Raw genomic sequence first — 57,671 nt, 5'->3', positions numbered from 1 at the left:
CCCTAAAATGATTGATTTGTTTTATTCGAATCCAGATGTTCAGAATCCAGCCGATTTCGTCCGAGCTTCTATGTCTATTCCTTTATTTTTCACTCCTTTTAAAATTACAAACATTCCAAGTGGAATTGACGCTTGGAACAAGTGGAACGATGCAACTTGCCTAAGAACATCAGTACCATCTGAAGTTATGTTTATGGATGGCGGTATTATTTCAAATTTCCCAATTGACATTTTTCACGAAAATATGAATGTGCCCGCTTCTCCAACTTTTGGAATTAAATTGGGCTACGACAAAAACGAAATCAATAAAAATGAAAAATTTTCCAACCTAATAAGTTCAATGTTTGACACTGCACGCTATGGATATGATTATGAGTTCCTGCAAAAAAATCCAGATTTTAAAAACTTAATCGGATACATTGACACTGGAAGCCACAATTGGCTAAACTTCAATCTGACTGACGATGCAAAAATCGACCTTTTTATAAGAGGAGCTCAAAATGCGGCCGTTTTTCTAAACCGCTTTAATTGGGAAGAATACAAAAAAATCAGAAAAGCCAAAAGCAATTACTACAAGTCCGTTTAAAATTATTTCTAATAATACTAAACATAATTTTTTCTTCAAAAAGACGTTATACAATCCTGTAAATAACCATTACAGGATTTTTTAATTGTAATTTATTTTTTTGTTACATTTGAACGCCTTATTAATCTCATCCAAAAACAAAACCATTATGAAAAAAACTGCTATTTTATTAACAGCTATTTGTGCTACAGCACTTTTATACGTTTCTTGTTCAAACGATAATCACGAAGAAACCACTTCAACAAGCCTTACAAACATTGGAGCTTCAGTGGCTGTAGACACTTCAAACGAAATGGATCTTAACACAGGTCTTTTAATCAGCACAAGCACCTCAACAACAGGAAAAACTGCTGAGACGCCTACTGGAATTTGCGCATCGATTACCATTTCATCCCCAAATGAAACTGAATATCCAAAAGTTTTTCTAGCAGATTTCGGAACAGTGGGCTGTACAGATAATAACAATCTTACACGCAAAGGAAAACTAAAAGTTACGCTTTCTGGACCAATCACTACAACTGGAAGCAAAATGACAATTGAAAGAATTGACTATTCTATAAAAGGCATCAAACTTGAAGGAACTATTGAATACACCAATACTACAACTGTTGCAACTGTACCGCAATGGACTAGAAAAGTGACTAACGGCAAGTTGACAGATTTGCAAGGAGGCGTTTATACCAATTCAGGAATTTATACTACTAAACAAACAGCTGGTGTAGATACACCACTTGTCTTATCTGATAATGTATATGAAATTACAGAAGGAACTCATACGGTAACGGCTTCAAATGGAGAAACGCTTACTTTGACTGTAAAAGAACCATTGATTAAAAAATATTCTTGCCTATTTATCTCTAAAGGACAACTAAAAGTTCAAGGTGGCATTTTAAACGGCGTGGTAGATTACGGAAATAACGACTGTGACGCGCTTTACACTTATACACACGAAAACGGCTCTTCATTCAATCTTTCGATGTAAGACCTTTTCCTATACGACTTTAAAATCCCAATTTAGAAATAGATTGGGATTTATTTTTTTTATAAAAATAAAACGGCTGTCTCTTTACATTTAAACTATTTTCTTTATTTTGCACCAAAATCTCAAAAACCAATGAAAAAAACATTAATTGCTTTTGTTACTCTTGCAGTATTAGCATCTTGCAGCAAAAAAGAAACTGCTGCCGATAACCTACACATTACAGGAAACATTAAAGGCTTAAAAACCGGAACTTTATATATCCAAAGAATTGTTGACACTTCCCTTGTTGCCATCGACAGCATTAAAATTGACGGAAACTCAGCTTTTGAAAGAGATATTAAATTAGAATCTCCAGAAATGTTATACCTATATTTAGATCGTGGTGTAACAAACTCATTAGACAATAACATTTTATTCTTTGCTGAACCAGGAAATATCAATATTGACACCAACTTAGATAATTTCATCGCTGGCGCAAAAATTACTGGATCTAAAAACCAAGAATTATACGAAGAATATCAAAAAATAAATTCTCGTTTTAGAGATGAGAATTTGTCTATGGTTGAAGCAAAATTCAAAGCTTTAAAAAGAAAAGACCAAAAAGCTCTTGACAGTCTTGACGCAAAACAGCAATCAAATATCAAAAGAAAATATTTGTACGCAACAAACTTTGCTATCAACAATAAAGATCACGAAGTAGCACCTTACATTGCTTTGGCAGAAATTTACGATATCAATTTGAAGTTTCTGGACACGATTCAAAAATCGATGACTCCAAAAGTAGCACAATCTCTTTACGGAAAAAAGCTTACTAAATATGTAGCTGACATCAAAAAAGAAGAACAAAAAGCTCCTGCAGCTGCTAAAGCTGAAACAGCAACAACTGAAGCACAAAAATAATTTTCGTTCACAAGACATTAAAAGCTCTGAGAAATTCAGGGCTTTTTTTTATGCTCTAAATTGAAATTTCAAATAAAAAAATGCAAACTACCCACACTATTCAAAAAAGCCTCTTAAAAACAACAAAAGCTCCCAAATATTCAACTCTTGCATTTACCACCCATTGAAAAAACTTTATAAGTTTAAAACTTGAAAGGTGATATTTGGAATTTAAAAATTGGAATTTATTTTCTTTTTGGAACAAAAAAAACCACCACATTTCTGTGATGGTTTTTGAGCCGATAGAGGGACTCGAACCCACGACCTGCTGATTACAAATCAGCTGCTCTAGCCAGCTGAGCTACATCGGCCTATTTTGCGAGTGCAAAGATAGAAATGTTTTTTAATATTCCAAAAAAAATTTCACACCTGTCTCTATAATTAAAAAAACCACCACATTTCTGTGATGGTTTCCGTTTTTTGAGCCGATAGAGGGACTCGAACCCACGACCTGCTGATTACAAATCAGCTGCTCTAGCCAGCTGAGCTACATCGGCGTCATTACGGGTGCAAATATAAAGCGGTTTTTCAATTTCCCAAAATATTTTTGCACTTTTTTACGCTTTTTTTTGCTTATAATGCGTTGATTTTTTCAATCAATTGATTAGCAGCTTGTTCTAATTCAACATTAATTTGTTTGAAGTGTGCTTTTTTATTTTCAACGTTCTTAGCGTTCACTTTTGTAATCAAAGTATCAAATACAGCAATAGCTTCGTCAACCAAAGCATTCGTTTCTGGAGTTGGATTTCCTGTTGTTGACATCTCAAACAAGTAAACCGCCTCAATAATATCTCCTAATACAAAGTTGATGTCTTTCTTTAAATTCTTAACGTTTGCCATTTTTATTTTTATTTTAATTTGCGTCTGCAAAAGTACATATTATCTTTAAATTTAATGCTAAGAAATGTAAATTTCTAAAATTGAAGCTTTTCCGCTCAAATTAAATGCATTTATAGCAGCTGGAACCAAAACTGTATCGCCTTTTTTGTAAGCCTGTTTGAATCCTTCATATTCAATTTCAAAATCACCTTCAATACACATATATACCGTAAATGTTTCTCCATTTTTAGCAACTTCCAATTTATTTTCTAACGGAAGGAAATTAGTTGTAAAATAAGGACAGTCTACAACCGTATTTGAAGTATTAACCTTCGTCTCGTATTTTTTCTGAGTATCTACTTTATTATAGTTAATGGCATCTAGTGCTAAATCCACATGCAATTCCCTTTTGTTGCCTTGAGCATCTACACGATCAAAATCGTATAATCTATATGTAATATCAGATGTTTGCTGAATTTCGGCAACTACCAATCCTGCTCCAATTGCATGAACTGTTCCCGTTTCTAAAAAGAAAACATCTCCCGATTTTGCTTTCACATCGTCTAAGATTGAAACCAAAGTATTATCATGCAAATGTTTCAAATACTCTTCTTTGCTAGAATCTTCTTTAAAACCAACAATAATCCTAGCGTCGGCATCGGCTTGCATTACGTACCACATTTCTGTTTTACCAAATGAATTGTGACGCTCTTTTGCCAATTTATCGTTTGGATGCACTTGAATAGAAAGATCTTCTCTTGCATCTAAATATTTAAAAAGAAGCGGAAATTGTTTTCCAAATCTTTCGTAAACTTTAGTTCCTAAAATAGCGTCTGGTGTTTCATCAATTAAATCCATTAAAGATTTTCCTTTAAAAACTCCATTTGCAACCACACTTACATCTCCTTGTACAGTAGATAATTCCCAGCTTTCGCCCGTAATTTTAGAAACGATAGGTTTGTTTAAAATTGTTTTTAGCTTTTCTCCTCCCCAGATTCTTTCTTTCAAAATCGGTTCAAATTGCAAAGGGTATAAATTTTGACTCATGTTTTTAGGCTAATATATTTGTTTAATTAATTTTATTCTGATACTATTTGGTATTTTATGATACTAATTCCTGTACGGCTTCTAAGGCTTTAGGTATATGTTTGGCTGCGTTTGCGCTATCAAATATCGAAATTACCAAGCCATTTTTATCGATTATATAGGTAACACGCCCTGGCAAAAGTCCGAACAGATTATTGCGGACACCAAAAAGTTTTCTTAATCTTTTATCTTGATCTGAAAGCAAAATAAAAGGCAATTTATGTTTAGCCGCAAATTTATGGTGAGACTTCACACTATCGCTGCTAATACCAATTACCTCGGCCCCTAAATCTTTAAAATCTTCATATTGATCCCGAAAACTGCAAGCTTCGGTGGTACATCCTGGCGTATTATCTTTTGGGTAAAAATAAATCACCAGCGGCTTTCTTCCTAAAACGCTTTGGCTTTCAAAAAGGTCACCATTGTTGTCTTTAGCAGTAAAATTCGGAACTATATCTCCTATTTTTAATGACATTTTTTTATTCTCCTTTATAAGTTACAAAATTGCGTTCCGTTTCGTTCAGCACAACTTCAAGATCAAAGTCGGCATGAATTCGTTGTCTAATTTTATTCCATATCACAACAGCTATATTCTCTGCGGTCGGATTCAAATCTGCAAATTCTGGAACGTCCAGATTGAGATTTTTGTGATCAAACGGAATTTCTACTTCTTCTCGTATAATATCCGCTAATACTTTCACATCGAGGACAAAACCAGTTTCCGGGTCAATTTTTCCTGTAACACTTACTGTTAAACCATAATTATGACCATGAAAGTTAGGATTGTTGCATTTTCCAAAAACAGCATCGTTTTTTTCAAATGACCAATCCTTTCGATGCAGTCGATGTGCAGCATTAAAATGTGCTTTTCTTGATATGGTTACTCTCATTTATGTTTCTGGTTAGTTGGCTATAATTTATGGTCTTCGAGATAATGATCAAATTCATCAAAAATTATCTTAAACCATACGGTATAAATTTCGGGCTGTTTTTCAATATCTGCTTTCACATCTTCAATACTCATCCATTTCCAGTCTTCCACTTCATCTGGATTTATGTTTGGTTCTTCATTATAATAACCAATCATAACATGATCCAGTTCGTGTTCTGTCAAACCATTATCAAAAGGTGCTTTATAGATAAAATGAAACAATTCTTTCAGTTCAGCTTTAAACCCCATTTCTTCAAACAATCTTCGGCTTCCTGCTTCAATATTGGTTTCGCCTTCTCTCTGATGACTGCAGCAAGTGTTTGTCCACAGCAAAGGAGAATGGTATTTATGATGAGCACGCTGTTGCAGCATAATTTCGTTTTTACTATTCAAAATAAAAACCGAAAAGGCACGGTGCAAAAGCGCTTTTTCATGTGCTTCTAATTTTGGCATTAAGCCAATCTGTTCATCGTTCTGATTAACTAGTATTACGTTTTCTTCTATCATAAGGCTTCTTAAGCAAACAAAAATACGAAAAAAGAAATGGCTTAAAAATGCTAATTCAGCTTGGCAAAAATTAAGGTTTTAACTCAATCCCTATTTCATTGATTTACAACGCTGTAATTTATACTAAATTTTAAAAGCAGTTAAAATTAAGACATAAAAACTACATTGCGTTGTTTTACGTAACTAATAAAAAGTTAAAACACACTTAAAAAAATCTCAATAATAACACACCTTGTATTTTGAAGCTAATTCTCAACGTATCTTTGATGTACAGATTAATCACCCAAGAACTTATGAAATCTAAAAATCTAATTTTCAGCCTCTGCTTTTTACTCCCGCTCTTTGTTTTACAAGCCTGTGGACAAAACACAAAAAAACAATCTGCAAACACAGTTGTTATGGAAAATAAAATCAGCAAACCCGGAAATCCTTATTATTCTAATACCGACACGAAGAAATTAAACGTGAGCAATGCCGAATGGAAAAAGGTTTTACCAGAAGATGTCTATGCCGTAATGCGTGAAGCTGACACAGAAAGACCTTTTACTGGAAAATATTGGAACACCGATGAAAAAGGAACCTATTACTGCGCTTCTTGTGGCAACTTGCTTTTTAGATCTACAGCAAAATTCTCTAGCAGCTGCGGATGGCCAAGTTTCTATGAACAAGAAAACAAAAAAAGCATTGTTTTTAAAGAAGATAATTCTCTTGGAATGGAAAGAATTGAAACGCTATGCGGACGCTGTGGTGGACATTTAGGGCACATATTTGATGATGGTCCTGCGCCAACGGGAAAACGCTACTGCATGAACTCGATTGCTCTTGATTTTATTCCAGATAATAAATAATTTAAAAATGAAAAATATACTTTTAATATGTCTTTTTGCGCTTTCGCTAAATGGCATTTCCCAAAATAAAAAAGCCAATCTAGAAACAATTACACTAGGCGGAGGCTGTTACTGGTGCGTTGAAGCCGTTTACGAAAATCTAGATGGAGTAAAATCTGTTGTTTCTGGATTTTCTGGCGGAAAAACTGTAAATCCAACTTACGAAGAGGTTTGTACTGGAGAAACTGGTCATGCCGAAGTCGTGCAGATTACATACGATAAAAACATAACTGATATAAACGAAATCTTTAAAGTGTTTTTTACCGTTCACGATCCGACAACTTTAAATCGTCAGGGAGCGGATGTTGGCACGCAGTACCGTTCTGTTATTTTCTATAAAAATGACGAACAGAAAAAAGCCGCTCAAAGCATTATTGCTGAACTAAACAAAGCGAAGGTTTACAACAATCCGATTGTGACGAAATTGGAACCTTTTAAAGTTTTTTACAAAGCCGAAGATTATCATCAGAATTATTATGCTAACAATAAAAATCAGCCGTATTGCAAAATGGTAATTCAGCCTAAACTAGAAAAGTTTGAAAAGGTTTTTAAAGACAAACTCAAAAAGAAACAGTAAACGAAAACAAAAAAGGGGAAATGAATAATCATTTCCCCTTTTCTTATATTGTCATTTAAACTATTGTTTTGCTACTTTTTTAAATCGCATCATCGGTACGTCGCCTTGAATTAAATTTAATTTGCCGTCTTTATCAATAGAATAACTTGTAATTTGTCTAATTTGTTTTAGGAATACTTGCTCACCTCCACCCTCACAAAACATCATTGTAGTTGGTCCTTCTTCTCCAAAAGTCAAAGACTTTCCTTTTAAAGTATAAGACGCGCTATAACCGTTGCATCCATTATTGCCATATACTTTTGTTTCTTTTTCATCAAAAGTAAGCTGTGGTTTTTTATTTGGGTATAATCCTTCAAAAGCAATTCTTGGCCCTGAGATATATTCCAACTCCCAAGTTGTTCCAAACAAATCGCCTGTATTAGAAGCAGATCTTGATGCCGAACATGAAGCAATTAATAACGTTAAAACTGAAAGGACTGCAAATGTGTATTTTTTCATAAAAGTGGATTTTAAAGATTTATAATTTGATTTTTGAAGTGTAAAATAATTCTATAAAAATTCTTTTCTCAATATTCATGCCCAGTTACAGGTTTATCGAAGTTTTATTTTGAGGATAACCCGCAATTTTCTGTATCTAAGTTACTACAATTTATTTAAAGTTTTATCGCTCAAATGTTTAAAATAAAACAAGCGACATTATTTTTTTTGTAATTTGCATCGATCAAAAAACGAAAAATCATCAATAAAAAACCAAAAAATGAAACAATTTCTATTCTTGTTTGTATTCGCCTTGACTGCGCCATTTGCTCATTCGCAAGAAAACCTTCCAACAGATTACCTCACAAAAGAATTTCATCAAGGACGCCGTGAAGCTTTTAGAGCTTTAATGCCTGCTAATTCAGTTGCTGTTGTTTTTTCTTATCCTGAAAGAGTTTTTTCAAAAGATATTAATTACAACTATCACGGAAATCCTGATTTATATTATCTGGCGGGATATAAAGAACCAGACGCCATTTTATTGCTTTTTAAAGAACCACAGGGAACAGAAAAATATACTGAAGTGCTTTTTGTACGAGAAAGAAATGCTGCGCGCGAAATGTGGACAGGAAGACGTTTAGGAATTGAAGGTGCAAAATCTAAATTAGGTTTTACAACCGTTTACAACGGAAAAGATTTTAATGCATTTCCAATTGATTTTTCAAAATTTGACAAAATCATTTATGACAAGTTTCCAACAGATGTTACAGAAAGTAATCATCCAGACAATTTGTTTGCATTGCTGAAATCGTTTAAATCTAAAGCCGGAATTACAACAGAAAATGAAGCTTCGATAGATTTGTTTAACAATATCACAAATTCTCTTCGCGAAATCAAAACACCAGAAGAACTTGTCTTGATGCGCAAAACAGTAAAACTTTCCTGCGTTGCCCACAATGAAGTGATGAAAGCGGTTGGCCCTGATATGAGCGAAAATGAAGCTGACGGAATTCATGCATATATTCACAGGCACTATGGCGCCGAAGGCGAAGGCTATCCTCCAATTGTTGGTGCTGGTGCAAACGGATGTATTTTGCATTACGGAGAAAACAATGCTACAAAAATTGACAATCAATTATTATTAATGGATGTTGGTTCTGAATATCACGGTTATTCTGCAGATGTTACCAGAACAATTCCTGCTAACGGAAAATTTACCGAAGAGCAAAAAGCAATTTATCAGATAGTTTATGACGCTCAAGAGGAAGTTTTTAAACTTTGTAAAGAAGGAACTCCAATTCAGGATTTGAACAAAAAGGCAAAAGAAGTTATTGCCGCTGGATTAATTAAATTAGGAATTATTACAGATCCAAAAGACGCCCGAATATATTATCCGCACGGCTGCTCACACTTTCTTGGCCTAGATGTTCATGACAAAGGAAACTATATGGGAACTCTAAAAGAAAATATGATTCTAACTGTTGAGCCTGGAATTTACATTCCCGCAAACAGCAAATGCGATAAAAAATGGTGGAATATCGGCGTTCGTATCGAAGATGATATTTTAATGCTAAAAAATTCATACGAAAACCTTTCTGCAGAGTCACCAAGAAAATGGCAAGACATTGAGGCTTTAGCTAAACAGAAAAGCACTTTTAATGAAATGAAATTTCCTAAAATTTAATTTCTATTCTTTGCCACTCCCGATAGCTATCGGGAGTGGCAAAGAAAAAATAAACCAAAGCCTCCAATTATTTTGAGGCTTTTTCTTTTTGGATTTTTCACGAACTTTGCTTTCTTAAAATATTAAAAAAATGAAAGCACTTACCTTTTCTTCTTTTGGAGAATCAGATGTTTTAGAATATATAGAAATCCCTAATCCGCAACTAAAACAAGATGAGATTTTAGTCGAGATGAAAGCCATCGGATTAAACTTTGCTGATGTTTACCGCCGAAAAGGAAATTATCATTTAAAAGGAAATCCTCCTTTTATTGCCGGTTATGAAGGCGCAGGAATTGTGGTCGATGCTAACAATCATCCAGAATTTAAAGTAGGTGATCGTGTGGCTTTTGCCGACGTACCATTTGCCAATGCAGAATTGGTTGCCGTTAATGTAAATCACATTATTCCATTGTCTGAAAGCATTTCTTTTGAAATCGCCGCTTCTGTTTTACTTCAAGGCTTAACCGCTCATTATTTGGCTACAGACAGTCATAAAACTGCAAAGGGAGAAACTGTTTTAGTACATGCAGTTGCTGGCGGAGTTGGACAGATTTTAACTCAAATCAGTAAACTTTTGGGTGCGAGAGTTATTGGATTAACCTCATCTGCAGAAAAAGCCAAAATCGGTTTTGAGCAAGGTGCAGATCATGTTTTTCTTTATAATGAAGATTGGAAATCGCAAGTTTTTAAAGTGGTTCCAAACGGTGTCGATGCTGTTTACGACAGTATTGGGAGCACTTTAATGGAAAGTTTTGAAGTCACTAAAGAATGCGGGCAAGTTGTTTTCTTCGGAATGGCAGGCGGCAATCCAGCACCTGTAGATCCGAGAATGCTTATGGACAGCTCTAAAACTTTGACTGGAGGCGATTTGTGGAGTTATTTAAATTCTAAAGAAGAACGAATCAAAAGAGCGACTCAGTTATTCAATTGGATTACCGAAGGAAAAATCAAACTTTCAGAACCAACATCTTTCAAATTATCAGAAGGAAAACTAGCGCACGATTTCCTAGAAAGCAGAAAAAGCACAGGGAAAATTATTTTGATACCGTAAAAATGTTTTTGCCACAAATTCACGAATTTTATTTTAAAAACTTTACGTATAGATTTTGAAATAAAACTCGTGAATTCGTGGCTATCTATTACAACTGAGTAACTTCAATTTTTGTAATTTCAGATAACTCTAGAATTCTTTCTACTTCGTTTTTATTTGCCACAAAAAACAAATAATTGTCTCCATAGGTTTCGTAAGTCATTAGCTCTAGATTTAATTTTTCTAATTCCGACTGAATGTAAGGAAAAAGATCATGGCTATAGGTTTCTTCTGGATAATCGAACTTAAAATCTTCACCAATCAATTCAGAAATGAAATATTCAGCATCTTCAGGATCAAATTTCCAGTCACTGTTCCAAGCATTGATATTCTCAAAGAAATCAAAATGCCCCTCAACAATCGCGTGATATTCTTTACTGCCTTTTAGATAGTTTTTAAAAAGTATTTCTGACTGCTTTTTGAGTTCTTCTTCTTCAATATTTTCTCTAGAAACTAAATTGATAAATTCCTCAAAGGATTGTATGGTAGCTTCTTCTCTTTCTACTAAATTTTCAGACGAAGGAAGTTCAATTGTTTCTGGAATTTCAATATTTAAATATTGGCAGATCCCTTGTAAAACCACTTTAAAGTCCCTAATCCCAATTGTCTCACTTTCATTCTTTGGATTATTCACTTCAATAACTTCGCTCTCCAGCAACCCTCTTGTGTAATCGAAGAAATGTTTCCCTGAATACAACATCCTAAAGTCATTTACTTCCAAACTATTCGTACAGCAAAAAAAGATTACAAAGTTTTTTATAGAACGTTTAAAAAACTTTTTCTCCTCTACAGTTGGCTCCGAATAAAACTGAATATGAATAAAATCATATTGTAAGTCATCTTGCATGGCTTCTTCTGACAGGCCTCCAATATTCAGTTTTTTATAAAGTTCGTTCAGAACTTCATACGCATTATTAAACCCCGCTTTTTTAATTTCTGCTCTTCCTTCTTCGTGATCTAATGAGGATGGAACAGAATATAAATTTACAGTAACATTTTCATGAAGTCCTTTTACTTTGAATTCTAAACTATTAGATTCATGATACAAATGACTATAAATAGAATCAATCACATCAAAGGAAATAATCGATTTTGCATCATTATTTCTATTAAATAAATTGGAAAAAAAACCCGCCATTATATTATTATTTTTTACGCAAATATAGTAGTATTTTTCTGTAAAGAATTATTCGTTAGAATATTTAAAACTCTGATTCATTTTATCGAAAGGAATTACTTCATTAACAATCGATTCTAATTCGAAATCAGTCAGTAATCCTCTCGCAGATTCTACTATTTTTGGTGAAACATGTATTTCATAGTCAATGATGTCTCTTTTTAAAATGTTGGACAGGATGTCATTTTGCTGCTCAGTCAGATATTTTTTGTGCGATTTAAATACCGATTCTATATCTTCTCTAAATTCCTCGTCAGTAAGTCCATTATAAACATCTTGTTTTGACATATCGATCAATAAAACTTTGAAGATAAAATCCTGAAGGTTTTTAGCCAGGTAATTGACTTCGTTGGAGTCGTGCCAGACAAAAACAATCGGCACATCGCCATTGTTTTCTTCGTTTAAAAAGAAACAATAATGATCTCCACCTCCACTTTTGGCAAACGGAATAAATTTAAATTCTGGATTGATATTTCGATAATCCTCTGGATCTCTGAGCTCTTCTATTTCTTCGGCAACCGATTTCAAATTCAGCGATTCAAAATCATAAGAATGCAAAAGCAGAGGCGGATTATCTTTTAAGGTTGGATAAACTTCGGCATACCAATTTGGACCATATTCTCCGACGTCCAACATACCGTCAGCGTCTAATTGCTTGTATAAAAGCGGAAAATTGAATCCGTATTTTTTTTCTATTTCTTGTATTGTCATCTTTGGGGCAAATTCTATTACAATCAAACCACTAAGATAACAATCTTTTTACTACACCAAAAAACCTGAAGTCAATTATTTCAAGGACTCCGCAATCATCAAGGCACATTTTTCTCCGTCAATGGCTGCAGAGATAATTCCTCCGGCATAACCCGCACCTTCTCCACATGGATATAATCCTTTGATTTGCAAATGTTCTAATGTCATCGGATCTCTCGGAATTCTAACTGGCGATGAAGTTCTGCTTTCTGGCGCATGCAAAATAGCTTCATTAGTTAAATAACCACGCATTGATTTTCCGAACTCTTGAAATCCCTGACGCATAATCTGAGTCAAAAATCCTGGAAAAACCTGTCCCAATTCAACCGAAGTAGTTCCTGGCACATAAGAAGTTTTCGGAATATCTGCTGAAACTTTACTCTTAGTGAAATCAATCATTCTTTGAGCTGGAACTTTTTGGGTTTGCCCAGCCAAATGCCAAGCTTTTTGTTCGATACTTTTTTGAAATTCCATCCCCGCCAAAGCTCCAAATTTTGCAAAAGGCTTAAAATCTTCCAATTTTAATTCGACAACAATTCCTGAATTTGCAGTTGATTGATCACGTTTAGATGGCGACCAACCATTTGTAACCACTTCACCCGGACTTGTCGCACATGGCGCAATTACACCTCCCGGACACATACAGAATGAATACATTCCGCGGCCATTAACTTGTTTTACGATAGAATATGGTGCTGGAGGCAAATGTTCTCCACGGAAATCACAACTGTATTGAATGCTGTCAATTAATTCCTGTGAATGTTCTGCTCGAACTCCCAAAGCAAAAGGTTTTGCTTCAATTAAAATTTTCTTTTTATCTAATAATTCAAAAATATCACGAGCCGAATGTCCCGTTGCCAAGATTAATTTATTGGCGTGAATTTTATCTCCGTTTTGCGTTACAATTCCCTCAACTTCATTATTCTTTACCAAAATATCATCTACTCGGGTTTCAAACAAAACTTGCCCCCCGAATTCTCGGATTTTATTTCTGATATCTTCAATAATTTTAGGAAGCTTATTGGTTCCAATATGTGGATGTGCTTCTACCAAAATATCTTCAGAAGCTCCAAAAGCCACTAAAAGTTCTAGAATTCGAGTTACATCTCCACGCTTTTTTGAACGGGTATATAATTTTCCATCAGAATACGTTCCTGCTCCACCTTCTCCAAAACAATAATTAGAATCTTCGTTTACGATATGCTCGCGGTTTATCGCTTTCAAGTCACGACGACGGCCTCTAACATCTTTTCCGCGTTCTAAAACAATTGGCTTTAAACCTAATTCGATTAATTGCAATGCCGCAAAAAGTCCAGCCGGGCCTGCTCCGACAACAATAACTTCCTGCGCATTGGAAACATCCTTATATATAGGAAGTTCAATTTTAGTTTCCTGAAAGGGTTCGCCTTTTAAATAAATAAGAACTTTCAAATTAATTTTAATTGCTTTCTGACGTGCATCAATAGAGCGTTTTAAAATTGAAACGTGCTGAATTTCTTGAGCAGAAACTTTAATTTGCTTAGACAAATAGTCTTTTAGCAATGATTCGTTTGCAGCAATTTCGGGTGTAACTTGAAGTAAAAGTTCTTTAGGCATTTTGTCTTATTTATTCTATTAGCTTTTCTTTCTATGAAAAGAACATGCAAAAGTACTATTTTGAACTGACTTTATATAATTAACCTCAAAGTGCGCTAAGTTTTTTATGTACGGTTTGCTAAAAACACAAAGCTCGCAAAGCTTTGTGTTGATATAGCTTTTCGAACTTTGTGTTTATTCTCAAAGAAAAATTAATCTTATCGCACTTTGCGGTTAGTTAAGCAGCAAATTTACTCTTCCTAAAATCTTACTATTTATTTTTAGCCACAGATTAATTGGATTAAAAAGATTTCTTCAAGAATGGTTACGCGCATTGCGGTTTGTTTTCTACAGAAAAAAGCTCAGAATCTTAGCTTCTCAGAATCTTTAATAAAGACTTTGTACCTTTGTCGCTCTGTCACTTTGAAACTTAAAAAAATGTCAAGAAAAATAAAACTAATCTGGGATTTCCGCGGATCAGCTTCGGCTAAAACTGCTGAACACCACGAAATTCATCTAAAAGAATATATCGCAATAGAAAAATTGCCCTTAAATATTACGGGATATAAAGTCATAGACGAAATGTACGCCATTGCTTTTATGGTTGTAACAGACGAAAATATGATTCAAGTAAGAGATGCTTTGAAACCGCATCGTGGGGAACTCTACGAGTAGTTTTCAGTTTTCGGTCACAGTTTACAGTTTTGCACTGAGACTAATTTTAAGTCGCAGTTTACTGAGACCGTAAACTGCGACTGTAAACTTTTTAATTCGCTACTTCGCTAATAAACTTTATACGCATTAAACGCAATTCATCAATATCGTAATCGCCGTCAAATTCTTTTAGTGCGTCTTCGATTTTATCAGATTCAGATTCCATGAAATAATCATGAATTTCTTCCTGTTGATCGTCGTCCAAAATATCATCTAACCAATATTTGATGTTCAGTTTTGTTCCAGAATAAACAATCTGTTCCATTTCTTTGATCAAAGCATCCATCGTTAAACCTTTCGCGGAAGCAATATCACTTAATGGAAGTTTTCTATCAATATTCTGAATGATGTATAATTTGTTAGCAGAATTCACTCCTGTAGATTTAACAACTAAATCGTCTGGACGAATAATATCATTATCCTCAACATATCGGCTGATTAAAGCTACAAATTCGCTTCCGTATTTTTTAGCTTTTCCTTCACCAACACCATGAATATTATATAATTCCTGAATTGTTATCGGATATTTTAAAGCCATATCTTCGATTGAAGGATCTTGGAAAACTACGAATGGAGGAACTCCCAGTTTTTTAGCTACTTTTTTACGAAGTTCGCGAAGCATTCCAGTTAAAACTTCGTCTGCTGTTCCAGAAGATTTGCCTCCTGTAACAATTGTTTCATCATCGGCTTCAGTGTATTCATGATCTTCAGACATCATAAACGAAACTGGCTTTTTGATAAAATCTAAACCTTCCTTTGTAATTTTTATTACACCGTAAGTCTCAATGTCTTTTGACAAAAGTCCTGTTACCAAAACTTGTCTCAACAATGCCATCCAGTATTTTTCGTCGTGGTCTGAACCAGAACCAAAATAAGGCTGTGTATCTGTTTTATGCGCTTTAATAACCGCATTGATACGGCCAATTAAAGTAAATACAATTTCTTTTGATTTGTAAATATGTTTGGTATCGCGAACAATTTCAAGCAATTTAACTACTTGATCTTTGGCTTCAACTTTATGTTTCGGGTTGCGAACATTGTCGTCCATATCGGCTCCTTCGCCAGTTTCACTGTCAAATTCTTCACCGAAATAATGAAGAAGGAATTTTCTACGCGACATTGAAGTTTCGGCGTAAGCCACCACTTCTTGCAAAAGTGCAAAACCAATTTCTTGTTCGGCAACTGGTTTTCCAGACATAAATTTCTCTAGCTTTTCTACATCTTTATAAGAGTAATACGCTAGACAATGCCCTTCTCCACCGTCACGTCCTGCGCGACCGGTTTCTTGGTAATAACTTTCAAGAGATTTCGGAATATCATGGTGAATTACAAAACGAACGTCTGGTTTATCGATTCCCATTCCGAAAGCTATTGTTGCTACAACGACATCAACATCTTCCATCAAAAACATATCTTGATGTTTGGCCCGCGTTTTGGCATCTAAACCTGCATGATAAGGAACAGCACTGATTCCGTTTACTTGTAAAACTTCGGCAATCGATTCTACTTTTTTACGGCTTAAGCAGTAAATAATCCCAGATTTGCCTTTATGCTGTTTGATAAATCGAATAATATCCGACTCAATATTTTTTGTTTTGGTACGAACTTCATAATACAAGTTCGGTCTGTTGAACGATGCTTTAAAAGTATTGGCATCGGCCATGTCAAGGTTTTTCAGAATATCTTCCTGAACCTTTGGTGTTGCGGTTGCGGTAAGTCCAATAATTGGCACTTTACCCAGCTGCTTAATTATATTTCGCAGATTTCTATACTCTGGCCTAAAATCATGTCCCCATTCTGAGATACAGTGCGCCTCATCAATGGCCACAAAAGAAATAGGCACGCTTTGTAAAAAAGCAACATATTCTTCTTTTGTTAATGATTCAGGGGCGACATACAAAAGTTTGGTCAATCCAGATGTAATATCTTTTTTAACCTGAGCAATTTCTGTTTTAGTTAGAGAGGAGTTTAATACATGTGCAATTCCATTTTCAGACGAAAGGCTTCGAATTGCATCAACCTGATTTTTCATCAAAGCAATTAATGGAGAAACAACAATTGCTGTTCCTTCTTGAATTAAAGCCGGTAATTGGTAGCAAAGAGACTTTCCTCCACCGGTCGGCATAATTACGAATGTATTCTTTCCGTCTAAAATGCTCGTAATGACTTGCTCCTGCAAGCCTTTAAATTGGCTAAAGCCGAAATACTTCTTTAATTCTTTATGTATTTCAATTTCATTTGAATTCATTCTCTATATTAATGGTATTTTGTATAAATTTGCAACACATAAAGATACAACTTTCTTTTATACATACAAATTTTAAATATTCTGTTTTGATCACAAAAGAAAATATATTGGCGATCGCCAAGAAAACAATACTCTCTGAAAGTGAAGCAATTACAAAACTAATTGATTTTTTGGACGAAAATTTTTACGAAGCTGTCCAACGCATATACGAATCTAAAGGACGTCTAATCGTTACAGGAATTGGAAAAAGCGCCATTATTGCTCAAAAAATGGTAGCTACTTTTAACTCAACTGGAACCCCTTCTATGTTTTTGCATGCAGCAGAAGCTATTCACGGAGATTTAGGAATGATACAAAACGATGATGTTATTATTTGTATTTCAAAAAGCGGGAATAGTCCAGAAATTAAAGTCCTCGTACCCTTATTAAAAAGATTCGGAAATACTTTGATTGCCATTACAGGAAACACAACTTCATTCTTAGCAAAAGGCTCTGATTTGGTTTTAAATACAACTGTTGACACAGAAGCTTGTCCTATCAATTTAGCTCCAACAAACAGTACGACTGCACAACTTGTAATGGGCGACGCTTTAGCGGTTTGTTTAATGGAAATGCGTGATTTCAAACCAGAAGATTTTGCGGTTTATCATCCTGGAGGTGCTTTAGGAAAAAAATTACTGCTTCGCGTAAAAGATATGATCGAGCATTCATTAAAACCAGCTGTTACTCCGGACACTTCTATCAAAAAAGCGATTTTCGAAATCTCTGAAAAAAGATTAGGAGTTACTGCAGTAATTGAAGACAATAAAATTGTTGGAATTATTACCGATGGAGACATCCGAAGAATGCTAAACGACGTAGATACTATTGCAGATTTAACCGCAAAAGATATTATGTCAAAAAATCCAAAAGTAGTTTCGTCTGAAACTATGGCTGTGGATGCTTTAAATATTCTAGAAGACTTTTCAATTACTCAATTGATTGTTGCGGATAATGGAGAATACAAAGGAGTTTTACATTTACATGACATTTTAAAAGAAGGAATCGTATAATGGCAAAGAAAAATCTTGGCGAGATGTCATTTTTAGATCATCTTGAGGAATTAAGATGGTTATTGGTTAGAAGTACACTTGCAACAATTATAATGGCAATTGTTACTTATTTTATTAGTGATTATTTATTTGATCAAATTATTTTGGGTCCAATTAGACCAACATTCTTTACGTATGTTTGGTTTTGCGACTTATCTCACTCATTAGGATTTGCAGACAGCATCTGTATTACAGAACTGAATTTCATTATTCAGAATACCGAAATGGAAGGCCAAGTAAACATCTTTGTTTGGATGTGTCTTCTAGCAGGTTTTATTTTGAGTTTCCCTTACATATTGTGGGAAATCTGGAAGTTTATCAGCCCAGCACTTTATGAGAAAGAAAGAAAAAATGCAAAATTATTCATCTTTGTTTCTTCTTTACTTTTCTTTTTAGGAGTATTATTTGGGTATTTTGTTGTAATTCCGATGTCGATAAACTTCGTTGCAACATTCTCTGTAAGTGATGTCGTAAAAAACCAATTCACGCTGGAATCTTATATGGGAATGGTAAAAACAAGTATTTTGGGAAGCGCCATCTTTTTTGAACTCCCAATTGCCATTTATTTCTTAACAAAACTAGGATTAGTTACTCCTGAATTCTTAAGAAAATATTGGAAATACGCTGTAATATTGATTTTGATCATCGCTGCTATTGTAACACCACCTGATGTTGTGAGCCAGACTATTGTTGCAATTCCAATGTTAATTATTTACGAGGTTAGTATCCTAATTTCGAAGATTGTCTATAAAAATAAATTAAAAGAAAATGTCTGATATAGTTCAAGAATTTAACGACTATCGTTCTAGAATGAACGAAAAACTGCTTGCTGACAACAACAAAATTGTAAAGCGAATTTTTAATCTTGACACTAATGCATACGCAGAAGGTGCTCTTGACGTAAAAACGAAAGAACTTTTAGGTTTGGTAGCCTCTACAGTTTTAAGATGTGACGACTGTGTAAAATACCATTTAGAAACAAGCTATAAAGAAGGTGTTTCTAAAGAAGAAATGATGGAAGCAATGGGAATTGCCACTCTTGTTGGAGGAACAATTGTTATTCCTCATTTAAGAAGAGCTTACGAATTCTGGGAAGCACTTGAAGAGCAGGGCAAATAATTAGAGAATAAAGATAATTAGTCAATTAGATAATTTTCATACGATATGTTAATTCGTTTAATTGATTAATTTATTTTATCTTATTTTGCCAACAGAAATAATAATTATCTCATTATCAAATTGACACATTATCTAATTAAGATATTATCTAATTAAAAAAAATGAAGCTAAGAGCCGATAATTTAATCAAAACCTATAAAGGACGTAGTGTTGTAAAAGGAATTTCTGTTGAAGTAAATCAAGGAGAAATTGTGGGGCTTTTAGGGCCAAATGGAGCTGGAAAAACAACGTCATTCTATATGATTGTAGGATTGGTAAAACCAAATCAAGGAAATATTTTTCTTGATGATTTAAATATTACCGACTATCCAATGTACAAACGTGCTCAACAGGGAATTGGTTATTTGGCACAAGAAGCTTCTGTTTTTAGAAAATTAAGTATTGAAGACAATATCTTGAGCGTTTTACAATTAACGAAACTTTCTAAAGAAGCTCAAATTGCTAAAATGGAAAGCTTAATTGAAGAATTCAGCTTAGAACATATTCGCACCAACCGAGGCGATTTACTTTCTGGAGGCGAGCGTCGTCGTACCGAAATCGCGCGTGCATTAGCAACTGACCCTAAATTTATTTTATTGGATGAGCCTTTTGCAGGAGTTGACCCAGTTGCGGTCGAAGATATTCAACGAATTGTAGCGCAATTAAAAAATAAAAATATCGGAATCTTAATTACCGATCACAACGTTCAGGAAACTTTAGCCATTACGGATAAAACATATCTAATGTTTGAAGGAGGAATTCTAAAAGCTGGAGTTCCAGAAGAATTGGTAGAAGACGAAATGGTTCGTCGTGTTTATCTTGGACAAAACTTCGAGCTTCGTAAAAAGAAATTGGAATTTTAGAAAAAAGTATTCAGTCGCAGTCTCAGTTTACAGTCTCAATAGAAACTGAAAACTGTGACCGTCACTGCAAACTAATTTAAAATGAAATCAGAAAAACCAACTCAGGAAGATTACGATAATTGGCACAAAGATCCAAAGAATTGGTATTTCTTCAATAGCTTTTATTATAACCCTAAAGACAAAAGATTGCTTCCTCCTAAAAAGATTCAATGGATGGGTTATACTATAAATTTTGCCAATCCGTATTCTGTAATGCTTCTGTTGCCTTTTATAATAATTGTTATTTTGGTTTTATCAAATACTCTCTGAAAACTGAAGGCTTTTATTCCACTGTAATAAAATGCAATTGTTCTAAATCGCCGTTGTAAATATTAACATCAACGCGATGTTTGATTCCTGGCAGAGAAGCTTTTTCTGTAAACTGCCAAAACAGCCAATCATCTTCAATTTTCTCTCTGTAGAAATTATAATTGGCAATCCAGAACAAATAATCTCCGAATTCTTCTTTTAAAAAATCTGAATAATATCTTTCTCCAGAATAAATTATTGGGCGAACTTGGTAATGTTTCTCCACTTTATTCAACCAACGTTTCAAGCCTTTTTTTAAACTGTCCAAAGGCTGATTTTTAGGTAATTTTTCAATATCTAAAACAGGCGGAAGATCTCCTTTCTGCAATTTTACTGTTTTAATGAATAGATCTGCCTGTTCAATAGAATTTTCGTTTGGGCGATAATAATGATAGGCGCCACGCATGATTTTATTTTCTTTTGCACCTTCCCAATTTCTTTTAAATTGCCTATCTACACGATCATTTCCAGCAGTTGCGCGAATAAAAACAAACTGAACAGGATATTTTTCGTCCAAGATTTCGACTTCTTCCCAATCTACCTTTCCTTGAAATTCAGAAACATCAATTCCAATTACTTTTCCTTTATGATTTTCGAGAACTCGAATGTTTCGCACATCAGAAAGATGTTTATCAACCTCATCTTCTTCTAAAACTTTTTCTGTTCTAAAACCTAAATAATAAGCAAGCCCTTTGCGATAATGATAAATTATCCCAATGAATAAAAGTCCGAAAAAAATCAATAAAAGTCCTCGAAAAAGTCTGCTTAGAAAAGATCTTCCAGCTGGTTTTCTTGAATATGTTTTACGATAAGTCGTTTTTCTTGCCATTAAACAGAATTACTTTTTCAAAAAAAGATTATTAATGATCGACAGCAATACATAAAAAGCAATAATCAACGGAATTGCCATATATTGAAGCAACGCAATCATTAGTACAGAAATGATCAAAAATACAATTTGAAGTGCGTTTTCTTTAAAACTAAATTTTTTAATTTTTAAAGCAAACAACGGAATTTCAGCATTTAAAATATAAGCACTACACAGCGTTATCACCAATAAAACCCATTGATTGGTTAAAATTTCTAAAACCATTAACGAATCTGAAAATGAAATTACCAAAGGAAGGCTTAAAATAAACAAAGCGTTTGCAGGCGTAGGCAATCCGATAAAAGAATCCGTCTGACGTGTATCGATGTTAAAATTAGCCAAACGATAGCAAGATCCCAAAGTGATAATAAATCCTAAAAACGGAATTGCTGGATGCGATCCTAATTCATGTGCGCTGTTGGTAAACATGCTGTACATCACATATCCAGGCGTTACACCGCTTGTTACCATATCTGCCAAAGAATCCAACTGCAACCCAAGCGGACTTGACACTTTAAATAATCTGGCAAAAAAACCATCAAAGAAATCAAAAAAGATTCCTAAGCAAACCATATAAAAAGCCATTAAATAATCGTTCTGAGAAACATAAACAATTGCGACACAACCGCAGAAAAGATTTATTAATGTAATTAGATTTGGGATATGCTTTTTGATATTCATAGCTTAAAAATTTGATAATGGCAGAGAACAAATTTAGTATAATAACTGGATGCAAAACGAGTTTTTTCGAGAGTTTTTTATTTCGAAGCGCGACTTTGGGAATATTTAAGCAAAGGAACTTATTAGATGAGTAAAATATTATATTTTTGATAAAAATTTTTAAAACAGGCATCGATCTGCAAAAACATATCAGTTGAAGAAATATTTAGTGTTTTTATTCTTTTGGAGTTGTACTTTTCAGTATGCGCAAACCGTTCGAAAATATTCGAATGAATTTATGAATATTGGGGTCGATGCTGCTGCTCTTGGAATGGCAAGTGCCGTAACTGCCTCTTCAAATGACGTAAATGCAGTTTACTGGAATCCAGCAGGTTTGACGCATCTCGAAGATCATCAAATCGCTTTAATGCATGCCAGCTACTTTGCCAATATTGCGCAATACGATTACATTGGTTACGCAAGTCCAATTGACGACAGAAGTGCTTGGGGAATTTCGATGATTCGTTTTGGAGTCGACGACATCATGGACACTACACAGTTAATCGATAATCAAGGAAATATTGATTACAACAGAATCAGTCTCTTTTCTACAGCAGATTATGGTTTTACTTTTTCTTATGCAAGAAAACTGCCTGTTGACGGATTTCAATACGGTGTAAACGCAAAAGTAATTCGAAGAGTGATTGGAAAATTTGCCAATTCGTGGGGTTTTGGATTTGATATTGGACTTCAATTTGAAAGAAATGATTGGAAATTTGGTTTAATGCTTCGCGACATCACTACAACTTACAACGTTTGGAATATTGATGAAGAAGAATATGAAAAAATCGCCAATGCAATTCCGGGAGAAAATAATACTTTGCCAGAAAGCACAGAGATAACATTGCCAAAAGCACAATTGGGAGTTTCAAAAAGATTTGATTTTCATAACGAATGCAGTCTTGTGACCTCAGCTAATTTAAATATGCGTTTTGAACAAACAAATGACATTATTTCTTCAAAAGCTATAAGTATAGACCCAGCTCTAGGGTTTGAGTTTGGCTATACCGATTTAGTTTTTGTGCGCGCTGGAGCAGGAAACTTTCAGAATGTAACGCAGCTAGATAACACCGAAAAAGTAAATTTTCAGCCTAATATTGGTTTGGGATTTAGATATAAAGGCATACAAATTGATTACGCTTTGACTGATTTAGGAAACCAAAGTACCGCATTATATTCTAATATTTTTTCGTTAAAAGTAGATTTGGGTATCTTTAGATAATTAGAAACCATAAAACATTTAAAATTTTAAATCATGAAAACTGTCATGTTCAAAAAAGCACTTTTTATTTTATTATTCTTAGCAAGTTTTATTGGTTTCAGCCAAAGTTTACCTTTATCTAAAGACGCCAAAATAAGCATTTTGACTTGCGGACTTGGAAATGAGACTTATTCTTATTTTGGACATACCGCTGTTCGAGTATTTGATCCATCAAATAATATTGATATCGTTTATAATTATGGCGCATTTGATTTTAGAACCCCTAATTTCGTTGCCAAATTCGCGAAAGGTGATTTACAATATTTTATTATTACTCATCCTTTTTCTGATTTTATAAGTGAATATAGCAATGATAAACGAAGTGTTTATGAACAAGAACTTCTCATTGGTCTTCCTTTAAAACAAAAAATATTTGACAATCTGAATCATTCTTTATTTTCTGAAGAAAGATATTATACTTATAAATTTATTGATAAAAATTGCACCTCGATGGTTGTTGATGTTATAAATAAATCACTAAATCAAAATGCAATAACTAAAAAAGGAGACACAGACAAGACCTACCGTTCTATCCTATTTCCCTATTTTGATGGACATTTTTATGATCAATTAGGAACTAGCATTATTTTCGGAACTAAAGTTGATCAAATGGGAACCAGAATTTTTCTTCCATTTGAATTGAAAAACAGTTTAGATAAAACCACTTTCCAGAATAAACCTCTTGCAGCTAAAAGCAAAACGCTATTAGAATTTACGAAAGAAACACCGAAATCTTGGTGGAATAACATTTACACATATCTCTTTATTCTGCTTTTTGTAATCTTTGCTAAAAACAAAATAGTAGATAAAATCTATTTTTTGATTTTATCCTTAATGGGGATATTCTTTGTAATAATGGGATTTTATTCATTCCACCAAGAGCTGGCGATGAATTATAATGTATTGCTTTTTAGTCCACTTTTATTGGTTTTAGTTTTGTTTTCAATTTTCAAAAACAAACTATGGACGTATCGATTTTCGCTGATCAACTTTGTCCTTTTAGTGATTTACTTTTTATTTTTAATCAATAAGGCACATTTCTTTATCACTTTACCGTTGATCATTACAAGCGGAGTGGTTTTAGTGCGAACCGCAATCCGCAACAAAAAACCAATTCCGATTATAATCTAAAAATTTTTATTGCCCCCTGTAGAATAAAACCGTCGTAATGGTCTTGAAAGTAATACTTAGGTCGAGAAATATACTTCTGTGTTTGATGTAATACAAATCGTACTGAAGTTTAACCAAGCTTTCGTCAATTGATTCTCCATAAGAATAATTTACCTGCGCCCATCCAGTAAGTCCAGGTTTAATTACATGACGCGTTTCATAAAAAGGCATTACAGCGGCAATTTCTTCAACAAAAAAAGGACGTTCAGGCCTCGGGCCAATTACGCCCATATCTCCTTTTAAGACATTAATAAATTGAGGAAGTTCATCAATTCTAGACTTCCGCATAAATTTACCAAATGGAGTAACTCTTTTGTCATTATGAGTCGCAAAAACAGCTCCATTTGCTTCTGAATTCTCAGTCATGGTTCTAAACTTATAAATCTCGAAAACGACTCCGTTTTTCCCCACTCTTTCTTGAGTGTAAAAAAGACTCCCTTTATTGGCAAAAAGATTACAGAGAAAGATTATCGGAATAAAAAACAGACTGATTAAAAGCCCCAGAATAGAAAACATGAGTTCGATAAGACGAACCAAAGACAAGTACAGTTTATTACTATTACTTCTGCTAAAGGGGAAAAATCTATAAAAATCTCTTTCTATGTGATGAACAGGAATTCGCTGTGTTTTGCTTTCGTAAACTTGTGTGTATTCGCGTATGATATATCCTTTTTCTAATAAATGAAGCAGCTGCTGATATAGATCGGAAGTTATACCATCTGTTTTCTGAGAAGCAATTACAATTTCTGAGACATAATGTGTAGAAACGAAACGTTCTAAATCTTCTTTCTTTATTTCGCTTACATAATGAAAATCTAAATTTTCATCTGCAACAGAATCGGAATTAACGAAACCAATAATTTTGTAATGCGGATCAACGCTTTCCAATCCTAAGACTAATTTTTCAACTTCACTTTGATCACAAATCAAAACAACATTTTGCGAAAAACGATGAGAGGCTAGAAAATAGCAATAGAACAAACGCCAAAGCAATAATGTAATTAGTATTGTAAAATAAAATATTACAATTACTAATCTTTGTTTGGGCAGTACCGGAGAAAGAACAGGCGTAAACAAATAAGCTAAAACAGTGGCTGTTGCGGTAAAAACGACATTTTGCAGAATCTGCAGATGATTGCTTGCTACCTGTAGATTATAGATTTCAAATATTACACCAAAGACAAAAAGATAGCTGACTAGTAAAAGTATGCTAAGCGAGCTACTTAAATCAAAGGCGAAATAATGATAATCAAAGATTGCGCTTAATAAATATAAAGCAAATAGAATAAAAACAGCATCGAAAGAAAGGAGTAAGATCTTCCTCTCCGAGATTTCGAAATGCATTTTCTTTTTTGATAACATCTCTTGTAGGTTTTAATTTGGTTAGGGCAAAGCAAATGTATCGCAAAAAATATAACTAATCTATTAATTTTCTGTTTCTTCAGCAATTTTTATTTGCACTGAAAGTAGGCATAGTGCGTATACGAAAGCTGGTGCGGCTATTCTCATGGCTGCATGGTTAATAGTCAGTATCCAAAATATAAAAAATGATAGAAAATATAAATGTTGCTTGTTATTTATATAACTCACGATTGGCGTAAAAAAAAGAATTAAAAATGCAAGTACGCCAAATACTCCATGTTCTGCACCTAGCCTTGTAATTTCACTGTGTGAAGCTACTTCCTGTCCTAATTCTTCAACTCTCTCATATTTACTCATTCCTGCTCCTACACCAAAAATAGGATTATTCAAAAACAAATTTATTTCTGCATTCATAACTTCTTCTCTACCACCTAAATGATCTTTTTTATCTCTCCCACGAGCATCTTTATTGGCATATCGTTTCTCAATAAGTCCATTTGTTTGTAAGGAACTATAAGTCCATATTCCAATAGACATTAAACCCGTTAAAGCAAAAACGACAATAAATTTACTCTTTCCTCTTGCATTAGAGAGATAATAAACAACGGCAAAAAGACAAATAATCATGGCTATTGCGGTAAAAACCCCTCCTCTTGAAAAAGTTACAATACCCCTATAACTTATAAAGATAAGTAGGCCTCCATTAATAAAAATATCCTTTTTAGTTTTTGAAAATAAAATTAATTGTGAAAAAAAAACAAATATGCCTAATCCCAATATTGTAGAAACTTGATTAGGACCAAATCCTCCAGAAGTTTCAAAATTTGATTGAGTACCTGTGACCACCTCTTTTATGCTCGGCGTATATAAAAACAGATAAATAGTAGTTGTTATTATAGGAAAACCAATTGATTTTAACACATTCTGGAGATCATTAAATATAATCTTTCTATTGATCATATAAGTTGCGCATATAGCTAAACAAAAAGGGCCAGATAAATTAAAAACTAGAATTTTTCTAATATCGATATCAAAACTGGCTGTTTCTGTAGTAATTAAAACAGCAGGTAATAGTAGTATTAAAAAAAATGAGAATATGAATGCGCTTTTAGAAAAGTTTTTAAAAATTATGCCACAAAGCATAAAAAAGACGACCAAATACTTCACATACTCATTGTTAAAATTTCCGCCTGTCATACGTAAAAAAACCTCAGCTCCTACTAGATAAGCACTTACATATAATACTTCATTGTTCTTGTTTTTATTTTTAAAAACAAAAAAAGCCCCAATAACAGGAATCAGAAAAGCATAAATTTTGGACAAAAAAGGAAGTGCAAAAACAACAAATGCTATTACAATATGCAGAATGATTAATGATGTATAATTAAATTTTGTATTTTTCATTTAATAAATAACGGTTTATCACGCAAAAGTAGTCAAAGATTCCAACCATGCGATGTACCCATTCAAAATTGATTTTTCACTAAAATTCTGCTCAACGAGGGAAAAGAGCTTTTTCCCTATTATTTTTCTCGTTTCTTCTTGTTCTATCAAATATTCAACAGCTTTTACAAATTGTTCCAAATTATTTGATTCTATCAACAAACCTTCTTGCTGAGACTGTATAATTTTTTTTACCTCGCCAACATCTGTTGCAACAACTGGTAAGCTCGACAATCCATATTCCAAAACAGCTAAAGGAAGTCCCTCTGAGCGAGAAGTCAAAACAGCAATTTCAGATTGTTTGAGTAAATTTTGTGTATTATTCATCTCGCCATAGAAAAATACTGCTTCGGTAAGCTGAAGATCATTTACTTTTTTTACAAGATTTTTACTATAGTCGTCATAAAAATCTTTACCAATTAAATGAAATGACCATTCTGGAAATTTTTGATGAAGCATTTGCGCTCCATTTATCAATAGTTCATGATTTTTTTGCGGACGCAAATTGGCAACGCAAATTATTCTTTTACCCTCAATCCCTTTTAGTTTAAAATTACTTGACGAATCTATTGATTCAAGTATAAAATTAGGGAAGTAAGTAACATTTGGACAATGTAAATAATCTAAAGCCCATTTTTTCAGATAATCATTTACTGAAATAATTCCTAGAAATAAAAATGATGCTATTTTCAATATCAAATTTTTTCTCGAATCTAAATCTTGAGAAATACCGAAATGATCATGCCATATAATTTTAATCTTTGGAATAAAAATTTTAGCTAAAGCAGCAATAAAAAATGATGAACTATGTGCATGAATTATTTCTACTTTATTTCCTTTTAGATAGCTAATTATTCTAGAAAGAGCTTTTGGATCAATACTAGATTTTTTTTTCAAAAATAAATATGCCACTTTTTCATCTAAATAATCTAAAAGCAAACCTTCTTTACGAGTTGCTATTAGACCCGAAAATTCAACTTTCTCCGAAAGTGCATTGGCATAATTTATTGCCATTCTTTCTGCTCCTCCAGTTTCTAAGGAATCTATTATTTGTACGATTCTCATACTTGCAACATTGCTTTAATTTCTTTTTCGAAAACATCAGTTGTATATTTTTGTGACCAAATCACAGCTAATTTGCTTTTATTCGTAAACACTCCATCATTTTCAATTATTTTCATAATTTCATTCAAATCGTTCTCTAAATTCATTTCCAACATAATACCTCTATCTCCAAAATCCAACATAGATGGAACGCAAGAAACTTTAGTAGCAATAGGAACACATCCCCAAAACATTCCTTCTGCAATTGCTTTAGGCCAACCTTCACTTTTTGATGGCAATACAACGAAATGACTTTCTTTATACGCCTTTTTTAAAGTTTCTCTATTTTGATTCCCTTTTAAGAAAATATATTTCTCTAAATTGTTAATCTGAATATAGTTTTCAAGAGAACTTCTTTTTACACCATCTCCATATAAATCTAATGTGACATTGCAACCTTTTTTAATCAAGCCTTCAATCAATTTTATTGCATACAAAGGTCTTTTCCCATCCACTAAGCTTCCAACAAAAAGAAACTTAAAGCATAAATTAGTGTTGGTTTTAGCGATTATCTCTTTTTCAGAATCAGAGTAAGTAGCTGTAAAAAATGATTTAATATTTTTAGATTGATTTTTCCAATCACCATAAACTAAAACTTTCATATTTTTAGTCAAGAAAGTATTTTTTAACAAATATTTCTGTAATCTATATGTCCAAGGTTGTTTGCTATTTGGATCCCAATTACCCGCATATTTAGCAGTTTTTATTTTATTTGGAAATAGAATTTGAACAAAACAAGCGACTAATCCCATATTACCTGGGCATCTTAAATGAATATGATCGGCTTTTTTCATTGCCAGATATATTTTCCAGAAAATAATAGGCAATTTAAAAATTGATATTATTCTACTTTTTAATGATGTAAAACCAAAATCTGGAACATTTTTAAAGTTTACATTATCGCACTGATAAGATAGATCAATAGGCAAAATATTTCCATTTTTTAATGGAGCAACAATTGTTACTTTATTTACATATTTCAACCAAATATTCATTTCTCCAATATATGGACCATAACCAAAATATTGATTGTCTTTATGAATATGATTGACATGGGTTATTATTAAAAAATTCATTCTAGTTTCTTTCTAATAATCTTAAAATAACTTTTTGAGGCGCTAAATATTTTTCAAAATATTCTCGGCTTTCCAATTCTAAACTATTTTTAAAGGTTGGATCATCTATCAATTTCTTAATGTTTTTTTGCAAGTCGTCTTTATTTCCAATATACAAAACATGCTTTTCATTCTCTAAAACTGCCGGCAATTCATTATAATGGTGAGTTGTAATAATTGCTTTCCCAAGAGCTAAAAATTCTCCTAATTTCCAGCCGTGGCAAGAAAGAACAGCTGGCGTATTGAATACAAATGCAGAGTTTTTAATTTTTTCGATATAAATATTAAGTGGAATTTTTTTTGAATAAACTAATTTATCGAAACCTAAATTGTCTCCATTAGTTCTAGCTGCAAAGCCTCCTTCAAAAATAAGATTCGAATTGTTTTTACATGTTTCAATAAATAAAGCCCTATTCTCATTCGTTTCATTTTCTTTTTTCCAAATTGAGTTCATAAAAAAAATTTCATTCAAAGAAGATTTTACATGCTTGTATTTTTTCAATTCTAGCCTTTTATATTGTCTCCAATAATTTGCTACAAACTCTTTTTTATTTGTAATGTTCTTTCTGAACCTAATAAAATTGAGACTTAAAAAATACAATGTTTCACTTAAATTCCAGATTTTAACCCCAAAACTTGGACCAATAGGAACAATTTTTTTATTATGATTAGCTGAGAACTCCTTAGTTTTATAATTTATTTTTCCGTAAACATTGCACCATTCAAGCTCTGCAGTGCCAATTTCACTAGAATCTCTTGAGTCTATAATTATTTTTTTTGATAGATTTCCTTCTTCAATAATTACCGCAAATGTGCCTTGACTAAATGCTGGAAACTTTGACACATTAAATTCAAAATTCTTACAAACCTCACTTAGCCCTTGAATATAATATGCATCATAGAATATATTACAAAGTCCATAAATGTAAATTTTTGTTTTCATTTTATCTTTTAGGTTTATTTAAAATTAAACTAAAGCATCCGACAACTCGTCCTATTGCTTCTGTAAAAGTGGCTTTTTTTTCAGCTCCATTAATAACATTTGTAAATCGTATCAAAATCAATAAAAATGTGATCACATTCCATTTCAAACGATCTTTCAAAATTGGATTAGGATTTTTTGTTCGCCAAACATACCATCCATTTCTAACTACCATTTTGCCATAGTGAAACTGGTTTGGCCTACCAGCAGGATCGTGATAGTGGTTCAGCTTTGCTTCTGTATTAAGGTACAATTTTCCTTTTTTTGCCAATCTTAAACAAAAATCCGCATCTTCGTACAAACCGTAACCCTCAAAATAAGTTGAAAATGAAAACTCTTCAAATACTGATTTTTTGAAAGATGAAACGCCACCCATTAATTGTTCTGATTCATAAATCTTTCCGCTTGGAGGTAAAAAACCAACACTTCTTCCATGTGAAAAATTAGGTGAAAACCCTGGAGGAGTATTACTGTCTAAATTCAGTTTTTTTCTTAGTACAAAACGACTTCCATCCTTTCGTTTCCATCCATCAAAATAGAATTCATTAATCTTGAACTTATAATTTTCAGGAATTATGTCCCATTTTATTTCATTAACAATATAGCCTCCTACTCCTAATGCTTCAGGAAATAAAAGGTATGTGTTTAATAAATTTTGAAAATAATTAGATTCCAGAACAATGTCATCATCCAAAAAACATACAATATCGCTGGTAGGATCTAATTTGGAAATTCCAAAATTACGCTGTTTCGTTAACCCTCTTTCTTTATCAGAAACTAAAAAATATTTTAAATTTTTGAATTCCTTATTATCTAGAGCAACTTTAGTTCTGTCATTAAGTGAACCGTCAATAATTAAAATTTCATTTGGATAAAAAACTTGATTTTGAACCGAAATTAGTAATTTTAATAACGGCTCAGGACGCATATAAGTACAGATAATTAGAGAAAACTTCATTTACTTTCTAAATATTTATTACTAATTTGAACAAAATAATCGACTCTGTTTAATCTTTCCAATACTAATTTTCGATTATTAGTTTGTATTTCTTCAAGTTCAAATTCTGTTTTAGAAGAATGAAAGTTTAGTAAGTCTTGAATTATCGAATCTTCTAAAACAATAACACAATGTTTGTTCCAGTCAATTAAATCTTCTAATGGTAGCCTTACATCTGTATTAATTAAAACAGGAATTCTACCCATTATTAATGCTTCATAAAATCGAACAGAAAAATTTCCATTTCCGCGCAGGCAAAAAGTATATAAATTATCCTGGATGTTTTTAAAAAACTCTAATGTTGTTTTCTCTTTATTTTCATTTCTAGCTCTATATTTATCTCTAAAAATAAAATCACTTTGAATTCTTTTATCTTTTTGGAGTTTATAGAGAAGTTTATATCTTTTTCTTCCAGCTGGATAAAAAGGATGATAATCTTCTGGATATCGATATCCCAAATTAATAATAACTCTTTTTAAATAGAGAATAAACTCTTTAATGAACTTAAAAAGAGAGCCGTTTGCATTGCCTACAAAACCAATACTTGGCCTTTTTTTTTTGGGAAGCACAAAAAAATCGTCTTTTAAAATTTTATTATATGGATCATTCACAAAGGAAGGCATTATGGAAGTATTAGTTGGTAACTTCGAATTAAAACCTCCCATTCTAAAAGTCAAAACATTTTCATTCTTAAAAGTAAATCCAAAATCACCAGCTGTATAAATCCAAATTGGCACTTTATTTTGTGACATTTTCGCAATCCAATTATGAAAAAAATTGCTTTTATCTTTTTTCAAAAAAGAAACAATGTCTACAGGAAAAATGGCAACGTCAGCTTCTGAAAGAGAATCTACAAAAATAAAATTTGACCTTGTGCCATTATTTGGCAGGTATACCATATCAAATAATAATGGAAATATTATTCTTCTATTATCTTCTGTCAAGAAAAGATGTTCTGTATATATCTTCACCATACTCTAGCAGATATTTTAATTCGTTATGCTTTTAAACTTGCCCTCTCCTATTATAGCAGCATATTTTGAAAAACTACTGTAATACATTTGATCAATTGCTACTAAAAATACATGCTCACTTTCTGCTAAATAGTAAAAATCAAGAAATGTTTTAGAATGATAATCAAGATCAGAATTATTATTTTCTAAATGTTTTGGGACTCCTGCCAAAGTCTTATAATTAGTTGTGGCTCTAACATGATTTAAAAAAAAATCACTATCAGAAAATATGTACGCTACTTTGTCAGGGTATTGGTTGGCTTTATCATTAATCGCTTTTATAACCTTTTGAATTAAATTCAACTTTTCATTTTCATTCAAAATCATTTTTGTTGAATCTGAAAAATCTCCCATTAAAGTAGTAAATCTAGTATGGAATGCTATCCTTGGTTCAGAACTAAGAATATTTAATTTTTCTTGTAGATAATTTGAGGTTTTAAATAGGTGGTCATAATTATTTTTCCAAATAAATTTTATCTCCTGCTCATTTTTAGCTGGGTATAACTTGGCTAAATAATCGACATTGCAATAAACAAAAAAAGTTTTTGCTTTAGATTTCTCAAAAATTTGAAGAGGTTTTCTTTTAAAATCGTTAATTAAATAAACAATTTTAGAGGAAAAAACATTGTATTTAACTTCTTTTTCATTGATAATCCAATCACTTGCGTTTGGCTCTAAAAAATTTGTTAATTCAAATGGATGTGTGAAGAAAATTTTAAATTCAAAATCTAAAATTTTAGAAATCTCATACAAAGAAATTATCCCTTTTAACCGATCTACTAATCCGCCATGTGGTAAATTACCATCAAAACAGATTATAATCTTTGTTTTTTCTTGTTTGCTAGAAAAAACAAATTTTTTAGAATAATATTTTAGTAAAATCAATTGTTTGTAAAAACGCGCAATTTTCTTTCTGAGTAACTTCATATAATTTTTAACTTCTTTAAAATTTTCTAGTTTTAAAATAAACTATTGCATTCTTATAATTTTTTACTCCAATCGACACTTAAATTCCATCCTTTTTTAAATGAAACATAAAAATCAGCCCAATTAAAAAGAGATTCTTTTCTTATGGCTTTTATGAACAGCCTCAGTTTATAACCGTTAATTTGTTTTTGATTCAAATATTTCTGTTTTGTATACATAATTGTTGGAGATGGCTTTGGCTGATATTTTTCGCCTGTCCAAGGAAAATGAGGTTTGATTCTAAATCCACCGAAAGGAGCTTTCAAATGTAAAATAGCTGGATCAGGGAAATAGATTACATCAAAACCTTGTTGTCTTAGTTGCATTCCGAAATCAAAATCTTCACCGTAACCAAATTCTAAGGCCATTGAAAAAGAAACATTAGCTAAACAGCTTGATTTTACAAAACTATTTCCAGAACCAAAAATTCCTGTTTGGTGAATATCTTTAAATAGTAATTTTTCATTTTTTTGTAAATATGATGTTGTTGCAACAAAGGTCCCAAATTGTTCAATTTTATTAAAGATATTGCCAATTAAATTTTCATCAAACCTATTATCGTCATCATTTAAAAAGACCCATTCGCTCGAAACTTGGCTCAGAGCAACATTTCGTGCATTACAAGCTCCTGTTAGATGAGTAAAGATATGTTTAATAGCAAACGGCCATTTTTCAGAATTTAAATAATCTAATTCACTTTGACTTCCTTCTATAGGATTTTGCTCTACAATTATAACATTTTGTGGTAAATGAGTCTGTTTTGCTAAATCTTGCAATACATCATACAAACAATCTTTTCGTCCAATCGTTGGAATAATAACATCAATAGTTTTAGATTCCACAATTTTTAATTTTGATTGAACTGATATTTCAGATAAATCAAAATTGATTTTATTTCGTTTTTTAAATCGCAACGAAAACAATAAAGGGGCTATTGGAAAGCGTTTTTCAAAAATTAAGAAATTAAAAAACAGTATGAATATCCAGCGTGTACGATAATGTTGTTTTGCAAACTGAAACAAAGTGTAAATATTTGCTTTTTTTACTGGAATTGAGATTGTTTTATCAATAACAAGTCTTGGTTCTGAATAGCAAAACAGTCCTTTTATAGATGCTATTTTTGCAATACTATGTAAGAAATAATCAAAGTTATTTGCTAACTTAATTTTATTTTCAAATTGCAAAAGCGCTTTTGAGCTAATTCCCCCCACTGCACTGCTGGTTAACCAAGTTGGGTAACTAACCTTTTTATTAACATTTAAAAATGCAGACTCGTCAATATATCCAATACCATTTGAAAAGTATTCTTCAATATCCTTATTGAAAGATGCCATGATTCTATCATGATGAAAAATTGTATCTATAGCCTCCCAATTTATATTAGATTCTACAGTAATATGACTCCAGATTATTCTATCTGTTGGGAATTTTTTCGCAAATGTCATTAAAGTTGAGGCAATATTTAAAGAAGATTCAAATGAAATAGCTTCTCCATCTTTGCAAACTTTTACAACTTTATTATTTTTATGACAAACAACTACCATTAAATTTTCTTATTAATTATCTTTTTATAAAACTCTACATTTTCTTTCACCAATTGATTGATATCAAAATGAGATTCTACTTTAATTCTAGCTTTTTCTCCAATTTCCTGACAAAGTGAATTGTCTTTTAGTAATTGAATAATTCGATTTGAATAAAGATCATGATTTGAAGGATAAACCAAATAACCACTTTCTTCATCTACAATAAGCTCTTGTGCCCAGCCAATATTACTATTTACAACAGCTTTTTGCATGGCCATTGATTCTATTGTAACCATTCCTAAAGTTTCTGCAAAAGTTGGAAACACACACACATTTGCTTTCTTTATATAAGTTTGAACTTCATTGTACGGAATTTTACCCAAATAGTTTACATTCTTCAAGTCCTCTTCAGTGAACAAATCTTTCATTAGTTCCCATGTTGATTTTGAACCTGTTTTTATATCGAACGAATCTGTACCAATTAAAACTAATTTAACGTCTGGAATATCATTACGAACTTTGCTAAAAATTTCAGGCAGTTCTAAAACTCCTTTCTTTCTAATCAGAGTTCCAATATATAAAATCAGTTTTTTTTCAAATTCTTTAGGAAATTCATTTTTAAAATTTTCAAGATCCAAACCGTTATGAATAGCTATGATTTCTTTTCCTTTTATATTAAAAAGTTTTTTTGAAACCTCTCCTGTAAATTTTGTTGGTGAAATAAAAGCTTTTGCTTGATTTATAGCTAATTTTTCAAACCAAAAATTCTTACGCTTCTGCTTTCTATTTTCTAAATGACAAAAATAAGTATCACTTCCGTGAAAACGAATTACTAGAGGTGCATCTAAGTTCATAAAAGCCGTAATTCCTGTCCAGTCAGGAGCTTCAAGTAATTCAATCTTTTCTTTTTCAATAACTGAATTGATATAATTCTGAATATATTTTCGATGAAAAAACCAACCAAAAAGTTTATATTTTTTATTTTGAATTAAATGAATCTTAACGCCATTTTCTTCCAAAATCTCTTGTTTTTTCTGACCATAAACAAAAACAGTAACTTTAATATTCTCATTACTTAATGCTGTAGTAAGATTTTTTATACTAGTTCCTATTCCAGCTGCGTAAGCAACTTGGGGGTGAGGAAATTCAGGTGTTAAAAAAGCTATATGCATATTTAATTGTTTTTTGAAAAAACAGTTTTTTATTTTAATTATCACTTTCTGTCTTTAGAATAATTTTTTTTGGGCTAAATTCTGCAATGGGATTTCAATTAAACGATAAGTTAAAGTTGAAATAAGAATTGAAAAAGACAAGATTAGTATAAATCGTAAGGATAAATTAATTAAGCCGTTATTGCAGAAATCAATTAAATGAAACCTAGCTAACCATGCTATAACTATAAAATGTATTATGTAAATACTAAAACTTATTTTGCCAATATATCTTATGAATGATTTAGATAAAAAATTAAGTTTTCCTTTACTCAAAAGAAGAGCAAAAACTACGAAGATTATACCAAAAATTATATGATTTAAATATAGAAAATCGAATTTTGATCCAATTTGCAATGGAAGTAAAATGACAAAAAAAGCAAGATTTTTAGTCTTAACCAATTTTATATTATTAGGGTTTTCAATTAGAAAATATAAAATTATACCTAATGCAAAAATTGGTAATTGACTTGGAAAATAATAGAAAGTGAATTCTCTCCATAAATAGGAATTTGAAATAAAATTTCCATACTGGAGAAACTCCTGTAATACCAATTTGAATAATAATGTAAAATTTAAAAACATAACACCAGAATTGATGCTTTCTATTTTTTTAAACAAGAAAGCAAACAGTACATAAAAAAACATTTCGACTGTTATGGACCATCCTCCTGGAACAAGACTATTAATCCAATAAGGACTTAAACCATGACAATAAAAAAAGTTAGAAATCACATTGCCAATAGTAATATTGGGTTGACTTGCCTGCCAATAAGATAGATTGTACATTATCCTAATAATAGATTGTACATTATCCTAATATATAATATATAATGCCTAAATAATAAATTGGCGCAATTCTAAAAAATCGTCTGATGAAGAAGTTTTTAACTGGACTTTTTTCAATTTTATTTCTTTTTTTATACGATCGAAACAAAGTAAAAGCACTGGCAATAACGAAAATCTGCACTCCTCTTGCTCCAAAACTTAGAAATACAGATAAAAGATGAGGTAATTTAACCAATCCTTGCTGAGCAGTATGGGTAATTACTACCATTAAAATGGCTATACCTCTAATAACATCGATGTAATCTAACATTTCTAACTTAATTACATTCATAACTAAAAAAATCGTTTAAAATTTTTGCCGTAAAAACTTTCGCTCCCATATCATTCATATGACCACATGACGAAAAATATTTATCTTCTGCCACTATGTTCTCGTAATTGTAAATTTCAGGATACAGCTGATTTACTTTTTTGAAGTAATTGTTAACTATAGCCTTTTCACACATAGGTGTCATAATTGCAATGAGATTAATATTATTCACTTTACAGATTTTTTTAATTTCTTCATAATATCTATTCCTGTGTGGTTGAAAATCTAAAACTTCAGTATTTAAATTTCCATTATTTTCAGGCAACGGACCATATCCTCCATTATCAATTTCATTGCTTTTTTTATTTAAAACAGAAAAAAGCATTTCTCTAAAACCAATTTTTGAGTCAAATCTCAGATATCTATAAAACGGGATATAATAAAAACTATTAAAATCATCCAATTCTTTAAAATGCTCCCTAATTACATAAGATTCATTAAAATAAGGCAAAAATTTTAAAAATGTTCCGTCTGACTTATTTTCAGATTTTAGTGTGACATCAACGTCAACTATTACATTTTTTATTTTATTCTTTTTTTCTAAAAGTAATTTCAGAACCAAATCAGATTCAAATAGTTTAGAGCCTTGCATTCCGAAATTAAATGTTTTTAATCCTTTATCTGTAAACATTTTTGTCACGAAATGATTATTTGCTCTAGACGAGCCCAATATTACAACATCATAATTTATTGGTGGCGAATTATAGATAAAGCTAATTTTACTTCTTTTATTTGATTGACGAAAAGCATATGAATAAACTTTGTCCATTATAAACATCAAAACAAAAGTTAGTACTAAAATTTTGAATACATAAAATAAAAAATTCTTCATTGCCTTATATTCGTTATTTCCCAAAAAAATCTTTGATAATTCTTGCTGTAAATAATCGAGCTCCGGCATTTGTCATATGCCCGCATGAAGAAAAGTATTTATTCTCTACAATTATATTTTCGTAATTATGAATTTCTGGATATGCTTTTTTTACTTTGTCAAAATAATTCATTCCAACTACATTTTCACACATTGGCGTCATGACAGCAATAAAATTGATATTATTTTTTTTACAGATATTTTTTATTTCTTCGTAATATTTATTGTGTGGCAAAGGATTTAAATTGACAATATTGTTTTTCATATTGCCATTTTTGTGTTTATCCAATGGATAATATCCTAAGTTATCCAAAGCATTTGTTTTTTCATTTACTTCTATTTTGTAAACTTCTCTAAAACCAATTTTAGAATCAAACTTTACATATCTGTAAAAAGGGATATAATACAATTCGTTAAAGTTTTCTTCTGTCGCAAAATGATCTTTTATAACTTTTGAGCAATGAATATAAGGTAGAAATTTTGTTGCAACTCCTTCAGATTCTTGGTCATTTGAAAGATTTAAATCGGCTTCAAGAATTATATTTTTGATTTCATATTTTCTTTCTATCATCAATTTTAACATTAAAGATGCTTCAAATAGATGTCCTCCACTCATTCCGTAATTAAACGTTTTTAATCCTTTCTCTTCAAACATTTGCGAAACAAAGTGATTGTTGGCTCTTGAAGAACCTAAAATTACTACGTCGTATTTTTTTGCTGTAGAATTAAAAACAGTTTCTATTTTTCCACGATTTTTTGATTGCATAAAAACATAAGTATACAATCCGTCCAAGAGAACCGCTATCAAAACTGTTAAAAGAAAAATTCCTAATATGTCTAATAAAAACTTCTTCATTAAAACTGGAAATAAATAAATTCTTTATAATCAGAATAAGTTCCGAAAGCAATAATTGCCATAATCGCCAGTGCCATCTTTAGCCAACTCCTTTTTCCTGAAATTGGTTCTACTTTAGTTTTATTATTCCATTCTACTAAAATAAATAGACCAATCATCAATAGTAATTCATAATTATATCGTTCGTTATCTAAATACTGAGGGCTAAACTCGCCATTAGTAAATATTCTTTTTAAATACAGAACAGCATCTGTAATAGTTCTTGCTCTAAAAAACACCCATGCGATACAGGTCAATAAAAAAGTAGTTAGAATACTAAATAATACTTTTACAGAATCAAAATTCCATTTTAGAATTATGGGATCCATATTATTTCTATTACTATTTGAAAGTAATAATGGAAGGAAATAAACAGCATTTATAAATCCCCAAACAATGTATGTCCAATTGGCACCATGCCAAAATCCGCTGACAATAAAAATGATGAATGTATTTCGGATTTTCATCCAAAGTCCGCCTTTGCTTCCACCAAGAGGAATATATAAATAATCTCTAAACCAAGACGAAAGCGAAATATGCCAACGACGCCAAAACTCAGCTATATCTCTTGAAAAATAGGGGTAATTGAAGTTTCGCAATAAATCTAAACCAAATAATTTAGAAACTCCAAGCGCTATATCTGAGTAACCCGAAAAATCGCCATAAATCTGAAAAGCAAAATAAATTGCTCCCATAATTAATGAAAAAGAATTCATAGATGGATAATGATCAAAAATAGCATTTGCATATACAGCACAAGTATCTGCAATGACGACTTTTTTCACTAATCCCCAAACAATTTGATAAACTCCTTCTTTTGCTTTTTCAAGATTAAATTCTCTTTTTATTTTAACCTGTGGCAGTAAATGAGTAGCCCTTTCAATTGGTCCTGCAACTAGAAGTGGAAAGTAGCTTACAAAAAGAGAATAATCAATAAAGTTATATTCAGCTTTTATTCTTTTATAATAAATATCAATTACATAAGATAATCCGTGGAAAGTATAGAATGAAATTCCTACTGGAAGAATAACATTTAGCAAAAATGGACTTACTTTAAATCCAAAAGAAGTGAACATTTCTGCAAATGAAGACACAAAGAAATTATAGTATTTAAAAATTCCTAAAAAGCCTAAATTGACTGAAATACTAAGCCAGAACCAAAACTTCCTTCCTTTTTCAGAGTTGCTTTTTTCGATTTGAATTCCTGTAAAATAATCTAGAAATGTAGAGAAAACCAATAAGAATAAAAATCTCCAATCCCAGCAAGAATAGAAATAATAACTTGCAACGATTAATAAGGCATTTTGTGTGCTTTTGGTTTTATTAAAAACAAACCAATACAGAAAAAAAACAATCGGCAAAAAGATGGCAAATGCCAAAGAGTTAAAAAACATATATTAATTTAAAATTTCTTTAATTTTTATTGCCAATTCTTTTGAGAAAATATCGGCTCCTGTTGCATTTAGATGATAGGTATCGTAATAATATTCATCATGATTAGATATCTCATTGACACGCATATCAATAAACTGAAAGTTTTTATTATTACTTTCAATTCTATTTAATTCATCGATTAGAATTTTTCCTTTTTCAGGAAAAAGCAAAGAACATCTTAATTTATGTTCTGGTGCCCAAACAAAAATAACTTTTGCATCTTTATCTAATCTTCGAAAATAAAAACAAACCATTTCTTTAATTTCATTTCTAAAGTCGATCTCATTAAAATAGTACTTATCTTTTTTTATTCTTTCAAGATTATGATAGTCTATTTTAAAAATCCTATCCTGTGGTGAAAAACCATTGATAGTCTTGTCATTCTTTGTAACTGAACTTGAAAAATTAGCAATTATACCTTTTTTAAGTAGCTGAAAGTTCTGGTTATACTTCAACAATGGGATATAGGGCAAATATTTATATTTATCATCATATTTAGTTACAAACGAATTAATTATTTCATTGTTTATAAAAGGGGTAAACTGCCATTCATCTGGTAACTCGGTATTTTTTAAAAAGTGGGATAGATCTATATTCTGAATTATCACTGTAGGTTTTCTATTTTTTTTTAGATAGATATCAAATTTAGATTGCTGCAAATTGCAACCACCAGCATTAAAACCAATATTAAAACAACTTAAATTTAATAGTTCACCTATATTTTTTGCATTATACATGAAGTAACCTCTAGATGAACCATTTATAATTACGTCACTATTAATTTTGCCCTCTATTATATTTTGCCAATCATTAATCTTAGTCCCTTTTAATTTTTTTAAACCATTATCTGAGAAATATTGAAGCCCAAAACAAACAATTAAAGCAATAAATAAAATTTCTAGGAGATATTTTAAGAAAGATTTCATCTACAAATGGATATTAAAATTGGAAATAAATAAAGTTATTTTTAATATTAAATTCTCCCAAAAGTAGAATCAATACAATTGCTGCCAATATTTTAACCTTGGAAAGCTTACCATTTAAAGGACACTCTATTTTTCTGTTATTCCATTCTAGTAAGACCAAATAAAGTAAAACAAATGTGGTTGTAAAACTTATTTGTCCCTTTAGATTTTGAAAATCAATATTAAATGCGAAGATTCTTTGAATGTAATTAAAAGCTGTAAAAATATTTTCTGCTCTAAAAAAAATCCATGCAAAGCAAGTTAGACCAAAAGTAAATAAAATGTTAAGCAAAGTTTTTAGTGACGAAAAGCGAAATTTAATATCTACTTCATCCGTATTATTTCTATTTTTTCTTAATAATAGTAATGGTAAAAAGTAGATTGCATTTATAAATCCCCACATTAAGTATGTCCAATTGGCCCCATGCCAAAATCCGCTAACGATAAAAATGATGAATGTATTTCGGATTTTCATCCAAAGTCCACCTTTACTTCCTCCAAGCGGAATGTAAAGATAATCTCGAAACCAAGAGGAAAGTGAAATATGCCAGCGGCGCCAAAACTCAGCTATATCTCTTGAAAAATAAGGGTAATTAAAATTCCTTAATAAATCTATTCCAAAAAGTTTAGAAACTCCAAGCGCAATATCTGAGTAGCCAGAAAAATCACCATAAATCTGAAATGCAAAATAAATTGTCCCTAAAATAAGAGATAAGGAGTCCATCGAATTATAGTGATCAAAAATAGCATTGGCATAAATCGCACAAGTATCAGCTATGACTACTTTTTTAAAAAGTCCCCAGATAATTTGACTAAATCCTTCTTTAGCTTTTTCAAAATTAAATTCTCTTTTTATTTTAACCTGTGGCAGTAAATGAGTAGCCCTTTCAATTGGTCCTGCAACTAAAAGTGGAAAATAGCTCACAAACAGAGAATAATCAATAAAGTTATATTCAGCTTTTATTCTTTTATAATAAATATCAATTACATAAGATAATCCGTGGAAAGTATAGAATGAAATTCCTACTGGAAGAATAACATTTAGCAAAAATGGACTTACTTTAAATCCAAAAGAAGTGAACATTTCTGCAAATGAAGACGCAAAGAAATTATAGTATTTAAAAATTCCTAAAAAGCCTAAATTGACTGAAATACTAAGCCAGAACCAAAATTTACGCCTTCGATCTGAATTACTTTTTTCAATTTGAATTCCTGTAAAATAATCTAGAAATGTAGAGAAAACTAATAAGAATAAAAATCTCCAATCCCAGCAAGAATAAAAATAATAACTTGCAATGATTAATAAGGCATTTTGTGTGCTTTTGGTTTTATTAAAAACAAACCAATACAGAAAAAAAACAATTGGCAAAAAGATGGCAAATGCCAAAGAGTTAAAAAACATAAATAATTATTTCTTTAAAAGACTATTTATACTTTCCCAGATTTTTTCAGATGCTTCAGTAGGATTTGGTCCAACGATAATCTCGAACCATTTTTTACTCTCTTTTACACTTGAAGTTTTTCCGTCAATAATATCTTTAACAATAGCTGTTAAATCCTTTTTATTTCTGACCCATAAAGCCGCTTCTTCAGAGGGTTTCGATCTAAAATGGATGTATTTATAATTTTGCCCAATATCACGGATTCCTTTTTTTAATTGTGGCTGTTCGTAATCAAAAAACAGACAAGATTTATCATGGGCAGAAAAATCAAAAACCATAGAAGAAGCAATGTTACCTACAAATTCTGTGTATTCACAAATGTTTGTCTGTAATGCAAAATCTTCTTTTGTTGGCATAATCTCATTCCAGCTTTGCCCAACAGGGCTCCATAATGGATCTATGTTTACAATTACATCCTTATATTTATTTAAAACCTCATCATAACGATCTGTAAAATCGACAGGACATTTTCTATAAATGATGCCTAAAGAATATCCGTTTTGGTTTAACTCTCTTACCGATAATGCTAAATCTTCTAAATAATGTTGATCTAAAGGAGAAGTCACGATATCATCTCCAGAATAACAAATGTATTTTGTATTAAGATTTAGATTATGTGCTGCAAAAAATTCTTCTTTTGATTGTAAAAGAGTTTTATCAAAATGGCTTTCAAATTGAGGAGTTCCAGTAACAAAAATCTGTTCCTCTTTTACATACGGACAGTACATTAAAACCTCTTTTTTCATGTGTTCACTCCACACAAAATAGTAATCTGTTTCGACTAAAGTTGTTGCTTTTGGAAGATTATCCCATGAAAAAATAAAAGTTCCTGTTGGAATTCCTAAATCCTGTGCAGCCAAAATAGAAGCAATCGCTTGAGTTGGACGTTGATTGGTACAGAACACAAAATCAGGTTTGTGTTCTTCCAACTGTTTTTTGCTTTCTTTGTATTTACTTGTTGTACGTTCTCCTTTTTTTATTTGCTCACGAACAAACTTGATTCCTTTTTGATTAGACCCAAAAGTTGTCAGAGCATCAACCATAAAGCTTTTTACAGCATTATTTATCCCTTTATAAGATTGTGGAAAATTATAAGTGTTGTAAACTACTTCATTAAATTTTTTATCAAAAAAATTTAATTCCATTCTTTTGCGTGCACGACTATAAACTATAGTTAAAGAATGCACTGACTTTTCCTGAATCTTTAATTCTTTAAAACCTAATTTCTCTGTAATAGAAAATGGAGTATTATTCCAATACGTAATATCAAAATTATTTTTTTCTCCAATTTCTTTAAAAGAGGTTAAGGCAAAATTACGAAGTCCTACTCCGTCTGGTAAAAAGATAAATATGTTTTTTTTCATTTCAAGTAAAATAGAATCTAATGCGAAAATTTTTTACATTTTCATTCTAACTTCTGTTAAAAGTTAAGGCAATAATTAGTTTTAATAGAAATCCTTATAAACTTATACTTTTTTATTTTTTAGTTTATCTCTTTGAACTTGTTCGATTGGCAAAATATCAGCAGATTTAAAAGTTAAAGCTTGATAAACTGCATTTAAATCTCTTGTAAGTTTACGTAAACCCATTGGCTCTAAAGAAGCCGCATGATCGGTACCTTTCCAAGTTCTGTCAAGAGTGTAATGCCTTTCAATAATATTAGCTCCTAAAGTATAAGCAGCCATATCTACAGCAATTCCTAAGTGATGCCCTGAAAAACCGATGTGTTTTACCAAGTGACCGTATTTTTGTCTTAAAATATTAATATCCAAAAGGCAAACATCTTCAAAAGGAACTGGATAACCAGATGTACAATTGTATAAAACTAAATCTTGGTTTCTACCTTTTTTAGTAAAAAATTCAACCAGAGTATCTGTTTCTCCTTTAGTAGTCATTCCTGTTGAAATATGAATTTCTCCTGAATAATTTTCGCTCAACCATTCTAGCATTTCGAAGTTATTATTACAAGCAGAAGGAATTTTAATAAAATCTGGATTTAAGGATGCGATCTCTTTTGCTGAAGTCGTATCCCAAACAGATGTTGAATAAGTAATTCCGATTTCATCGCAATACGCTTTTAGTTCTTTATGCTGTTCAACATTGAATTCTAAAAACTCTCTGTGCGCACCATAAGTCTCTCCATACGAATTAGAAAAATTTGGGTGTGGCGCATTATATTGCTCTTCTGTAAGAAGCTCTTTATTATTACGTTTTTGGAATTTTACTGCATCTGCGTTTCCGAAGATTTTTGCAATCTTAATTAATTCTTTTGCTATTTCCATTTCACCTTTATGATTGCATCCAATTTCGGCAATCACGTAAGGTTTTTTAAATTCCTTCATAACGTTTATTGTACTTTAATAAAATTTCACAAGTTTCTCGTATTGCTCCGGCTCCTGATTTATGAGTTAAAACATAATCTGCATTTGCCTTAACGATATCTGTCGCATCAGCAGGAGTAAATGACCAACCAACACTGCAAATATTTGCTAAATCATTTACGTCATCGCCCACATACGAGACGGCGCCAAAACTACTATTTCTCTCTGAAAGAAAATGTGTTAAAAAGGAAAATTTATCTTTAACTCCTAAAAAAGTGTGTTTAATCTGCAATTTCTTCATTCTCTGCGCAACTAATTCAGAATTTTCTGAGGTCATTACGATCACTTCAACGTTATTTTGCCTTAAAATTTCCAATCCCATTCCGTCACGCATATCAAATTTTTTAGCCATTTCTCCATTTGCATCGTAATAAACACATCCATCTGTGAAAACTCCATCTACATCTAAAACTAAATAATCTATTCGTTGATGCACTTTCATTTTTTTCTGACGATCTCCTAATAATTTTTCGATAATTTCCCAATCAGATAAACTATCGATTTCTACCAAAGATTCCTCTGGCATTTTTACTAAACCAATTGAACCGCTTACTCTGTTTTTTGAGTTTAGAAAAGCTTCTTTTGTAGTAACATATACTGCTCCGTTTTCAATTAGCAATCCTTCAAAATCTTGGCGTCTCGGTCTTTTAAAAACATCATAATTACTTGGAGTTCCGTCTGCGTTCCAGATAAAACGATGCGTATTCACGACCGTTAAAGCTGATTCTTTTTTATTAACAAGAACTTCATTTAGCACTGCATTAATATCCTGAGCTTTTGTCATCGGAGAAGTTGCTTGCAATAAGCATAACAAGTCAAAATCATTCTTTACAAGTTCTGCAAATTCTAGCATAGCGCTTTCTGTCGATGCTGTATCTGAAGCATTCTCATCATTTCTTAAAAGTGTTTTTACTTTTGAAGTCCAAAAATATTCTCTTTTAATATAATCTATAATTTCCTGATCGTCTGTAAAAACATATACCTCATCTAATTCAGAAAAAATTGCTTCGGTTAAAACCCATGAAAAAAGTGGTCGTCCGAGCATCTTTTTTTTGTTCTTTCCTGAAATTCCTTTAGAGTTCTTACGAAGTGGAATTATGGCGGTTTTTTTCATCATATTGTTATTTATTCAAATTTATGAATTTACTTAATTCACTGGTAAACAGCTTCGCACCTCTTATATTAAGATGCGATTCATCGTGAAAATACTCTATCTTTTTATATCTAAAATCTGTAGTGTCATAAACAAAAAGTCGATTTTCTGGCAATGAAATGTCTTTTATCCTATTTTCGAGTGTCGAATTATAAACTCTAAAATTAGGAGCAAAACAATAAATTAATTTTATATTGTTTTCTTTACAAATCCTCTGAAACTCAAGAAATGCTTTCTTTTTATCTTTAAGTTCTTCCTTAATTGGATAACAAACTTTTTTGTCATCAAATTTAAAATTATTCTTCCCAGATTCTATTGAAAAAGGCATCGATCCGCATTCTAAAATTGGACTCTCTTTAGTCACTCCTTTTTTTCTAAAATTAAAACTATTCCGGTTTAACCTTGCTAGGCAGAAAATTTTTGAAAATTTACTTTTGTCATCCAGCCTAATCAATTCATCATTTATATAATTATACTTCTCTAAAGGATACATTTTATCGTATCTATAATCGAATGTTTTAACATATAAAAACTCGTATGGGTTATCCAAAGAAAGAACAATTGTTTTAGGTTTGTTATTGAATTCTAATAGTGTTTTCAATAAAAACAAATGAAATTGAATATTCGAACCAGCATACGAAATATTATAAGCTGTTTTTCCAGTTTCTTTCTCAATTTGATTTGCAATAATATTGTAAGCCCCTCTTGAAGATCCCATTACAATTAATTCTTTATTAATCTTGCCATTTAGCAAAAGCTCAAGTCTATGGTCTTCTTCTAGCTTAGGCGCTATGAATAAAAAAATATAAAATAGTTTATCTAACGCAAAAAAGATTAAACTAAATAATAAAACTCTTAGTAAAAATCTTTTCATACTAAAATTGAAAATAAATAAATTCTTGTTCTCTAGCTCCAAAAATAAAAAGAAACACTATAATTATAATATACATAGACCATCTAAAGAAAGTGTTATATTGAAATTCTAAATTTTCGAGTGCATATTTCTTTCTTCTTCCTAACCATTCTATAATGATAAAAAGTAATATCAATAAAATTAAATATGTCGGTCTTTCTGTTGGAAGAGAAAAAAATGACTTAGAAAAAATATCTGATATAAATTGTAATGCATGTTTTACATTATTTGCCCTAAAGAAAATCCAAGCCAAAACTGTAAATGTAAATGTTGTAACCATCATTACAAACTCTTTTATACTTGGCAACTTGTTTTCTAAGGCAACTATTTCTATATGACTTCTGTTCTTATTTAAAAGTAATAAGGGTAAGAAATAAATAGCATTCAATAGGCCCCATATTATAAAAGTCCAATTTGCCCCATGCCAAAATCCGCTGACTAAAAAAACTACAAAAGTATTCCTAACTTGAACCCACCTTCCTCCTTTACTTCCTCCAAGCGGGATGTATAAATAGTCTTTAAACCACGATGATAGTGAAATATGCCAACGACGCCAAAATTCAGCAATATCTCTAGAAAAATATGGAAAAGAAAAATTTTGAAGAAGTTCTATTCCAAACAATCTCGACACTCCTAAAGCAATATCTGAATAACCTGAAAAATCACCATAAATTTGAAAAGCGAAAAATATAGCTCCAATTGCTAAAGTGCTTCCTGAATATTCAGTCGAATTATTAAAAATCAAACTAGCTTGAATTGCGCAATTGTCAGCAATCACAATTTTTTTGAACAATCCCCAAAGTATTTGTCTTAATCCATCTACAGCTTGCTCGTAGTTGAAGTTTCTTTTCTTTTTTATCTGAGGCAATAAATGTGTTGCCCGTTCTATTGGTCCTGCCACTAATAATGGAAAATAAGAAACAAATAAAGCATAATCAATGAAGTTTTTCTCTGCTTTGATTCTATTTTTATAAATATCAATAACATAGGACAAGCCATGGAAGGTGTAAAAAGAAATTCCGATTGGTAAAATTACTTGTAGCGACCAAATATTAACTTGAAAACCAAAAATTGAAATTAAATCTTTTAATGATTCAGCAAAAAAATTAAAATATTTAAAAACACCTAAGAAACCAAGATTAACAATTATACTTAACCAAAACCAAAACTTTTTTTGATGCTGACTCTTTGCCTTTTCTATTTGAATTCCAGAAAAGAAGTCTAATAATGTTGAAAAAATCAGCAGAAAAAGAAAACGCCAATCCCAACAGGAATAAAAAAAGTAACTTGATACTAAAAGTAATATGTTTTGAAATTTCAGACTTTTATTTGTCACAAACCAGTAAAAAACAAAAACTACTGGTAGAAATAAAGCAAAGTTTAAAGAGTTAAAAAGCATTCTTAAATTATGTATTTCATATTATCTTGGTTAATAAAATTAATATTGAACTCCTTTCAACAATTTCATTCTTTGTAATGTTTGGTTTGAAACAGGTTTTCTGAACTTTAAAACCTTGAAAAAATTATTAGTCGCCGTAAAAACGGCTTTAAAAAATAACGAAAAGCACTTCTTGTCTGTTAATGCATACTTTTTAAAGTTATGCAATAACAGCTTTGCTATTTTTAATATTGGTTTAGGGTAATATACCAGATAATAATAAATTGTATTTTTAAGTTGTTTCTCAAATCTAAAATAATTTCTTCCTTGGGCTAGACGCTTTTTTTTATCAATTCTATGATTAACTACAATTTCATTATCATAAAGAATTTCGTATCCTAAATCAAGAACCTCAATTGATAAGCATGACTCTTCGCCATAAATATCAATCCAAGTAGGAAATCCTCTTGTTTCATCATAAACACTTTTTTTAACTGCAAATCCGCATCCAATAAAATCAGTAGTTTTATGTTGTGTCACTTTTGTTTGCCTGCTTCTAAATGCTTCTTCATCTGTAGAAAATAAGCCTCTTACTTCCTGAAAAGCGATTATTCCGACATCAGGAAATTGCAAAAATGTATTTTCGATTTTATTTACAAAATTTTCGCTAATCGGATGCGCATCATCGTCAAGTCCTACCAATATATTTCCTTCTGCTTTTTTATAAAGAAAATTTCTAGCTGGTGAAGCTCCTACACTTTTTTCGTTCCATGACCATTTAACCCAGTTATATTTAGAAATTAATTTATGTGTTTCTTCACATCCGTCAATAAATACTAGCACTTCATGCTGCATAAGATCTAAAATTCCTAATAACTTATTAAGGGTTAATTCAAGTTCTTGAGCTCTATTTTTAGTTACAATTAATGTAGAGAGTTTCATTATTTATATTAATTTTTATTAAAAAGCACTTTCTCATACAATTTAACAATGCTTTTTTGGAGATGCTTTCTATTATAGTTTTCAGCAATAAAATTGGTATTGTATTCTTGAGCAGAAGTTCTCAACTCAATATTTTTAATTGCATTTTCAATTAATTTAGCAATTGCTAAATTATCTAAAGGTTGCTCAATTATAAAACCGTTTATACCATTTTTTATGACTTCTTCCGTGACGTTGCCTGGATTTGATTGGATAGGAAATGCTCCCATTCCCATTGATTCCAATAAAACATTGGGCATTCCGTCAGAAATACTATTTCCAACATGGATAATACTTTCCCCCATTATTTTCAATAGTTCTGCATTAGAAATAAACTTGTTTCTACTCAATATTTTAATGTCCAGAGAATTTAAAAAAGAGGATTCTTCAATTCGTTTTTTAACTTTCAAATCGGCGCTATAGACAACGATTTTTAAATCCTTCAACAAATTTGAAGAAACAAGTTCTAACGATTCAATTACTTTTATTGCTTTTCCCACACCATCTTCATAGCCTTTTATTAGAATAATGTTTCGGTCTGCGGTTTCTTTAATAAACTCTTTTTCAAAATAAATTCCTCCGTTACCTGGAAAAACTCCTAAAAAAGTATTTTTAAATCCATTTTCGCCAGCAATTTTATAATCTCTCTTACAGTCTGTGATTAAAAAATCTACTCTTGTCAAAAAAGATTCAACTTCATTTTTAGAAAGTCCAAGTTCTTGATAAGCATACATATCACTCCCCCATGAGGAATATATAAATTTTATATTATCCTTCTTTTCTAAAATATCTAATATTGGCATTCCAGCTAGCTTCATTTCAAAACAATGAACTATATCTGGCTTTAAATCTTCAATTATTTTTTCGAAAACAACTTTGGTATCTCGCTCCCGAATTTTTTGAATCATCTTATATAAACGAGGCATCTTACTCTTTAGACCTTGTCGAAATGGAAAGTTAAAGCGCTGTTTCCAACCTTTTATCTGATGAACCCAGTTTATTCTTTCAACCTTTGGACCTCCATCAGTAATATCAAACCAGTATATTTCATGACCAGAATCTTTCAATTGGTTTACCCATTGAAAAAAGTGATGATTGGGTATGGCAACCATTAAAATTTTCATCAAATAATAATTATAATTTTAATAATGGTTTAAAGCGCGTGTCACCACGTTTTATAAATTTAAAAATGAGATAAAAAAAATGAATTCGAAAAAATTGCATTTTTAATTTGATGGAATAAAGCAATCTTTCATGTTTAATAAAATCGATACATTTTTGACAACCTTCATATTTTTGTTGAGCCAGTCCCATTCTAAAGAAACCTAAAGTCATTTTTAAAATACATAATCTAACAGATTTTGAAGAAGTTAATTTTAATACTGTTCTTTTGGCTTCAAGATAGGACTCTAATCCGTAATCAATATTGCTGTAAAATGAGTTTGTAGATGAGCTTAAACCCATTCTATAAAGAATCAAAATTTCATTTATAATTGAAATTTTCTTTGGCTCAAATAATGCTCTCGCATACAAATCGTAATCTTCAAGAATATGCAAATCTTCTCTAATTGGCAAGTAAGGCTGTAATGATTCTTTTTTCCACATTGGAGCCACCATCATCATAGGAAAAGCACCTGAAACAAAATCTTCAAATAGATTCTGGTAGCTTATATTAGGGACTGTATCTAACAAAAATTCCTGTTTATCAAATTCCTGTTCAAATTCTTTTAATTTACAAACCACTAAATCTGAATCTTTAATGCTATTTATTTTAAGATTTAAATGATCTTGATGCATAATATCATCGCTATCAAAAAACTGTATATAGCTTCCTAAAGCTTTTTCGAAGGCAAAATTTCTACAAGAGCTAGGCCCTTTTGTTATATTATTAGGCCTAACAAAAAATTTAAATCTGTTGTCTTCTTCCTGATATTTTTTAAGAATTTCTACCGTATTATCAGTACTCCCATCATCTATGATAATACACTCCCATAAAGTATAAGTTTGATTCTTTATTGAATCTAATGTTTCGGCAATCAAATTTGCTCTATTAAAAATAGGCATGATTATGGAAATAATTGGCTCCATTATCTTATTATCTGCATTTATATTCTAGACTATTTTTATTTTTCTTTAGTACCAAAATGTTTTTAATTTCTCTTTTGAAATACCTTTTTTTCTTAAAGCATAATTGTAAAATTGTTTACTATAAAAAAGTTTTCTAAAGATCTTCTCTGTAAACAAATAACTAATAGGTCCTCTGGACAATTCTTTTAAATGTAAGTTTTCTACTTTTTTTTCTGTTATCTCCTTTAAATCATTAAATTTTTCGACCATCCAAGATTCTAGATGATTTCCTAAATGATAAGCTAAGTTTTCGTTTGTTGATAGCCTGTATCCGCCCATTTTTACTACGGGTAGATCTAAATAAAGGTACTCACTGTCTCCTCCTAATTTATAAACACTGTTTGTTTTTGGTATCACATCAAAAACTTCGCGTTTATAAGTTGCCACAAAATGAGAACATCCTAATACTGCAATAGTGCCATTTTTTGCTTTCAATGTACAAATTGAATCTTTAAATCTATCTTCTAGAGAAGACCATCCTAAACTTTGAGCAAATTTCTCCATAGCATCAGGATTTTTTACTGTTCTAAAATAGAGTTTTTTAGAGAAAAAATATTTAAACCAAATATTGGCTGTCAAATTTAATTGTTTTCTAAAAACAGGTACTGGGCAAACTGCTCCAGCTTGAGGAAAAGCTTTAAAAACTTCTAATATTTCAGTTTCCCAATTATTGCAAAATAGGACATCTCCGTCGGTAATAGTGATCAAACGTTCTGGAGCTGTACGCAATGCTTTTAAAATGCTATTTATTTTTCCAACGTTATTTTTCTCTATTATAAGTTCATCAATCAAATTGTCTCTTTGCAATTGAAGTAGCTTTGTATTTATAGCATCACAACAACCATCACTTATCACTGAAATCTTAATTTTTGTAATCGAAGTTTTTTGAATTGATAAAAGACAATAAGTGAAAATTATAAAAGCATCTTTATAATAACTTTCTTCATCAGGTATATACAATGGAATTATTACTCTGTGATGTGAATCTAATTCAGGTAATATTACATCTTTTGAAAGATTTTCTCCTTTTCTCATGATACGTCCATTACTTTTTCTATTACTCCTAAGTATCGTGCATTAATATTTTCTTTCGAAAAACGTGAAATATATCTGTCTCTAATTTCAATTGATAATTTTTCAGCCTGATCTGCATTAATATTTTTGATTTTCACCATTTCTTCATATAAATCTTCTACTGTATTATCAAACCATGAAATATTAATTCCGTCGAATCGCTCCTCCATTGCACCTGTTTTCGCTGACAAAATTAATCTTGCACTTGCCATAGCTTCGATACCTGTTAAAGGACCTGTTTCAAAATCGTAATGTGAAATTATGATACAATCTGCCTGTTTAAAAAAATCAGCTGTTTTATGATTTCGTATAAATCCTGTAAAAATAACATTGACATTGTTTTTTGCTAGATTTTTCAGATTATCGTATTCAGATCCTTCACCAATAATAATTAATTTATCGTTGTCGGAAATCTTTAAAAAAGCTTTTATAAGGACATCGATATTCTTTTCCTTTTCTAAACGTGCGATGGTTAAAAATGTTTTTACCTTATTTTTTACTACCGAAATTTTCAATAATTCTTCTTCATTAAAAGCACATTGATCAATTACTGTATAGTTATGCGTATTTATTTTAACACCATTTGCATTACTTTCTGAATGATGAATATATAAATCAACATAATTTAAATAATCATAATTCTGATAATTTAAAATTTTGCCTGTTGTTCTAAAAACAAATTTGATTTTATTATCATGACAAATTTCTATAACTTCTTTTACGTAATTCGATGATAACTGGCCAAAAAAAACAACCAAATTATATTTAGGAATCAGGGTATTTAAAACCTCTAAAACTTTACCATCATAACTACAATGCTTTTTTGCCCATTCGTTATTGGCATAATCTGAAACTGATCCCTTACAATTGTTCTTTAAATAACTAATAAAGGCTAGAAATTTAATCCACAAAAAGTTTTTAAATACTTTGCTTTTTAAAGAAAAAACGGGAAGACTTTTACTGAAATCTAAAACCTGACTATTTTTTGAAATAGTCACTGTAGAACATACCTCAACTTCATGTTTTGATGATAGGACATTAGAAACAAAACCTACTTCTAGCTCTCTTCCTCCAAAATCTGTAATTGGGCCTATTATAAGTATTTTTGATTTCAATTCTTCTTATTTTAGTAACATTCTTTTTAGATCTAAAACTAAGTTAAAACCTAGTTTAGATTTAAATCCAAACATTAGCGTTTTATAAATTATAAATAAAATTCGATACCCATTCACGACTTTAGAATAACGTATTAAATTTAAATATGCTTTATACAAATAAAGTTTTAATTCGAATATATGTAGAGCTTTCAAATTCTGATAAATAAGTTCCCAACTCACCAGAAGTTTGTCTAATTCTGATTTTTTAAATAAAGAACTGGTATTTTCATCATGAATTCTATACCCAGCATAAGTTTCAGAAACCATTATTATTTCAGGATTTCCTTTCAATATGCCTGATAAAAAAACAGCATCATCATTAGGACTGTCTATCCATTGAATATTACCAATTAAAACTTTAGGAATTAACCACGATCCTGTGGCAATAAAACCTCCATTAACTGATAATTTCCGAATTAATTTTCGGGCATCTATTTTCTCTTCTTCAAATATGTTATTATATGGAAAATTATAACTTTCATTTAATTCATTTTTAAACTTTTTCCATTTTGTAATAGAAATTGTTTCTTTACTGTTTGCACTTTCCAACAATGAAACCTGCGTTTCAATTTTTTTCAAAAACAACAAATCGTCATAGTCTAAAAATTGAATATATTTTCCTTTAGCAGCTAATAGTGCTTCATTTCTCGCATTATGTCGACCAGGTTTTGTTTTTAAATAAATAAGTCTTGGGTCATTTATATTTAAAAAATCCTTACAAGTTTGAATTTCCAATTCGCCATTGCAGGCTATAATTACTTCAATATGGCTATATGATTGCAATAATGCACTTTCTACACAACTTTTAAAATAATCTATAGTTTTGTGAACGGGAATTATTATCGAGACTAACATTATTTAATATAAATCATTCTTATTATTAAAAATTGTAAAACCCAAAAAAGTATTTAAAAAGACATCAATAACAAATTTTTTGCTTTTAAGTTTTCGCCTGTAATCGTTTCTAGTGTGTTCTAAATCATTGTTTAATTCTATTGAGGAGCCTAATTGGTTTACAAAAAAATCAGCGTGTTTGATGTTTAGGTATTTATACAAATACTTTTCTTTATCAGGATCCAGACTTTTTATCATTGAACTGGATTTTATTCTATAATAAAACCCATGGTAATCAATACGTTTTACATTTCCATCATTCTTAAGCATTGAAATCCAAAATTCCCAATCTTCAAGTCCGTAAATCATATTAGTATCATATCCTCCTGCCAATTCCCATTCTTTCTTTTTATACAATGCAGTACAAAAAATCATATTTTTTTTACTTAGATTATATAATGAAAATGGCTTCAATATCCAATCTCCAACCTCATCACCAAATTTTTCTGCTTTACAGTAAACTACTTTTAATGAAGAATCCTTTTGAAATTCGTATAAAGCTAATTTTAAATAATTGTGTCCAATTTTATCATCTGCATCTAAAGGCAAAATAAATTCTCCTTTGGCGACAGTTATCCCTGCATTTCTTGCACTACTTAGTCCGCCGTTATTCTTGCTTACATATTTAAAACGGAAATCTTTATCTAACCATTTCTGGGCAATTTCATTGATATTATCGTTACTTCCATCATTTACTATAATACATTCCCAATTTTCATATGTTTGATTAAGCACTGAAGTAAGCGCTTCACTTAAATATTGAGCTTGATTATAACAGGGAACTATGATGGAAATCTTATACATTCAATAAATAAATTAAAGATCTCTTAGTAATCTTTGTTGGTAACATGAGATTTAATAATAAATAAATAAAACTTATTTTAGACTTTGATAAATATTTTGTGTTCCTTTTAATCCAAATAGCCATTTCTGATTTTGTAAAAAGATTTCTTTTATAAATAATTTTAAACCTTAATTTTAGCTCCTCTTCAATATCTTTTTTATAATTTGGAAAAAGTTGTAACAAATCAAAAAAAGCATTTGGAATTTTGTTTAAAGCTAATTTATCAGCTGATGTTGCTGAACTTTCATGAACTCTATATTTTGCTAATATATGGTCTGAAGAATAAAACACACAATTAGACATAAGCAATTTTAGCCACAGATGATAATCTTCTACGTTCTGAATATCTAAAATTTCAGAAAAGCCTCCAACATTAATTACCTTTTCTTTTTTTACCAAGACGGTCAAGATCGGAATTCTATTTTCCTTTAAAAATAATTTTAAAGAAGTTTTATCATAAAAAACTGAGGTAGGAATGTTCATTTTTTTAGAAATATCAGATACTTCATTATCATTAAAAAAATAAGAATCAGCAAAAACTAAGTCGGCATTTCTCTTTTGTATCTCTAAAATCTGAACATCTAATTTTTCAGGTAGCCATATGTCATCTGCATCAAGAAATGCAAGATATATTCCCTTTGATTTTGAAATACCAAGATTCCTTGCCTTTCCTTGCCTACCATTTTTCTGATATATATATATTATTCTTTTGTCCTTTAATAATGCTTCTTTTACTATTTCTTCAGTTTTGTCATTTGAACCATCATTAATTATAATTAATTCCCAATTATTATATGTTTGATGAATAACCGAGTTTATTGCATCCGCAATATAACTTTCAGCATTATATGCAGGCATTATTACTGAAATTAATGCTTTATCTTCCATTAAATAATTTTATCTTATAATCTCTTAGTTTAAAAGCTAATCTTAATATCTTACTATCTTTAATTGTGGTTAGCAAACTAAAATAATTATTTTCTGTTTCAAATAAATAATGAGGAATCGTACTATCCCAAACCTTCTTCATTTCAATTTTATATTCTTCCATTCTCAAACTACTAATACCTGTTAGGTCATACTTAACAATAGGAAATAGTATAGGAAGAAATGTTTTCCCATTTATGTATAATTTTAAATAATAATGATAATCAGCTGCTAATTTATACTCCTCATTATATCCATGAAAATTTTGCAATGTCTCCGATAAAAAGAAGCAAGCTTGATGATTGATTACCATATATTGCAAATAAGATAATCGTAATTTAGATGGATAAATTACCGTTTTTTCTTTTAATACATCATCGATTTTAATTTGACCATAAAATACATCTGCATTATTGTTAATAATTATATCACTGCATAACTTCAATGTATTTAATGAAAGAAAGCAGTCCCCACTATTCATAAATGAAATATATTTTCCACTAGCAATCTTAATTCCCTTATTCATAGCATTATAAATACCTGAATCATTCTCACTTATCCAATAATCAATTTTATTCTTTTTATTTTCAATGTATTCTACGCTACCATCAGTCGATCCTCCATCGATAATTATATACTCAAAATCCTGCCAAGTCTGATTGATAACACTTTCAACTGTCTTTTTTAGACCTTCAAGGTTATTATAGTTAATAGTTATAATTGATATTAGTGCCATTTCAAATAAATTTATTTAAAAACTCATCTACTTCAAAAAAGTATTTCTCCACTAAACTCAAATCTTCCTTTGAA

59 protein-coding genes and 2 tRNA genes (2 of these 61 running past the window's edge) are annotated in these 57,671 nt (G+C 31.0%); 15 read left to right on the top strand and 46 right to left on the bottom strand.

Translation table 11 applies throughout. From position 1 onward, the window contains the following. From BLP44_RS16815 to BLP44_RS16805, 3 genes are all read left to right on the top strand, one after another. Nucleotides 1–586 carry the 3' portion of a patatin-like phospholipase family protein gene (locus BLP44_RS16815; RefSeq protein ID WP_091134649.1) on the top strand. The gene continues 680 nt to the left of window position 1, outside the view, so only the last 586 of its 1,266 coding nucleotides appear in the window; its start codon lies beyond the left edge, outside the window; its stop codon occupies nt 584–586. 148 nt (nt 587–734) lie between these two features. After that, nucleotides 735–1,568, top strand: a complete 834-nt coding sequence (locus tag BLP44_RS16810) for a hypothetical protein (RefSeq protein WP_091134647.1) — start codon at nt 735–737, stop codon at nt 1,566–1,568. A 132-nt stretch (nt 1,569–1,700) separates the two neighbouring features. Then, on the top strand, nt 1,701–2,468 hold the full coding sequence (locus tag BLP44_RS16805) for a DUF4369 domain-containing protein (protein WP_066033613.1): 768 nt from the start codon (nt 1,701–1,703) through the stop codon (nt 2,466–2,468). 276 nt (nt 2,469–2,744) lie between these two features. On the opposite strand, the gene BLP44_RS16800 is transcribed toward BLP44_RS16805, so the two are convergent. From BLP44_RS16800 to idi, 7 genes are all read right to left on the bottom strand, one after another. Continuing rightward, nucleotides 2,745–2,818: transfer RNA gene (locus tag BLP44_RS16800), tRNA-Thr, on the bottom strand. Between the two features lie 112 nt (nt 2,819–2,930). Further along, a tRNA-Thr gene (locus tag BLP44_RS16795) sits at nt 2,931–3,004 on the bottom strand. Between the two features lie 76 nt (nt 3,005–3,080). Beyond that, nucleotides 3,081–3,347: a hypothetical protein gene (locus BLP44_RS16790; RefSeq protein WP_008464481.1), complete on the bottom strand. Its 267-nt coding sequence runs from the start codon at nt 3,345–3,347 to the stop codon at nt 3,081–3,083. 57 nt (nt 3,348–3,404) lie between these two features. Further along, a complete protein-coding gene (locus BLP44_RS16785; protein ID WP_091134644.1) occupies nt 3,405–4,373 on the bottom strand; it encodes a type I phosphomannose isomerase catalytic subunit in 969 nt (322 codons plus the stop codon). A 55-nt stretch (nt 4,374–4,428) separates the two neighbouring features. Then, a complete protein-coding gene (locus BLP44_RS16780; RefSeq protein WP_066033611.1) occupies nt 4,429–4,887 on the bottom strand; it encodes a peroxiredoxin in 459 nt (152 codons plus the stop codon). A 4-nt stretch (nt 4,888–4,891) separates the two neighbouring features. Further along, on the bottom strand, nt 4,892–5,302 hold the full coding sequence (locus BLP44_RS16775; RefSeq protein ID WP_066033610.1) for a 6-carboxytetrahydropterin synthase: 411 nt from the start codon (nt 5,300–5,302) through the stop codon (nt 4,892–4,894). 20 nt (nt 5,303–5,322) lie between these two features. After that, nucleotides 5,323–5,850: an isopentenyl-diphosphate Delta-isomerase gene (gene idi, locus BLP44_RS16770; RefSeq protein WP_008464471.1), complete on the bottom strand. Its 528-nt coding sequence runs from the start codon at nt 5,848–5,850 to the stop codon at nt 5,323–5,325. A 293-nt stretch (nt 5,851–6,143) separates the two neighbouring features. Here idi and msrB point away from each other — a divergent pair, with 293 nt between their 5' ends. Beyond that, nucleotides 6,144–6,698 carry a peptide-methionine (R)-S-oxide reductase MsrB gene (gene msrB, locus BLP44_RS16765; RefSeq protein WP_066035142.1) on the top strand — a complete coding sequence of 185 codons (555 nt, stop codon included), beginning with the start codon at nt 6,144–6,146 and terminating at the stop codon, nt 6,696–6,698. A gap of 7 nt (nt 6,699–6,705) precedes the next feature. Continuing rightward, nucleotides 6,706–7,314 carry a peptide-methionine (S)-S-oxide reductase MsrA gene (msrA, locus tag BLP44_RS16760; RefSeq protein ID WP_066033609.1) on the top strand — a complete coding sequence of 203 codons (609 nt, stop codon included), beginning with the start codon at nt 6,706–6,708 and terminating at the stop codon, nt 7,312–7,314. Between the two features lie 60 nt (nt 7,315–7,374). Here msrA and BLP44_RS16755 read toward each other — a convergent pair whose 3' ends face one another. Beyond that, nucleotides 7,375–7,812, bottom strand: a complete 438-nt coding sequence (locus tag BLP44_RS16755) for an META domain-containing protein (protein WP_091134642.1) — start codon at nt 7,810–7,812, stop codon at nt 7,375–7,377. Between the two features lie 259 nt (nt 7,813–8,071). Between BLP44_RS16755 and BLP44_RS16750 the strand changes: the two genes are divergently transcribed. Then, complete coding sequence (locus tag BLP44_RS16750) at nt 8,072–9,475, top strand: aminopeptidase P N-terminal domain-containing protein (RefSeq protein WP_091134888.1); 1,404 nt, start codon at nt 8,072–8,074, stop codon at nt 9,473–9,475. 130 nt (nt 9,476–9,605) lie between these two features. Further along, complete coding sequence (locus BLP44_RS16745) at nt 9,606–10,565, top strand: quinone oxidoreductase family protein (RefSeq protein WP_091134640.1); 960 nt, start codon at nt 9,606–9,608, stop codon at nt 10,563–10,565. 88 nt (nt 10,566–10,653) lie between these two features. Here the strand turns inward: BLP44_RS16745 and BLP44_RS16740 are convergent, their stop codons facing one another. The 3 genes from BLP44_RS16740 to BLP44_RS16730 form a co-directional block, all read right to left on the bottom strand. After that, a complete protein-coding gene (locus BLP44_RS16740) occupies nt 10,654–11,742 on the bottom strand; it encodes a DUF6630 family protein (protein WP_091134638.1) in 1,089 nt (362 codons plus the stop codon). Nucleotides 11,743–11,790: 48 nt separating this feature from the next. After that, nucleotides 11,791–12,492, bottom strand: coding sequence for an SMI1/KNR4 family protein (locus BLP44_RS16735; RefSeq protein ID WP_091134636.1), 702 nt, complete (start codon nt 12,490–12,492; stop codon nt 11,791–11,793). 75 nt (nt 12,493–12,567) lie between these two features. After that, nucleotides 12,568–14,127: an NAD(P)/FAD-dependent oxidoreductase gene (locus BLP44_RS16730; RefSeq protein ID WP_008464454.1), complete on the bottom strand. Its 1,560-nt coding sequence runs from the start codon at nt 14,125–14,127 to the stop codon at nt 12,568–12,570. A 417-nt stretch (nt 14,128–14,544) separates the two neighbouring features. Here BLP44_RS16730 and BLP44_RS16725 point away from each other — a divergent pair, with 417 nt between their 5' ends. Beyond that, the gene (locus tag BLP44_RS16725; RefSeq protein ID WP_091134634.1) at nt 14,545–14,781 is read left to right on the top strand and encodes a hypothetical protein; all 237 of its coding nucleotides are present in this window, start codon (nt 14,545–14,547) and stop codon (nt 14,779–14,781) included. 91 nt (nt 14,782–14,872) lie between these two features. Here BLP44_RS16725 and recQ read toward each other — a convergent pair whose 3' ends face one another. Next, nucleotides 14,873–17,068 (bottom strand): DNA helicase RecQ, encoded by a 2,196-nt coding sequence (gene recQ / locus BLP44_RS16720; RefSeq protein WP_008464450.1) that lies wholly within the window; start codon nt 17,066–17,068, stop codon nt 14,873–14,875. An 86-nt stretch (nt 17,069–17,154) separates the two neighbouring features. Between recQ and BLP44_RS16715 the strand changes: the two genes are divergently transcribed. From BLP44_RS16715 to BLP44_RS16695, 5 genes are all read left to right on the top strand, one after another. Further along, on the top strand, nt 17,155–18,120 hold the full coding sequence (locus BLP44_RS16715) for a KpsF/GutQ family sugar-phosphate isomerase (RefSeq protein ID WP_066035140.1): 966 nt from the start codon (nt 17,155–17,157) through the stop codon (nt 18,118–18,120). Then, nucleotides 18,120–18,935 carry a twin-arginine translocase subunit TatC gene (tatC, locus tag BLP44_RS16710; RefSeq protein ID WP_008464445.1) on the top strand — a complete coding sequence of 272 codons (816 nt, stop codon included), beginning with the start codon at nt 18,120–18,122 and terminating at the stop codon, nt 18,933–18,935. The genes BLP44_RS16715 and tatC overlap by 1 nt, the downstream gene beginning before the upstream one ends. Then, nucleotides 18,928–19,278 carry a carboxymuconolactone decarboxylase family protein gene (locus BLP44_RS16705; RefSeq protein WP_008464444.1) on the top strand — a complete coding sequence of 117 codons (351 nt, stop codon included), beginning with the start codon at nt 18,928–18,930 and terminating at the stop codon, nt 19,276–19,278. The genes tatC and BLP44_RS16705 overlap by 8 nt, the downstream gene beginning before the upstream one ends. Before the next feature lie 161 nt (nt 19,279–19,439). After that, nucleotides 19,440–20,180: an LPS export ABC transporter ATP-binding protein gene (lptB, locus tag BLP44_RS16700; protein ID WP_008464443.1), complete on the top strand. Its 741-nt coding sequence runs from the start codon at nt 19,440–19,442 to the stop codon at nt 20,178–20,180. Between the two features lie 81 nt (nt 20,181–20,261). After that, nucleotides 20,262–20,489, top strand: a complete 228-nt coding sequence (locus BLP44_RS16695) for a DUF5808 domain-containing protein (protein ID WP_091134632.1) — start codon at nt 20,262–20,264, stop codon at nt 20,487–20,489. A 13-nt stretch (nt 20,490–20,502) separates the two neighbouring features. Here the strand turns inward: BLP44_RS16695 and BLP44_RS16690 are convergent, their stop codons facing one another. Then, nucleotides 20,503–21,357 (bottom strand): glycoside hydrolase family 25 protein, encoded by an 855-nt coding sequence (locus BLP44_RS16690; protein ID WP_008464441.1) that lies wholly within the window; start codon nt 21,355–21,357, stop codon nt 20,503–20,505. Between the two features lie 9 nt (nt 21,358–21,366). Beyond that, complete coding sequence (locus BLP44_RS16685) at nt 21,367–22,077, bottom strand: CDP-alcohol phosphatidyltransferase family protein (RefSeq protein ID WP_091134630.1); 711 nt, start codon at nt 22,075–22,077, stop codon at nt 21,367–21,369. 193 nt (nt 22,078–22,270) lie between these two features. Here BLP44_RS16685 and BLP44_RS16680 point away from each other — a divergent pair, with 193 nt between their 5' ends. Beyond that, nucleotides 22,271–23,338, top strand: coding sequence for a putative type IX sorting system protein PorV2 (locus BLP44_RS16680; protein WP_455550102.1), 1,068 nt, complete (start codon nt 22,271–22,273; stop codon nt 23,336–23,338). A gap of 33 nt (nt 23,339–23,371) precedes the next feature. Next, on the top strand, nt 23,372–24,508 hold the full coding sequence (locus BLP44_RS16675) for a lipoprotein N-acyltransferase Lnb domain-containing protein (RefSeq protein WP_091134629.1): 1,137 nt from the start codon (nt 23,372–23,374) through the stop codon (nt 24,506–24,508). A gap of 6 nt (nt 24,509–24,514) precedes the next feature. Here the strand turns inward: BLP44_RS16675 and BLP44_RS16670 are convergent, their stop codons facing one another. The 32 genes from BLP44_RS16670 to BLP44_RS16515 all read right to left on the bottom strand — a co-directional run. After that, entirely contained in the window at nt 24,515–25,909 is a 1,395-nt protein-coding gene (locus tag BLP44_RS16670; RefSeq protein ID WP_091134627.1) for a sugar transferase, read from the bottom strand. Nucleotides 25,910–25,972: 63 nt separating this feature from the next. After that, complete coding sequence (locus BLP44_RS16665) at nt 25,973–27,313, bottom strand: O-antigen ligase family protein (RefSeq protein WP_091134625.1); 1,341 nt, start codon at nt 27,311–27,313, stop codon at nt 25,973–25,975. Nucleotides 27,314–27,331: 18 nt separating this feature from the next. Further along, on the bottom strand, nt 27,332–28,417 hold the full coding sequence (locus BLP44_RS16660) for a glycosyltransferase family 4 protein (protein ID WP_091134622.1): 1,086 nt from the start codon (nt 28,415–28,417) through the stop codon (nt 27,332–27,334). Continuing rightward, nucleotides 28,414–29,532 (bottom strand): glycosyltransferase, encoded by a 1,119-nt coding sequence (locus BLP44_RS16655; protein WP_091134620.1) that lies wholly within the window; start codon nt 29,530–29,532, stop codon nt 28,414–28,416. The genes BLP44_RS16660 and BLP44_RS16655 overlap by 4 nt, the downstream gene beginning before the upstream one ends. Nucleotide 29,533: 1 nt before the next feature. After that, nucleotides 29,534–30,514, bottom strand: coding sequence for a glycosyltransferase (locus tag BLP44_RS16650; protein ID WP_091134618.1), 981 nt, complete (start codon nt 30,512–30,514; stop codon nt 29,534–29,536). 1 nt (nt 30,515) lies between these two features. Beyond that, nucleotides 30,516–31,511: a glycosyltransferase family 2 protein gene (locus tag BLP44_RS16645; RefSeq protein ID WP_066033594.1), complete on the bottom strand. Its 996-nt coding sequence runs from the start codon at nt 31,509–31,511 to the stop codon at nt 30,516–30,518. Beyond that, the gene (locus BLP44_RS16640; RefSeq protein ID WP_091134617.1) at nt 31,508–32,524 is read right to left on the bottom strand and encodes an exostosin domain-containing protein; all 1,017 of its coding nucleotides are present in this window, start codon (nt 32,522–32,524) and stop codon (nt 31,508–31,510) included. Before BLP44_RS16640 ends, BLP44_RS16645 begins: the two co-directional genes overlap by 4 nt. Nucleotides 32,525–32,539: 15 nt before the next feature. Then, nucleotides 32,540–33,490 (bottom strand): hypothetical protein, encoded by a 951-nt coding sequence (locus BLP44_RS16635; protein WP_091134615.1) that lies wholly within the window; start codon nt 33,488–33,490, stop codon nt 32,540–32,542. Nucleotides 33,491–33,543: 53 nt separating this feature from the next. After that, entirely contained in the window at nt 33,544–35,073 is a 1,530-nt protein-coding gene (locus BLP44_RS16630) for a glycosyltransferase family 2 protein (RefSeq protein ID WP_091134613.1), read from the bottom strand. Next, nucleotides 35,073–36,227, bottom strand: coding sequence for a glycosyltransferase family 4 protein (locus tag BLP44_RS16625; protein ID WP_091134610.1), 1,155 nt, complete (start codon nt 36,225–36,227; stop codon nt 35,073–35,075). The genes BLP44_RS16630 and BLP44_RS16625 overlap by 1 nt, the downstream gene beginning before the upstream one ends. Before the next feature lie 54 nt (nt 36,228–36,281). Further along, the gene (locus BLP44_RS23270) at nt 36,282–37,055 is read right to left on the bottom strand and encodes an acyltransferase family protein (protein ID WP_091134608.1); all 774 of its coding nucleotides are present in this window, start codon (nt 37,053–37,055) and stop codon (nt 36,282–36,284) included. 22 nt (nt 37,056–37,077) lie between these two features. Beyond that, entirely contained in the window at nt 37,078–37,386 is a 309-nt protein-coding gene (locus BLP44_RS23235) for an acyltransferase family protein (RefSeq protein WP_091134607.1), read from the bottom strand. Continuing rightward, nucleotides 37,373–38,281 (bottom strand): hypothetical protein, encoded by a 909-nt coding sequence (locus BLP44_RS16610; protein WP_317040793.1) that lies wholly within the window; start codon nt 38,279–38,281, stop codon nt 37,373–37,375. Before BLP44_RS16610 ends, BLP44_RS23235 begins: the two co-directional genes overlap by 14 nt. Continuing rightward, nucleotides 38,271–39,152 (bottom strand): hypothetical protein, encoded by an 882-nt coding sequence (locus tag BLP44_RS16605; protein WP_091134604.1) that lies wholly within the window; start codon nt 39,150–39,152, stop codon nt 38,271–38,273. The genes BLP44_RS16610 and BLP44_RS16605 overlap by 11 nt, the downstream gene beginning before the upstream one ends. Beyond that, entirely contained in the window at nt 39,152–40,585 is a 1,434-nt protein-coding gene (locus tag BLP44_RS16600; RefSeq protein ID WP_091134602.1) for an MBOAT family O-acyltransferase, read from the bottom strand. Before BLP44_RS16600 ends, BLP44_RS16605 begins: the two co-directional genes overlap by 1 nt. 3 nt (nt 40,586–40,588) lie before the next feature. Next, a complete protein-coding gene (locus tag BLP44_RS16595) occupies nt 40,589–41,551 on the bottom strand; it encodes a hypothetical protein (protein ID WP_091134600.1) in 963 nt (320 codons plus the stop codon). A 13-nt stretch (nt 41,552–41,564) separates the two neighbouring features. Continuing rightward, on the bottom strand, nt 41,565–42,992 hold the full coding sequence (locus BLP44_RS16590; RefSeq protein ID WP_066033584.1) for an MBOAT family O-acyltransferase: 1,428 nt from the start codon (nt 42,990–42,992) through the stop codon (nt 41,565–41,567). A 6-nt stretch (nt 42,993–42,998) separates the two neighbouring features. Continuing rightward, a complete protein-coding gene (locus BLP44_RS16585; RefSeq protein WP_091134598.1) occupies nt 42,999–44,396 on the bottom strand; it encodes a glycosyltransferase family protein in 1,398 nt (465 codons plus the stop codon). A 102-nt stretch (nt 44,397–44,498) separates the two neighbouring features. Then, nucleotides 44,499–45,374, bottom strand: coding sequence for an N-acetylneuraminate synthase family protein (locus tag BLP44_RS16580; RefSeq protein WP_066033582.1), 876 nt, complete (start codon nt 45,372–45,374; stop codon nt 44,499–44,501). Beyond that, nucleotides 45,361–46,530: an acylneuraminate cytidylyltransferase gene (locus BLP44_RS16575; RefSeq protein ID WP_317040792.1), complete on the bottom strand. Its 1,170-nt coding sequence runs from the start codon at nt 46,528–46,530 to the stop codon at nt 45,361–45,363. Before BLP44_RS16575 ends, BLP44_RS16580 begins: the two co-directional genes overlap by 14 nt. Before the next feature lie 4 nt (nt 46,531–46,534). Beyond that, nucleotides 46,535–47,440: a hypothetical protein gene (locus BLP44_RS16570; RefSeq protein ID WP_091134594.1), complete on the bottom strand. Its 906-nt coding sequence runs from the start codon at nt 47,438–47,440 to the stop codon at nt 46,535–46,537. Nucleotide 47,441: 1 nt separating this feature from the next. Continuing rightward, nucleotides 47,442–48,878, bottom strand: a complete 1,437-nt coding sequence (locus tag BLP44_RS16565; protein WP_091134592.1) for an MBOAT family O-acyltransferase — start codon at nt 48,876–48,878, stop codon at nt 47,442–47,444. A 39-nt stretch (nt 48,879–48,917) separates the two neighbouring features. Beyond that, nucleotides 48,918–49,799: a glycosyltransferase family 2 protein gene (locus BLP44_RS16560; protein WP_091134590.1), complete on the bottom strand. Its 882-nt coding sequence runs from the start codon at nt 49,797–49,799 to the stop codon at nt 48,918–48,920. A gap of 8 nt (nt 49,800–49,807) precedes the next feature. Further along, on the bottom strand, nt 49,808–50,962 hold the full coding sequence (locus BLP44_RS16555) for a glycosyltransferase family 4 protein (RefSeq protein WP_066033577.1): 1,155 nt from the start codon (nt 50,960–50,962) through the stop codon (nt 49,808–49,810). 10 nt (nt 50,963–50,972) lie between these two features. Continuing rightward, a complete protein-coding gene (locus BLP44_RS16550) occupies nt 50,973–51,926 on the bottom strand; it encodes a glycosyltransferase family 2 protein (RefSeq protein ID WP_091134588.1) in 954 nt (317 codons plus the stop codon). A gap of 45 nt (nt 51,927–51,971) precedes the next feature. Beyond that, nucleotides 51,972–53,000: a glycosyltransferase gene (locus tag BLP44_RS16545; RefSeq protein WP_066033575.1), complete on the bottom strand. Its 1,029-nt coding sequence runs from the start codon at nt 52,998–53,000 to the stop codon at nt 51,972–51,974. Next, on the bottom strand, nt 52,997–54,154 hold the full coding sequence (locus BLP44_RS16540) for a glycosyltransferase family 4 protein (protein ID WP_091134586.1): 1,158 nt from the start codon (nt 54,152–54,154) through the stop codon (nt 52,997–52,999). The genes BLP44_RS16545 and BLP44_RS16540 overlap by 4 nt, the downstream gene beginning before the upstream one ends. A 6-nt stretch (nt 54,155–54,160) precedes the next feature. Next, a complete protein-coding gene (locus BLP44_RS16535) occupies nt 54,161–55,051 on the bottom strand; it encodes a glycosyltransferase family 2 protein (RefSeq protein ID WP_091134584.1) in 891 nt (296 codons plus the stop codon). A gap of 3 nt (nt 55,052–55,054) precedes the next feature. After that, nucleotides 55,055–55,894 carry a glycosyltransferase family 2 protein gene (locus tag BLP44_RS16530; protein ID WP_066033572.1) on the bottom strand — a complete coding sequence of 280 codons (840 nt, stop codon included), beginning with the start codon at nt 55,892–55,894 and terminating at the stop codon, nt 55,055–55,057. Further along, nucleotides 55,887–56,822, bottom strand: coding sequence for a glycosyltransferase family 2 protein (locus tag BLP44_RS16525; protein WP_091134582.1), 936 nt, complete (start codon nt 56,820–56,822; stop codon nt 55,887–55,889). Before BLP44_RS16525 ends, BLP44_RS16530 begins: the two co-directional genes overlap by 8 nt. Next, complete coding sequence (locus tag BLP44_RS16520) at nt 56,812–57,597, bottom strand: glycosyltransferase family 2 protein (RefSeq protein ID WP_066033571.1); 786 nt, start codon at nt 57,595–57,597, stop codon at nt 56,812–56,814. The genes BLP44_RS16525 and BLP44_RS16520 overlap by 11 nt, the downstream gene beginning before the upstream one ends. Nucleotide 57,598: 1 nt before the next feature. Continuing rightward, nucleotides 57,599–57,671 carry the 3' end of a CatB-related O-acetyltransferase gene (locus tag BLP44_RS16515; RefSeq protein WP_091134580.1) on the bottom strand. 620 nt of this gene lie beyond the right edge of the window, so 73 of the gene's 693 nt are visible here — the last part of the coding sequence; its start codon lies beyond the right edge, outside the window; the stop codon is at nt 57,599–57,601.

This window comes from Flavobacterium anhuiense (assembly GCF_900101855.1).
Classification (GTDB): domain Bacteria; phylum Bacteroidota; class Bacteroidia; order Flavobacteriales; family Flavobacteriaceae; genus Flavobacterium; species Flavobacterium anhuiense.
Note: the sequence above shows the minus strand (reverse complement) of the source record. Positions and strands in the feature narration are given on the sequence as shown.

Coding starts and splice junctions, on each gene's coding strand:
- BLP44_RS16755 (WP_091134642.1), bottom strand. CDS start 7,812: ATGAAAAAATACACATTTGCAGTCCTTTCAGTTTTAACGTTATTAATT.
- BLP44_RS16580 (WP_066033582.1), bottom strand. CDS start 45,374: ATGAAGGAATTTAAAAAACCTTACGTGATTGCCGAAATTGGATGCAAT.
- BLP44_RS16805 (WP_066033613.1), top strand. CDS start 1,701: ATGAAAAAAACATTAATTGCTTTTGTTACTCTTGCAGTATTAGCATCT.
- BLP44_RS16735 (WP_091134636.1), bottom strand. CDS start 12,492: ATGACAATACAAGAAATAGAAAAAAAATACGGATTCAATTTTCCGCTT.
- BLP44_RS16785 (WP_091134644.1), bottom strand. CDS start 4,373: ATGAGTCAAAATTTATACCCTTTGCAATTTGAACCGATTTTGAAAGAA.
- BLP44_RS16780 (WP_066033611.1), bottom strand. CDS start 4,887: ATGTCATTAAAAATAGGAGATATAGTTCCGAATTTTACTGCTAAAGAC.
- BLP44_RS16655 (WP_091134620.1), bottom strand. CDS start 29,532: ATGAATTTTTTAATAATAACCCATGTCAATCATATTCATAAAGACAAT.
- BLP44_RS16775 (WP_066033610.1), bottom strand. CDS start 5,302: ATGAGAGTAACCATATCAAGAAAAGCACATTTTAATGCTGCACATCGA.
- BLP44_RS16595 (WP_091134600.1), bottom strand. CDS start 41,551: ATGAAATCTTTCTTAAAATATCTCCTAGAAATTTTATTTATTGCTTTA.
- BLP44_RS16640 (WP_091134617.1), bottom strand. CDS start 32,524: ATGGTGAAGATATATACAGAACATCTTTTCTTGACAGAAGATAATAGA.
- BLP44_RS16725 (WP_091134634.1), top strand. CDS start 14,545: ATGTCAAGAAAAATAAAACTAATCTGGGATTTCCGCGGATCAGCTTCG.
- msrA (WP_066033609.1), top strand. CDS start 6,706: ATGAAAAATATACTTTTAATATGTCTTTTTGCGCTTTCGCTAAATGGC.
- BLP44_RS23270 (WP_091134608.1), bottom strand. CDS start 37,055: ATGTACAATCTATCTTATTGGCAGGCAAGTCAACCCAATATTACTATT.
- BLP44_RS16545 (WP_066033575.1), bottom strand. CDS start 53,000: ATGAGAAAAGGAGAAAATCTTTCAAAAGATGTAATATTACCTGAATTA.
- BLP44_RS16675 (WP_091134629.1), top strand. CDS start 23,372: ATGAAAACTGTCATGTTCAAAAAAGCACTTTTTATTTTATTATTCTTA.
- BLP44_RS16660 (WP_091134622.1), bottom strand. CDS start 28,417: ATGAGAATCGTACAAATAATAGATTCCTTAGAAACTGGAGGAGCAGAA.
- BLP44_RS16550 (WP_091134588.1), bottom strand. CDS start 51,926: ATGGAGCCAATTATTTCCATAATCATGCCTATTTTTAATAGAGCAAAT.
- BLP44_RS16535 (WP_091134584.1), bottom strand. CDS start 55,051: ATGTTAGTCTCGATAATAATTCCCGTTCACAAAACTATAGATTATTTT.
- BLP44_RS16630 (WP_091134613.1), bottom strand. CDS start 35,073: ATGGTAGTTGTTTGTCATAAAAATAATAAAGTTGTAAAAGTTTGCAAA.
- BLP44_RS16740 (WP_091134638.1), bottom strand. CDS start 11,742: ATGGCGGGTTTTTTTTCCAATTTATTTAATAGAAATAATGATGCAAAA.
- BLP44_RS16625 (WP_091134610.1), bottom strand. CDS start 36,227: ATGCATATAGCTTTTTTAACACCTGAATTTCCTCACCCCCAAGTTGCT.
- BLP44_RS16790 (WP_008464481.1), bottom strand. CDS start 3,347: ATGGCAAACGTTAAGAATTTAAAGAAAGACATCAACTTTGTATTAGGA.
- BLP44_RS16745 (WP_091134640.1), top strand. CDS start 9,606: ATGAAAGCACTTACCTTTTCTTCTTTTGGAGAATCAGATGTTTTAGAA.
- BLP44_RS16560 (WP_091134590.1), bottom strand. CDS start 49,799: ATGAAACTCTCTACATTAATTGTAACTAAAAATAGAGCTCAAGAACTT.
- BLP44_RS16670 (WP_091134627.1), bottom strand. CDS start 25,909: ATGTTATCAAAAAAGAAAATGCATTTCGAAATCTCGGAGAGGAAGATC.
- BLP44_RS16685 (WP_091134630.1), bottom strand. CDS start 22,077: ATGAATATCAAAAAGCATATCCCAAATCTAATTACATTAATAAATCTT.
- BLP44_RS16730 (WP_008464454.1), bottom strand. CDS start 14,127: ATGCCTAAAGAACTTTTACTTCAAGTTACACCCGAAATTGCTGCAAAC.
- BLP44_RS16555 (WP_066033577.1), bottom strand. CDS start 50,962: ATGAAAATTTTAATGGTTGCCATACCCAATCATCACTTTTTTCAATGG.
- BLP44_RS16650 (WP_091134618.1), bottom strand. CDS start 30,514: ATGAAAACAAAAATTTACATTTATGGACTTTGTAATATATTCTATGAT.
- BLP44_RS16810 (WP_091134647.1), top strand. CDS start 735: ATGAAAAAAACTGCTATTTTATTAACAGCTATTTGTGCTACAGCACTT.
- BLP44_RS16590 (WP_066033584.1), bottom strand. CDS start 42,992: ATGTTTTTTAACTCTTTGGCATTTGCCATCTTTTTGCCAATTGTTTTT.
- BLP44_RS16585 (WP_091134598.1), bottom strand. CDS start 44,396: ATGAAAAAAAACATATTTATCTTTTTACCAGACGGAGTAGGACTTCGT.
- tatC (WP_008464445.1), top strand. CDS start 18,120: ATGGCAAAGAAAAATCTTGGCGAGATGTCATTTTTAGATCATCTTGAG.
- BLP44_RS16750 (WP_091134888.1), top strand. CDS start 8,072: ATGAAACAATTTCTATTCTTGTTTGTATTCGCCTTGACTGCGCCATTT.
- BLP44_RS16665 (WP_091134625.1), bottom strand. CDS start 27,313: ATGAAAAATACAAAATTTAATTATACATCATTAATCATTCTGCATATT.
- BLP44_RS16605 (WP_091134604.1), bottom strand. CDS start 39,152: ATGAAGAAGTTTTTATTAGACATATTAGGAATTTTTCTTTTAACAGTT.
- BLP44_RS16570 (WP_091134594.1), bottom strand. CDS start 47,440: ATGAAAAGATTTTTACTAAGAGTTTTATTATTTAGTTTAATCTTTTTT.
- BLP44_RS16520 (WP_066033571.1), bottom strand. CDS start 57,597: ATGGCACTAATATCAATTATAACTATTAACTATAATAACCTTGAAGGT.
- BLP44_RS16690 (WP_008464441.1), bottom strand. CDS start 21,357: ATGGCAAGAAAAACGACTTATCGTAAAACATATTCAAGAAAACCAGCT.
- BLP44_RS16600 (WP_091134602.1), bottom strand. CDS start 40,585: ATGTTTTTTAACTCTTTGGCATTTGCCATCTTTTTGCCGATTGTTTTT.
- recQ (WP_008464450.1), bottom strand. CDS start 17,068: ATGAATTCAAATGAAATTGAAATACATAAAGAATTAAAGAAGTATTTC.
- idi (WP_008464471.1), bottom strand. CDS start 5,850: ATGATAGAAGAAAACGTAATACTAGTTAATCAGAACGATGAACAGATT.
- BLP44_RS16705 (WP_008464444.1), top strand. CDS start 18,928: ATGTCTGATATAGTTCAAGAATTTAACGACTATCGTTCTAGAATGAAC.
- BLP44_RS16695 (WP_091134632.1), top strand. CDS start 20,262: ATGAAATCAGAAAAACCAACTCAGGAAGATTACGATAATTGGCACAAA.
- BLP44_RS23235 (WP_091134607.1), bottom strand. CDS start 37,386: ATGAATGTAATTAAGTTAGAAATGTTAGATTACATCGATGTTATTAGA.
- msrB (WP_066035142.1), top strand. CDS start 6,144: ATGAAATCTAAAAATCTAATTTTCAGCCTCTGCTTTTTACTCCCGCTC.
- lptB (WP_008464443.1), top strand. CDS start 19,440: ATGAAGCTAAGAGCCGATAATTTAATCAAAACCTATAAAGGACGTAGT.
- BLP44_RS16525 (WP_091134582.1), bottom strand. CDS start 56,822: ATGGAAGATAAAGCATTAATTTCAGTAATAATGCCTGCATATAATGCT.
- BLP44_RS16645 (WP_066033594.1), bottom strand. CDS start 31,511: ATGAAGTTTTCTCTAATTATCTGTACTTATATGCGTCCTGAGCCGTTA.
- BLP44_RS16635 (WP_091134615.1), bottom strand. CDS start 33,490: ATGAAGTTACTCAGAAAGAAAATTGCGCGTTTTTACAAACAATTGATT.
- BLP44_RS16530 (WP_066033572.1), bottom strand. CDS start 55,894: ATGTATAAGATTTCCATCATAGTTCCCTGTTATAATCAAGCTCAATAT.
- BLP44_RS16565 (WP_091134592.1), bottom strand. CDS start 48,878: ATGCTTTTTAACTCTTTAAACTTTGCTTTATTTCTACCAGTAGTTTTT.
- BLP44_RS16575 (WP_317040792.1), bottom strand. CDS start 46,530: ATGATGAAAAAAACCGCCATAATTCCACTTCGTAAGAACTCTAAAGGA.